Source organism: Streptomyces sp. NEAU-W12 (genome assembly GCF_026242095.1).
GTDB lineage: Bacteria > Actinomycetota > Actinomycetes > Streptomycetales > Streptomycetaceae > Streptomyces.
In genome coordinates, this window is sequence record NZ_JAPJDM010000023.1 from 1 (window position 1) to 51,869 (window position 51,869).

At 71.8% G+C, this 51,869-nt stretch carries 43 protein-coding genes and 5 pseudogenes; 24 read left to right on the plus strand and 24 right to left on the minus strand.

What is annotated here, in order from left to right:
* Positions 1 to 240: 240 nt before the first annotated feature.
* Positions 241 to 954, minus strand: a pseudogene (locus ORI94_RS26215) (transposase); the annotation flags it as partial.
* Between the two features lie 49 nt (positions 955 to 1,003).
* Here ORI94_RS26215 and ORI94_RS26220 point away from each other — a divergent pair.
* Positions 1,004 to 1,526: pseudogene (locus ORI94_RS26220) on the plus strand (transposase); the annotation flags it as partial.
* Here the strand turns inward: ORI94_RS26220 and ORI94_RS26225 are convergent.
* The gene (locus ORI94_RS26225; RefSeq protein ID WP_266080007.1) at positions 1,506 to 1,940 is read right to left on the minus strand and encodes a MarR family winged helix-turn-helix transcriptional regulator; all 435 of its coding nucleotides are present in this window, start codon (positions 1,938 to 1,940) and stop codon (positions 1,506 to 1,508) included. The pseudogene ORI94_RS26220 and the gene ORI94_RS26225 overlap by 21 nt on opposite strands.
* A gap of 85 nt (positions 1,941 to 2,025) precedes the next feature.
* Between ORI94_RS26225 and ORI94_RS26230 the strand changes: the two genes are divergently transcribed.
* Together ORI94_RS26230 and ORI94_RS35610 are read left to right on the plus strand one after the other, a co-directional pair.
* Positions 2,026 to 2,961: an alpha/beta hydrolase gene (locus tag ORI94_RS26230; protein WP_266080210.1), complete on the plus strand. Its 936-nt coding sequence runs from the start codon at positions 2,026 to 2,028 to the stop codon at positions 2,959 to 2,961.
* 187 nt (positions 2,962 to 3,148) lie between these two features.
* Entirely contained in the window at positions 3,149 to 3,241 is a 93-nt protein-coding gene (locus tag ORI94_RS35610) for a hypothetical protein (RefSeq protein ID WP_416237900.1), read from the plus strand.
* A 122-nt stretch (positions 3,242 to 3,363) separates the two neighbouring features.
* Here the strand turns inward: ORI94_RS35610 and ORI94_RS26235 are convergent, their stop codons facing one another.
* Positions 3,364 to 3,849, minus strand: coding sequence for a MarR family winged helix-turn-helix transcriptional regulator (locus tag ORI94_RS26235; protein WP_266080008.1), 486 nt, complete (start codon positions 3,847 to 3,849; stop codon positions 3,364 to 3,366).
* A 341-nt stretch (positions 3,850 to 4,190) separates the two neighbouring features.
* Here ORI94_RS26235 and ORI94_RS26245 point away from each other — a divergent pair, with 341 nt between their 5' ends.
* Positions 4,191 to 4,487 (plus strand): hypothetical protein, encoded by a 297-nt coding sequence (locus tag ORI94_RS26245; protein WP_266080010.1) that lies wholly within the window; start codon positions 4,191 to 4,193, stop codon positions 4,485 to 4,487.
* A gap of 539 nt (positions 4,488 to 5,026) precedes the next feature.
* Entirely contained in the window at positions 5,027 to 5,305 is a 279-nt protein-coding gene (locus ORI94_RS26250) for a GlsB/YeaQ/YmgE family stress response membrane protein (RefSeq protein ID WP_266080012.1), read from the plus strand.
* Positions 5,306 to 5,565: 260 nt separating this feature from the next.
* Here ORI94_RS26250 and ORI94_RS35615 read toward each other — a convergent pair whose 3' ends face one another.
* Positions 5,566 to 5,709, minus strand: coding sequence for a hypothetical protein (locus ORI94_RS35615; protein WP_416237901.1), 144 nt, complete (start codon positions 5,707 to 5,709; stop codon positions 5,566 to 5,568).
* Between the two features lie 570 nt (positions 5,710 to 6,279).
* On the opposite strand from ORI94_RS35615, the pseudogene ORI94_RS26260 reads away from it, so the two are divergent.
* A pseudogene (locus tag ORI94_RS26260) lies at positions 6,280 to 6,919 on the plus strand (RNA polymerase sigma factor).
* Between the two features lie 64 nt (positions 6,920 to 6,983).
* Here ORI94_RS26260 and ORI94_RS26265 read toward each other — a convergent pair.
* Entirely contained in the window at positions 6,984 to 7,949 is a 966-nt protein-coding gene (locus ORI94_RS26265; protein WP_266080014.1) for an NAD(P)-dependent alcohol dehydrogenase, read from the minus strand.
* Between the two features lie 101 nt (positions 7,950 to 8,050).
* Between ORI94_RS26265 and ORI94_RS26270 the strand changes: the two genes are divergently transcribed.
* Together ORI94_RS26270 and ORI94_RS26275 are read left to right on the plus strand one after the other, a co-directional pair.
* Positions 8,051 to 8,731 carry a TetR/AcrR family transcriptional regulator gene (locus ORI94_RS26270; RefSeq protein ID WP_266080016.1) on the plus strand — a complete coding sequence of 227 codons (681 nt, stop codon included), beginning with the start codon at positions 8,051 to 8,053 and terminating at the stop codon, positions 8,729 to 8,731.
* A gap of 712 nt (positions 8,732 to 9,443) precedes the next feature.
* Positions 9,444 to 10,412, plus strand: a complete 969-nt coding sequence (locus ORI94_RS26275) for an alpha/beta fold hydrolase (protein ID WP_266080018.1) — start codon at positions 9,444 to 9,446, stop codon at positions 10,410 to 10,412.
* A 466-nt stretch (positions 10,413 to 10,878) separates the two neighbouring features.
* On the opposite strand, the gene ORI94_RS26280 is transcribed toward ORI94_RS26275, so the two are convergent.
* The 4 genes from ORI94_RS26280 to ORI94_RS26295 form a co-directional block, all read right to left on the minus strand.
* On the minus strand, positions 10,879 to 11,334 hold the full coding sequence (locus ORI94_RS26280; protein ID WP_266080020.1) for a GNAT family N-acetyltransferase: 456 nt from the start codon (positions 11,332 to 11,334) through the stop codon (positions 10,879 to 10,881).
* A gap of 209 nt (positions 11,335 to 11,543) precedes the next feature.
* On the minus strand, positions 11,544 to 12,161 hold the full coding sequence (locus ORI94_RS26285) for a 3-oxoacid CoA-transferase subunit B (RefSeq protein WP_266080212.1): 618 nt from the start codon (positions 12,159 to 12,161) through the stop codon (positions 11,544 to 11,546).
* 179 nt (positions 12,162 to 12,340) lie between these two features.
* Complete coding sequence (locus tag ORI94_RS26290) at positions 12,341 to 13,012, minus strand: 3-oxoacid CoA-transferase subunit A (RefSeq protein WP_266080022.1); 672 nt, start codon at positions 13,010 to 13,012, stop codon at positions 12,341 to 12,343.
* Positions 13,009 to 14,214, minus strand: coding sequence for a thiolase family protein (locus tag ORI94_RS26295; RefSeq protein ID WP_266080024.1), 1,206 nt, complete (start codon positions 14,212 to 14,214; stop codon positions 13,009 to 13,011). Before ORI94_RS26295 ends, ORI94_RS26290 begins: the two co-directional genes overlap by 4 nt.
* Before the next feature lie 84 nt (positions 14,215 to 14,298).
* On the opposite strand from ORI94_RS26295, the gene ORI94_RS26300 reads away from it, so the two are divergent.
* The gene (locus ORI94_RS26300; protein WP_266080027.1) at positions 14,299 to 15,189 is read left to right on the plus strand and encodes a LysR family transcriptional regulator; all 891 of its coding nucleotides are present in this window, start codon (positions 14,299 to 14,301) and stop codon (positions 15,187 to 15,189) included.
* Positions 15,190 to 15,380: 191 nt separating this feature from the next.
* Here the strand turns inward: ORI94_RS26300 and ORI94_RS26305 are convergent, their stop codons facing one another.
* Entirely contained in the window at positions 15,381 to 16,133 is a 753-nt protein-coding gene (locus ORI94_RS26305; RefSeq protein WP_266080029.1) for a DUF1775 domain-containing protein, read from the minus strand.
* Positions 16,134 to 16,361: 228 nt separating this feature from the next.
* Here ORI94_RS26305 and ORI94_RS26310 point away from each other — a divergent pair, with 228 nt between their 5' ends.
* From ORI94_RS26310 to ORI94_RS26320, 3 genes are all read left to right on the plus strand, one after another.
* A complete protein-coding gene (locus tag ORI94_RS26310; RefSeq protein WP_266080031.1) occupies positions 16,362 to 17,123 on the plus strand; it encodes an IclR family transcriptional regulator in 762 nt (253 codons plus the stop codon).
* Between the two features lie 679 nt (positions 17,124 to 17,802).
* Positions 17,803 to 20,463 carry a SpoIIE family protein phosphatase/ATP-binding protein gene (locus tag ORI94_RS26315; protein ID WP_266080033.1) on the plus strand — a complete coding sequence of 887 codons (2,661 nt, stop codon included), beginning with the start codon at positions 17,803 to 17,805 and terminating at the stop codon, positions 20,461 to 20,463.
* 769 nt (positions 20,464 to 21,232) lie between these two features.
* Entirely contained in the window at positions 21,233 to 22,756 is a 1,524-nt protein-coding gene (locus tag ORI94_RS26320) for a trypsin-like serine protease (RefSeq protein ID WP_266080035.1), read from the plus strand.
* A 189-nt stretch (positions 22,757 to 22,945) separates the two neighbouring features.
* On the opposite strand, the pseudogene ORI94_RS26325 reads toward ORI94_RS26320, so the two are convergent.
* The 5 genes and pseudogenes from ORI94_RS26325 to ORI94_RS26345 all read right to left on the minus strand — a co-directional run.
* A pseudogene (locus ORI94_RS26325) lies at positions 22,946 to 23,125 on the minus strand (ATP-binding cassette domain-containing protein); the annotation flags it as partial.
* A gap of 109 nt (positions 23,126 to 23,234) precedes the next feature.
* On the minus strand, positions 23,235 to 23,813 hold the full coding sequence (pspAB, locus tag ORI94_RS26330; protein WP_266080037.1) for a PspA-associated protein PspAB: 579 nt from the start codon (positions 23,811 to 23,813) through the stop codon (positions 23,235 to 23,237).
* A 19-nt stretch (positions 23,814 to 23,832) separates the two neighbouring features.
* Positions 23,833 to 24,756, minus strand: coding sequence for a zinc metalloprotease HtpX (gene htpX, locus ORI94_RS26335; protein ID WP_266080039.1), 924 nt, complete (start codon positions 24,754 to 24,756; stop codon positions 23,833 to 23,835).
* Positions 24,757 to 24,777: 21 nt separating this feature from the next.
* Positions 24,778 to 25,056, minus strand: a complete 279-nt coding sequence (pspAA, locus tag ORI94_RS26340; RefSeq protein ID WP_266080041.1) for a PspA-associated protein PspAA — start codon at positions 25,054 to 25,056, stop codon at positions 24,778 to 24,780.
* Positions 25,053 to 25,820 (minus strand): PspA/IM30 family protein, encoded by a 768-nt coding sequence (locus tag ORI94_RS26345; protein WP_266080043.1) that lies wholly within the window; start codon positions 25,818 to 25,820, stop codon positions 25,053 to 25,055. Before ORI94_RS26345 ends, pspAA begins: the two co-directional genes overlap by 4 nt.
* A 278-nt stretch (positions 25,821 to 26,098) precedes the next feature.
* Between ORI94_RS26345 and ORI94_RS26350 the strand changes: the two genes are divergently transcribed.
* The 6 genes and pseudogenes from ORI94_RS26350 to ORI94_RS26375 all read left to right on the plus strand — a co-directional run bounded on the left by ORI94_RS26350 (position 26,099) and on the right by ORI94_RS26375 (position 32,135).
* A complete protein-coding gene (locus ORI94_RS26350; RefSeq protein WP_266080045.1) occupies positions 26,099 to 28,303 on the plus strand; it encodes a heavy metal translocating P-type ATPase in 2,205 nt (734 codons plus the stop codon).
* On the plus strand, positions 28,300 to 28,629 hold the full coding sequence (locus tag ORI94_RS26355) for a metal-sensitive transcriptional regulator (RefSeq protein WP_266080047.1): 330 nt from the start codon (positions 28,300 to 28,302) through the stop codon (positions 28,627 to 28,629). The genes ORI94_RS26350 and ORI94_RS26355 overlap by 4 nt, the downstream gene beginning before the upstream one ends.
* 346 nt (positions 28,630 to 28,975) lie before the next feature.
* The gene (locus ORI94_RS26360) at positions 28,976 to 29,725 is read left to right on the plus strand and encodes an SDR family oxidoreductase (protein ID WP_266080049.1); all 750 of its coding nucleotides are present in this window, start codon (positions 28,976 to 28,978) and stop codon (positions 29,723 to 29,725) included.
* Positions 29,726 to 30,354: 629 nt separating this feature from the next.
* Complete coding sequence (locus ORI94_RS26365; RefSeq protein ID WP_266080051.1) at positions 30,355 to 30,933, plus strand: DUF6461 domain-containing protein; 579 nt, start codon at positions 30,355 to 30,357, stop codon at positions 30,931 to 30,933.
* A 147-nt stretch (positions 30,934 to 31,080) separates the two neighbouring features.
* Positions 31,081 to 31,510, plus strand: a pseudogene (locus ORI94_RS26370) (transposase); the annotation flags it as partial.
* A gap of 190 nt (positions 31,511 to 31,700) precedes the next feature.
* Positions 31,701 to 32,135, plus strand: a complete 435-nt coding sequence (locus tag ORI94_RS26375) for a hypothetical protein (RefSeq protein ID WP_266080230.1) — start codon at positions 31,701 to 31,703, stop codon at positions 32,133 to 32,135.
* Positions 32,136 to 32,230: 95 nt separating this feature from the next.
* Here the strand turns inward: ORI94_RS26375 and ORI94_RS26380 are convergent, their stop codons facing one another.
* Together ORI94_RS26380 and ORI94_RS26385 are read right to left on the minus strand one after the other, a co-directional pair.
* Positions 32,231 to 32,497, minus strand: a complete 267-nt coding sequence (locus tag ORI94_RS26380) for a hypothetical protein (RefSeq protein ID WP_266080053.1) — start codon at positions 32,495 to 32,497, stop codon at positions 32,231 to 32,233.
* 31 nt (positions 32,498 to 32,528) lie between these two features.
* Positions 32,529 to 32,864: a hypothetical protein gene (locus ORI94_RS26385; protein ID WP_266080055.1), complete on the minus strand. Its 336-nt coding sequence runs from the start codon at positions 32,862 to 32,864 to the stop codon at positions 32,529 to 32,531.
* Positions 32,865 to 33,214: 350 nt separating this feature from the next.
* On the opposite strand from ORI94_RS26385, the gene ORI94_RS26390 reads away from it, so the two are divergent.
* A complete protein-coding gene (locus tag ORI94_RS26390; RefSeq protein WP_266080057.1) occupies positions 33,215 to 33,913 on the plus strand; it encodes a tectonin domain-containing protein in 699 nt (232 codons plus the stop codon).
* Positions 33,914 to 34,307: 394 nt separating this feature from the next.
* Here the strand turns inward: ORI94_RS26390 and ORI94_RS26395 are convergent, their stop codons facing one another.
* The 5 genes from ORI94_RS26395 to ORI94_RS26415 are packed head-to-tail and all read right to left on the minus strand — an operon-like array spanning position 34,308 to position 39,501.
* Positions 34,308 to 34,994: an ABC transporter ATP-binding protein gene (locus ORI94_RS26395; protein ID WP_266080059.1), complete on the minus strand. Its 687-nt coding sequence runs from the start codon at positions 34,992 to 34,994 to the stop codon at positions 34,308 to 34,310.
* On the minus strand, positions 34,987 to 35,970 hold the full coding sequence (locus ORI94_RS26400; RefSeq protein ID WP_266080061.1) for an ABC transporter ATP-binding protein: 984 nt from the start codon (positions 35,968 to 35,970) through the stop codon (positions 34,987 to 34,989). The genes ORI94_RS26395 and ORI94_RS26400 overlap by 8 nt, the downstream gene beginning before the upstream one ends.
* Complete coding sequence (locus ORI94_RS26405) at positions 35,967 to 36,893, minus strand: ABC transporter permease (protein ID WP_266080063.1); 927 nt, start codon at positions 36,891 to 36,893, stop codon at positions 35,967 to 35,969. The genes ORI94_RS26400 and ORI94_RS26405 overlap by 4 nt, the downstream gene beginning before the upstream one ends.
* Positions 36,894 to 36,898: 5 nt before the next feature.
* The gene (locus tag ORI94_RS26410; protein ID WP_062193778.1) at positions 36,899 to 37,867 is read right to left on the minus strand and encodes an ABC transporter permease; all 969 of its coding nucleotides are present in this window, start codon (positions 37,865 to 37,867) and stop codon (positions 36,899 to 36,901) included.
* Positions 37,868 to 37,887: 20 nt separating this feature from the next.
* The gene (locus ORI94_RS26415; RefSeq protein ID WP_266080065.1) at positions 37,888 to 39,501 is read right to left on the minus strand and encodes an ABC transporter substrate-binding protein; all 1,614 of its coding nucleotides are present in this window, start codon (positions 39,499 to 39,501) and stop codon (positions 37,888 to 37,890) included.
* A 1,046-nt stretch (positions 39,502 to 40,547) separates the two neighbouring features.
* Here ORI94_RS26415 and ORI94_RS26425 point away from each other — a divergent pair.
* From ORI94_RS26425 to ORI94_RS26445, 5 genes are all read left to right on the plus strand, one after another.
* On the plus strand, positions 40,548 to 42,314 hold the full coding sequence (locus ORI94_RS26425) for an ATP-binding protein (RefSeq protein ID WP_266080067.1): 1,767 nt from the start codon (positions 40,548 to 40,550) through the stop codon (positions 42,312 to 42,314).
* 91 nt (positions 42,315 to 42,405) lie between these two features.
* Positions 42,406 to 42,864 carry a roadblock/LC7 domain-containing protein gene (locus ORI94_RS26430; RefSeq protein WP_266080215.1) on the plus strand — a complete coding sequence of 153 codons (459 nt, stop codon included), beginning with the start codon at positions 42,406 to 42,408 and terminating at the stop codon, positions 42,862 to 42,864.
* On the plus strand, positions 42,861 to 43,217 hold the full coding sequence (locus tag ORI94_RS26435) for a DUF742 domain-containing protein (RefSeq protein ID WP_266080069.1): 357 nt from the start codon (positions 42,861 to 42,863) through the stop codon (positions 43,215 to 43,217). Before ORI94_RS26430 ends, ORI94_RS26435 begins: the two co-directional genes overlap by 4 nt.
* Positions 43,198 to 43,815, plus strand: coding sequence for a GTP-binding protein (locus ORI94_RS26440; protein WP_266080071.1), 618 nt, complete (start codon positions 43,198 to 43,200; stop codon positions 43,813 to 43,815). Before ORI94_RS26435 ends, ORI94_RS26440 begins: the two co-directional genes overlap by 20 nt.
* Positions 43,812 to 45,071, plus strand: coding sequence for a cytochrome P450 (locus ORI94_RS26445; RefSeq protein WP_266080073.1), 1,260 nt, complete (start codon positions 43,812 to 43,814; stop codon positions 45,069 to 45,071). Before ORI94_RS26440 ends, ORI94_RS26445 begins: the two co-directional genes overlap by 4 nt.
* Positions 45,072 to 45,339: 268 nt before the next feature.
* Here the strand turns inward: ORI94_RS26445 and ORI94_RS26450 are convergent, their stop codons facing one another.
* Both ORI94_RS26450 and ORI94_RS26455 read right to left on the minus strand, forming a co-directional pair.
* A complete protein-coding gene (locus ORI94_RS26450; protein ID WP_042171345.1) occupies positions 45,340 to 46,566 on the minus strand; it encodes a cytochrome P450 in 1,227 nt (408 codons plus the stop codon).
* 200 nt (positions 46,567 to 46,766) lie between these two features.
* Positions 46,767 to 51,794: a DNA repair ATPase gene (locus ORI94_RS26455; protein WP_266080076.1), complete on the minus strand. Its 5,028-nt coding sequence runs from the start codon at positions 51,792 to 51,794 to the stop codon at positions 46,767 to 46,769.
* Between the last annotated feature and the right edge of the window lie 75 nt (positions 51,795 to 51,869).

Genomic DNA, 51,869 nt, shown 5'->3' on the forward strand with positions numbered 1-51,869 from the left:
GTGCGTGAGCCGCGGACGGTCCTGCCGTCCACCGCGATCGGCCGCAGCGTGTCCGGCTCCCGGGTGCGGGCTGTCCGTGCGGACAGGAAGGCGCCTATCGCAGCATCCAGCGCGTCGCCGTCCAGCCCGGCGAGCAGTCGACGCACTGTCGCCGGGTGCGGGACCACCACCTGCCCGGTCAGAGGATCCGGAGCGAAGCCGAGGGTCCCCACGGCCCAGCGTGGTGCGTCCGTGATCCACTCAGGTCCAGGGCCAGTGCCCGGCGATACGAAGGATGCGGCGGCGGCCGGTGGTGACGAGCCGGGCCGCTGCGGAGAACAGGCGGAACCACAGGCGGCGCGGTTCCCAGAGACGGGCCTGGCCGGTCAGGGCGAGCATCGGCATCCAGGCCAGCAGGTCCAGGGCGATCTGGACGATCTCCAGCCACGCCTGGTTCTGCGCGGTGTCGTGCAGGGGCAGGTTGCGCAGACCGGTGGGCCGGGCGGCTCGGATGCGGCCCTCGGCCCGGGCCCGCTGCCGGTGGCGCAGTTCCAGGGCGGCGATCGCCTCGCCGCCCGTGTTGGTGGCGAAGCAGGTCAGCCGATGACCGTCGGCGTCGGTGAAGCGCAACTGGGCTCCGGGGTGCGGCCGTTCCTTACGCACGATCAGCCGCATGCCCTTCGGCCGGCCGGTCACGCAGTCGCTGCCGGCGTCGATCTCCGCGACCCGGGCGCCGTCGCGGATGCCGCCGTCCGGTTCCACGGCCGGCGTCCAGGCCGGGGCCGGCACCTTCAGGACGGCCTGATGGATGGCGTCGGTGATGGTCATGCCGACCGAGTACGACAGCCACCTGCCGCGCTGCGCGAGCCAGGCGACGAAGGCGTGGGTGCCGCCGCCGGAGTCGGTGCGGATCAGTGTCTGCCGTCCCCGCCGGTACTGTTTCGGCAGCTGGGCCAGGGCCAGCCGGGCGGCGGTGAGTTCCCTAGTGCTGTGACCGGATTGGTTCACCGGGTTGGCGGTACTGTATTCCGTCGGCGACGACCGGCTGTGGGGCGTCAACCGCCGCAAGAAGGGTGCGGTGAACACCCTGGCCGCACTGAGGTCGGGCCGCGCGCCCGGACGGCGCCCCGATCTACGTCATCCTGGACAACCTGTCCGCCCACAAGGGCGACAAGATCCGTCGCTGGGCGAAGAAGAACCGTGTCGAGCTGTGCTTCACCCCGACCTACGCCTCGTGGGCCAACCCGATCGAAGCCCATTTCGGGCCACTGCGGCAGTTCACGATCGCCAACTCCAACCACCGCAACCACAGCGTGCACACCCGGGCCCTGCACGCCTACCTGCGCTGGCGAAACACCAACACCCGCCACCCCGACATCCTCGCGGCGCAGCGTCGCGAACGTGCCCGCGTCCGAAGCGAGAAGGGCATCCGCTGGGGCGGACGTCCCTTGCCGTCGCAACCTGAACGATCTGACGAATCCATGCGGTCGCGGCCCGAACGTGCAGCAGAGCACCGGACAGACGAATCACTCGCGCATACGGCCTGACGCGGGCGAGGCGAGCATCGCTTTGAGGATGCGTTGCAGCTCGACGCGGTCCTGGGGGGTGACCCTCGCCAACCTGCGGTCGTACTCCGCCGCGAGAGCTGCAAGTGCTCGATCGCGTGCTTGCGAGCCCTCGCCGGTCAGCACGAGCCGATGACGCCGCAGGTCCGCCTCGTCGATCTCGCGGCGGATGAAGCCCTTGGCGACGAGGTTGCGAACGTAGACCGTCACGCTCGCCTTGGGCAGCAGCAGCGCAGTCGCGATCTCGGCCGGGTACGGCGATGCCTCCACCTCGGCCAGGACGAAGAACTCCTTCGTCTCCAACCCGAGCTCGGCCAGCTCCTCCGTGCAGGCATCCATCACGACTGCCAGCAGCCGCTGGTTCAGCGTCCACAGCTGCGCCCCATCGACTGACATCGACCCTCCATCCAGGTGATACAGTTTCGTATTAGTTTCAGATCGTACAAGATATTGTTTTGTACTGGACTCCTATGGAACAACAATCTCACGAAGGAAGCCAGGCATGATCCAGCACCTCACGATCCCGCGCGGCCCCATCAACCTCGCCGCGAACCTCCACCTGCCCGACAACGCCGACAGCAGCGCACCGCTGCCCGCCGTGGTGCTCTCCACCCCCGGCAGCAGCGTCAAGGAGCAGATCGGCGCCAACTACGCCTCCCGTCTCGCCGCCCGCGGCATCGCCGCCCTTGTCCTCGACCCCGCCCACCAGGGCCAGAGCGAGGGCGAGCCCCGCGACCTCGAAGACCCCTACCGCCGAGGCGAGGACATCTCCTACGCCATCGACGCGCTCACCACGACCCCCGGCATCGACCCGCAGCGCATCGGCGTCCTCGGCATCTGCGCCGGTGGCGGCTACGCCGTGCACACCGCCCGCACGGACCACCGCATCAAGGCGGTCGGTACGGTCGTCCCCGTCAACATCGGCAACGCGTTCCGCAGCTTCTCCCCCGACGGTCCGGCCGCAGCACTCGACGCCCTCGCGGACGCACGCACCGAAGAGGCCCGCTCCGGCGAGACGACCCGCGTGAACTGGCTGCCCGACACCCTCGAGGACGCCGCGGCAGCGGGCCTGACCGACATCGACACCACTCAGGCCATCACCTACTACCGCACCGAGCGCGGCGGCAACGAACACTCCACGAACCGGCGCCTCCTGCGCAGCGACTCCCACCTGCTGGGCTACGACGCGTTCCACCTGGCCGATCAGCTCATGACCCAGCCCCTGCAGGTCATTCTCGCCGGACGCATCGGCAACACCGGCTCCTACGACATGGGCATGCAGCTGTGGAAGCTGGCCCCCAACCCCGTCGACCTCATAGTGATCGACGGCGCCGGCCACTACGAGATGTACGACGAACCCGCATACGTCGACGCTGCCGTCGAACGACTCGTCAGCTTCTATGCGAACAACCTGTAAGGCATACGAACCGGCGAACCTATGCGGTCACAGCAGTAGAAGCCGACTTCCGAAGAACTGGCCCCTCCTTCGACGCCGTGTCCTGCGCAGGGACAAGGGCTTGTGTCGGATGTCTTTCTCTGACGGACGCCTGTATGGGGCAGAGGCTACGGGCGTGGACCACATAGTGCCCGGTGATGACCACAGCATGGCCAACCTACAGGCCCTGTGTACGTGGTGCCACAGGTGTAAGAGCGCCCAGGAGGGCGGTACAGCAGCCGCCCTTGCACGCGTGCGATAGACCGGCCCAAGCCCACACATCCGGCCCTGGAGGACTAGGGCCTGTCCGGCGGATCATGCTGGACAGGCACCGGTCCGGGGGGCCGGGCGGCGCGAGCGGTGAACCGGGGCCGCCCGCCCGGATCAGTGGTGCCACGCGTCACCCTTCACGTTGTGGATCATGCGCTGGAGGACCTTGAGGGTGCGGGCGTACTCTTCGTCCGGAATGCCCTCGTGTACCTGGCGGCGCAGCTCCGACTGCCGCGCCGCCGCACGGGAGTACAGCTCCGCGCCCGACTCGGTCCGCAGCAGGTGCCCGTCCTCGTTCTGAAAGACCAGGCCCCGGGCGACGAGGCTGTCGATGTCGCCGGGCAGGTCATCGTCGGGGCCCGGGTAGTAGCTGAGGAATTCGGTCAGTTCCGCGCGGCCCCAGCCCTGCGGGCGCTCGCTGAGGTGGTGCAGGACCCACCAGGCGGGCTGGGTCAGGCCGAGGACGCCGAGCGCGGTCCGGATGTTCTGGACGACGGCCTGGCCGGCCGCGTTGGCCCAGTATCCGATGGGCTGGGCGATGAGGCCGGCGTCGTCGTGGGAGGGGGCGAAGGGGGCTGAGGTGCTGCTCGAAGTGGTCATGGGAAGAACGTAGAAACTCAACTTGACTTGAGGTCAAGTGCCTTGGGGTAACGAGTCGGGCCGGACGGCCGACGGGCGGACTTGTCCGGTCGCTCATGTTCGGAGCCAGATAGTGAGGGCTGCGGCTGTTGCGGTGCCGAGGAAGACGTAACCGCGCTTGTCGTATCTGGTCACGACGGCTCGGTGTTGTTTGAGCCGGTTGATCGCTCGTTCGACGGTGTTGCGTTTCTTGTAGCGCTCTTCGTCGAAGCCGGGTGGTCGTCCGCCGCGTGAACCTTTGCGTAGGCGGGCGGCCTGGCTGTCGGTCTTCTCCGGGATGGTGTGCCGGATGCCGCGTCGCCGTGACCTGGTACTGGATCGGCCTGATCCTCTTCTCCCTCACCCTGCTCCCGGCCGGGCTGGCCATGGTCACCGGCCACGTGCCGGAGCGTCCGCGCCTCCGGCTCGCCCCGACGCCACCGCGCGGCCGGGCCTTCCTCGCGCTGTACGCCGCCGCGCCTCTCAACGTGGTCCCCCGTCTGGCCGACGCCTCACCGGCGATCATCCTGGCCGCTACCGCCACCGCGGGCGTAGTGGCCGCAGGCGGGTGCGCGGTTGCGGCCATCGCCCTGCACCGCGCGGCAGGCCCCGCCTCCTGACGAGGGCACGGTGCCGGCGGCGCGGGATCGGATCGGTCGGCCTCTGGTGGGCCACGCCCACCTTCGTACTCCGGTTGCCGAGTTGTCCCGCGGGCCGGCCCACGGACCTCCTGAGCTGCGCCGCCCCCCGCAGCGCTGCTGGTCACGGTGAGGGAGAGCGGGGACCGGCTACGCCGACGCCGGGACGGACACCTCGCGGACAAGGCTCCCTGGCCTCCGGTCACCCGGCCTTCGGGGAGGACGCGTGGGAGTCCCGCTGCGACGCATGACGCGGGTCCGGCCCCGGTGGTGAGGGCCGCCCACCCCTCGGGCCCCTCCCGGGCGCCCCGGACGAACCGGCGCCGCACGCCACCGTTCCTCTCTTCCTCGCATCCTCATCGCGGCCCGCAGCCCGTCCCGGGACGCGGCTTCCGGCGTCGCATCGCCCCTCTCCGGTCAGGCGTCGACAGAACCGGGATGCGGAAGAGACGTTTGTTCAGGCGAGATTGGTGCACACGATGAGCTAACACAGCCTTTACACGACGAAGCGGAGACACACCATGGGCATCATTGCGTGGATCATCATCGGCCTGCTCGCCGGCGCCATCGCCAAGGCCCTGATGCCGGGCAAGGACCCGGGCGGCATCATCATCACCATGCTCATCGGCATCGCCGGCGGTCTGCTCGGCGGCTGGCTCGGCAAGGTCATCTTCGGTGTCGACTCCGTCGACGGGTTCTTCGAACTCTCCACCTGGATCGCCGCGATCGTCGGCTCCCTCATCCTGCTCGCCCTCTACCGCGTCATCGTCGGCAACCGGAGCTCGCGCCGTCACGCATGACCCTTCGGAGGCGTACGCCTCCGGACCCATCTGGACGGCTCCCTCTCCTGTTCGCAGGAGCGGGAGCCGTCAGGGCGTTCAGGGTGTGGGGAGCGGCGGCCCGCTCTCCCCGGTCGGCCGCCGCCGCGAAGGGCGGCGGCACGGCTGCGGCCGTGGCCCTCACCGGTTGCACGCTCCGGTGAATCCCTCCGGTCCGCTGCCCACCGGTTCGTACGGCGGCGCTCCCTTCGCCGCGCAACGCGGATTCGGGGCAACGGAGTTCACACCGGCGCTCGCTCGGGACGACGACGCCGGCGAACACGCGGCGGCTGCCGCCGGAGAGGTCGGATCTGGTTCTCACCGCCGTCGACGTACAGGTTGGCCCCGAGGACGAAGCTGCTCTGCCCGGAGACGAGGAGGACCACCGCACCGGCGACCTCGGCCGCTCGCCCGATCCGGCCGAGCCGGACACCTCGGGTACCCCGGCCTCGTCCCCTTCGTCCGGGGATCGCGGGTCCATTCGGGCCCGTTCGCGACGGTGGCCCGCACCTTGGGCGAGGAGTCGTCCGCGAGCCGGGCCCGCTGCTCGGGCTCCGCCTGGCCGCTCGTCGCGAACTGGACCCGCGTGCTCAGGACCGGGTGGGTGAGGATCACCGCCACCGCCGGCTCGGGCAGCCCCGGTCGGTGGAGGGGCCTGGAAGGGCGGGCCGTGCCCCCGCCGTCGAGGGCGATCAGCCGCAGCAGCAGCGGTGTGGGGAGGGCCGGGACGGCGGCGACTCCGTCCAGCGCGGAGGAGTGGAAGGCGACCATGTCTCAGCTCCCCGATCCGTCGCTCTGCGTGCAGCCTCTCCTGTGGACGCCTACGCGGCCTCGGCCTTTCGGGTCGACATGCCGTGATCCTGCCACGGTCCGGGATGCCTCCGTGCATGATCACCGAGGGCCCTCGCCACGTCAGAAGAAGTGGAACCGGTGCAGCTGTGCGGACACTTGTTGGTGTGGACTTCCTCTTGCATGAACGGGTCCGGTCCGGCGATCGGGCGGCGTTCGCCGAGATCTTCGACGAGCACGCGCGCGTCGTGTATGCCCATGCGATCCGGACGACGGGTGACTGGGCCCTCGCCGAGGACGTCATGTCACTCACCTTTCTGGAGGCCTGGCGGCTGCGCGACAAGCTGCGTGAGGAAGTCAGGAGCGTCCGGGCGTGGCTGTTGGGCATCGCGACCAACGTGATGCGCAACACCGCCCGGACGGCACGTCGGCATCGGGAGGCGATGTCCCGTTTACCGCCGCCGGAAGCGGTGCCTGACTTTTCGGACGAGGTGGTCGGGCAGATGGCCGACGTTCAACGGCTGGCCGCCGCGGCCCGAGCGCTGCACCGCCTGAAGCGGACCGAGCGCGAGGTCTTCACTCTGGTCGTCTGGCCAGGTCTGGGGTACGCGGCGGCCGCTGAGGCGTTGGGGATTCCAGTGGGCACCGCACGTTCCCGACTCTCACGGGCGAGAGGAACTGCGCGGGCTCGTCGAGGAGGAGCTTGGAACAGACCCGCATGATGCGGAACCGCGGACCGGCAGCGGACACCTGTCGCAGAGCGGGGTGGCCGCAGCCCGCGCTTTCCACAGGAGGAGTACACGATGAGTTTCGCCGGACAGCTCGTCGAGGGCGGCCGCGGGTCGCGCACCCGTCCACACCGGCCGGGTTTCTACGCGACCCTGACCACGTACTTGCCCCGAACGCCACCTGCCTCCAGCGCCCGGTGTGCCGCTGCTGTCTCCTCCAGAGGGAAGACCGTGTCCACCGCCGGGCTCAGCTTCCCCTCGACCACGTGGCGGGCGAGGTCGTCGAAGTGCTCCTGCGTGGGGTTGCCGCTGAAGAAGCGCACCCGGCCGTGTCCGTGGACCGTGCTGGCCGCGAGGTAGCCGAGCGACGCAGCGGGCCGTTTCAGGTCGAAGGCGATGGTGACCATCCGCCCGTCGGGATTCAGCAGGCGCCGGAAGGCCCGCAGGTCGGTCCCCGCGGTGTCCAGAACCACGTCGAAGCGGCCCAGGTCCGCCGGCCGGACGGTCCGGTGGTCGAGAGCCCGGTGCGCGCCGAGCCCGCGGACGAAGTCGACGTTGGCGGCGCGGGCGAGGGCCGTGACCTCGGCGCCGTACGCCCGTCCGAGCTGGACGGCGGCGTTGCCGACGCCGCCCGCCGCGCCCCGTACGAGCAGTCGTTCGCCGGGGCGCAGCCCGGCTTTGTCCCGCAGCGCGGTGACGGCCGTGGTGGCCACCGGCAGTGCGGCGGCGTCCACCAGGTCCAGTCCGTCGGGGACCCGGCCGACCCGCTCGGCGGGCACGGTCACGTACTCGGCGGCACTGCCGAACCCGGAGGTGCGGCCCAGGACCCCCCATATGCGGTCGCCGACCGCGAACCGCGTTGCTCCGGCACCCAGTGCGGTGACCTCGCCGGTGAAGTCCAAGCCGACGCGCTGGGGGAACTTCCGGCCGGTGAAGAGACGGAGACGGCCGGCCCGGGCTGCCAGTTCGCCGCTGTTGACGCTGAACGCGCGCACCTTCACGAGGACCTCGCCGGGGGCCGGCTCGGGGCGTGGCACCCGGTCCACGTAGAGCACATCGGGGCCGCCGTAGCGGTCGTAGAGCACTGCCTTCATCATGCGGTCGTTCATCGTTCCGCCTTTGCCGCCGGTGGCCGTACAGGGATCTGGCATCGACCGTAAGCTCTCAAGTGGACGCAATCGTCCGCTTGGACCGGAAGCGAGAGACAGTGATGGCGGAATCCTCTCGGATCACAGCCCGGGACGGGGTACGGGCGGACGCCCGGCGCAACCGGGAGCGCGTCCTCGTCGCCGCCCGCGCGGTCTTCGCCGAGCACGGGATCGACGCCCCGATGGCGACCGTGGCCCGCCGGGCCGGGGTCGGCGTAGCGACGCTGTACCGGCATTTCCCGACCCGGGACGCCTTGGTGCGGGGCGCGTTCGCGCAGCAGATGGAGACCTGTGCGCGGGCTCTCACCGAGGCTCTGGCCGCCCCTGACCCATGGCAGGGCTTCCAGCAGCTGGTCGAGACGGTCTGCGAACTCCAACGGGAGGAACGAGGGTTCCCGGCCGCGTTCGTCGCAGCCTTCCCGGAAAGCACGTCAGAACACGCGCGGGCCCGGGAACAAGCCGAGCGGGACTTCACGACCCTGGTACGCAGGGCTCAGGCGTCGGGCGCGCTGCGGGCCGATTTCCACCCTTCCGACCTCGCCGTGGTCCTGTTGGCACACTGCGGTCTGGTGACCGCCCTGCCGGGTGACGGTGCAGCGTCCCGGCGCCTGGTGGCCTACCTGCTCCAGTCGTTCCGCGCCGACGCGGCCGGCCAACCACTGCCTCCGCCGGCTGCGCTGACCCTGCGCGGTCTCCCGATCGCAGCCGACAGTCCCCAGGGGCGGCGGTCCTTGGGAGCCTGACATGAAGCGGTACCTGCGCGGGGCACGTCCAGTCCGACAACTCCGCTTTCGCAGCAGGCCCGGTGCGGGCAAAGGGCCCCGGGCCGCTTTCGCTCGCCTTCCGGGGTGAAGACGCAGGTCTCACGGAAAGGACCCTCACCGCATCGCACCGCGAGGAGCAGCGGCTGCTCGTGCTCGGGCGGCCAGGAGTTGGTTCCTGGAGCGCTGCCGTTCCACGGGCGGAGGACCACCCGCCGCCGGCCCGACCGGGCCACCGCCCGGGCCGGGATCCTCGCCTTCATCGAGATCTTCTACCACCGGAGGCGCCTGCGGAAGCATCCCGCCGGGGGATACCTCACCCCGCAGGAGATCCGACAGCGACACGGACAAGGACACGCCCTCGCGGCGTAAGCATCGAGTGCCCGGCATCGCGGGGGAACTTCACTCGCGGCCATCGCCCCGGAGGCCGCGCGCATCCTCGCGGCGGTGCCGGCCGCCACCGCCCGACTGCGCTCCGGCCCCGCTCCGGCCTCCGCCGAGGGTGCCCGGGCCGCGTTCTGGACGGCCGCGCCTGCGCCGGGAAGCGCTCACACCCGCCGGCACGATCTTCACTCAACCGGACCACCCCGTGGTGCCCCGCCGGTCGGCGGAACGCAGTGTCGTCATGCAGTCACTCCACCGGACGTTCTCCCGGACGTTCCCCTTGGACATTCCCCTCGGAGAAAGAGTGGTCATGAAGCACATACGGCACGCCGCCCGGCGGGCACTCCCCCTGGCCGTCCTCCTTCCCACCGCCGCCCTGATGGCCGCCGGCCCGTCCGCGGCCTCCGAAAGCGCCGGCGGCGGTGAACCCCGTGAGGGCGCCAAGCCGACCATCGTGCTGGTGCACGGTGCCTGGGCGGACGCCTCGTGCTGGAACGAGGTCATGCGGAGCCTCCAGGCCCAGGACTATCCGGTGGTCGCCGCCTCGAACCCGCTGCGCAGCCTCTCCGGCGACGCCGACTACCTCGCCGACCGACTGAAGTCGATCAAGGGCCCCGTCGTCCTCGTCGGCCACTCCTACGGCGGTGCCGTGATCACCAACGCGGCGGCCGGGAACCCGAACGTCAGGTCCCTCGTCTACGTCGCGGGGTTCGCCCCGGACCAGGGCGAGACGGTGCTGGAACTGATCGCCCGGCACCCCGGCAGCCACCTGACGGACGACCCCGGGGCCCCCGTCCCCACCGCGCTGGACGCGGTGCCGCTCGGCGGCGGCACCGAGGAGACCGACCTGTACATCAAGCCGGACGCCTTCAGCGACGTCTTCCTGAGCGACCGGCTCGACGCCGCCCGGGCGAACGCCCTGGCCGCCTCGCAGCGGCCCGCGAACGCGGCCACGAGCGGCCAGCCGAGCAAGGGGGCCGCGTGGAAGACGATCCCCTCCTGGTCCCTCGTGGCCACCGACGACCGCACGATCGGTACCGAGAACCTGCGCTTCATGGCCGAGCGGGCGGGCTCGACCACCGTCGAGGTCGACGCCCCGCACGCCGTACTGGAGACCAACCCGGGTGACGTCACCGACCTGGTCCTGCAGGCCGCGCACGGGTCGCGCCCCGGCCTCGCCGAGACGGGTGCGGGCCAGCAGGCCGCGGTGCTCGGCGGTGCGGCGGTCCTCGCGGTGGCCGGGGGCACGGCCCTGGTCGTCCGGTCCCGGCGCGTCTGAGGCGGGAGCCGAGAACATGCTGATGGCCTGCCCGCGGTCCGCGGGCAGGCCATCAGGGAGGCCGTCATCCCGTGTCCCACGCTTCCGGGGCGGGCGGCGGCACGTCGAGGGGCCGACGAACTCGCCCACCGTGGTGCCGAAGGTCTGGGCGACCCTGACTCCCCGAGGGGGTGATGTCGAAGACCGCGGGGTCCGTGCAGACGCGGTCGACGCAGCGCGGCTTGGCCGCCCCGTCGGACGACTGGAGCAGCGCGGCCAGCTCCCTTTCCAGGAGTACGGAACGACGGCCCGCGCGGCCGTGCCGAGCCGTGCTCCCCCGGGGTCCGATGCTACTGAAGGCCGCGTCCTACGGGGAGGGTGCCGACGGTCGATACGTCGTTCTTCGCGTGCCGGGTCCCAGGGACTCGTGCCCGACGACGGAGTCCGGGCGCGGGGAGCGGTCGCCGGGGCCGATGCGCCGGAGTCCTCAAAGCGTCCTCGTCATGAACGTGCTGCTCGGGTCGGGCCGGTAGTCCGCGAACGGCTCGCAGGGGGCGAACCCGAACTTCTCGTACAGGTTCCTGGCGGGCAGGAAGAAGTCGGCCGAACCGGTCTCCAGGCTCAGCCGCGTGAACCCGGCGCGCTCGGCCTCGGTGAGGATGTGCCTCAGCAGCAGGGACGCGATTCCGCTCCGCTTGCGCGTCGGGGTGGTGCGCATCGACTTCAGCTCCGCGTGGCCCGCGTCCAGCCTCTTGATCGCACCACAGCCCACCAGGGTGTCGACGTCGATGACCGACCAGAACGTGATCCCGGGCTTGCGGAGCGCGTCGAGATCGAGGGCGTGCTTGCTTTCCGGTGGTGTGATGGACCGCATCTGCCGGACGTGCTCTTCGAGGAATGCGGCGATCTCCGGGCCGGAGAGGTCGTCCACTACGATCTTCACTTCGTTCGCCCTTCTTCGGGACTTCCGGGACCGGTCACGTTTCCGGGCCGCTCGAGGTCGTGACCGGCCCTCGTGCTCGACGAGTTGCCCCCGAACGCGGGCAAGAACCGGTGCGGGTGGGCCGTTCGGAGGCAATCGTGCCAGGTGGGGAGCGGGCCGCGGGAACCGGGCGCGGGCGGTGGGCCCTCGTGCCCGGTCCTCGCCCGTGCCTACGCCTTCGGGGCGAGCAGCGGCACGTCCAGGCGGCCGGCGAGCTCGTCCACCGTGGTGCCGAAGGTCTGGCTGACCCTGAGCCCTTCAGGGGTGATGTCGAGGACCGCGAGGTCCGTGTAGACGCGGTCGACGCAGCGCAGCCCGGTGAGCGGGTAGGTGCAGTCGGGCACCAGCTTGGGGACGCCGCTCTTCGTGAAGAGCGTCATCATCACGAACACCTTCTTGGCACCGATCGCCAGGTCCATGGCCCCGCCGACGGCGGGGACGGCGTCGGGTGCTCCCGTGTGCCAGTTGGCGAGGTCGCCGGTGGCCGAGACCTGGAACGCGCCCATGACGCAGATGTCCAGGTGACCGCCGCGCATCATCGCGAACGAGTCGGCGTGGTGGAAGTAGGCGGCTCCGGGCAGTTCGGTCACCGGGACCTTGCCCGCGTTCGTCAGGTCGGGGTCGGCCTCGCCCTCCTTCGCCGCGGGCCCCATGTTGAGCATGCCGTTCTCGGTGTGCAGGACCACGCCGGAGTCGGCGGGCAGGTGGTCGGCGACGAGGGTCGGCTGCCCGATGCCCAGGTTGACGAAGGCCCCCCGGGGGATGTCGCGCGCCACGAGGGCGGCCATGTCCTGCTTGCCCAGCGGGCCCTGACGGCTCGTCCCGCCCTGGTCTCTCGCCCCGCCCTGATCGCGCGTCCCGCCCTGATCGCGCGTCCCGCCCTGGCCGCTCGTCCCACCCTGGCCGCTCGTCCCACCCTGATCGCTCGCCCCACCCTGGCCGCTCGTCCTCGTCACCCGGGTCGTGGTCATGCGGGGTCGGCCTCCTTCACCACACGGTCGACGTAGATTCCGGGGGTCACGACGGTTTCGGGATCGATGGCGCCGGTCTCGACGATCTCGCGGACCTGCGCGATCACCGTGGTCGCGGCGGTGGCCATGACCGGGCCGAAGTTGCGGGCGGTCCTGCGGTAGACGAGGTTGCCCATGCGGTCGGCGCGGTGGGCGCCGATCAGCGCGACGTCTCCCTTGATCGGGTACTCCAGCACGTGGGTGCGGCCGTCGATCTCGCGGGTCTCCTTGCCCTCCGTGAGGAGGGTGCCGACGCCGGTGGGGCAGAAGAAGGCTCCGATGCCGGCCCCGGCCGCCCTCATCCGCTCCGCGAGGTTGCCCTGGGGGACCACCTCGAGTTCGATCCGGCCCGCGCGGTAGAGGTCGTCGAACACCCACGAGTCCGCCTGGCGCGGGAAGGAGCAGATCACCTTGCGGACCCGCCCCTTGGCGAGCAGCGCGGCGAGTCCGGTGTCGCCGTTGCCGGCGTTGTTGGAGACGACGGTGAGGTCCTTGGCGCCCTGGCGTATGAGGGCGTCGATCAGGTCGACCGGCATGCCGGCCATGCCGAATCCTCCGACGAGCACGGTCGAGCCGTCCCCGGTCCCGGCCACCGCCTCGTCGGCGTGGTCGCACAGCAGGGTGGTCATCGGTCGTCTCCCGAGACGTTCTCCAGGACCACGGCGAGCGCCTGGCCGACTCCGATGCAGAGGGCGGCGACGCCCCACCGCTGTCCCGACTCCCGGAGCCGGTGGGCGAGGGTGCCCAGGATCCTGCCCCCGGAGGCGCCCAGAGGGTGGCCGAGCGCGATCGCGCCGCCCTTGGCGTTGACGGTCCCCGGGTCGACGCCCCAGGCGTCGACGCAGGCCAGCGACTGGACGGCGAAGGCCTCGTTGAGCTCGACGGCGGCGACGTCGGACCAGGTGATCCCGGCCCTCTTCAGCGCCCGGTTCGCCGCCTCCACGGGGGCGTATCCGAACATCTGCGGGTCCAGCGCGGACACGCCCCGGCCGGCGATGCGGGCGACGGGGTCGGTGCCGATGCGGGCGGCGGCCTCGCCCGAGCCGAGCAGGACCGCCGAGGCGCCGTCGCTCAGCGGGGAGGCGTTGCCGGCCGTGATGACGCCGTCGGGGCGGAAGACGGGCTTGAGTCCGGCCAGCTTCCCGGCGGTCGAACCGGGGCGGATCCCCTCGTCCCGCGTGACGGTCGTGCCCTTGGCGTCCGTGACGACGGGCACCACCAGGTCGTCGTAGAAGCCCTCGTTCCAGGCGTCGTCGGCGAGGTTGTGGGAGCGGGCGGCGAACTCGTCCTGCCGGTCCCGGGCGATGGAGAAGCGGTCGGCGAGCTGCTCGTTCGCCTCGCCCAGGGAGACGGTCCACTCCTTCGGCATGCGCTGGTTGACCAGCCGCCACCCGAGCGTGGTGGACACGGCGGTCGCGTCCCCGGCGGGGAACGCGCGCGAGGGTTTGGGCAGGACCCAGGGCGCCCTGGTCATCGACTCGACCCCGCCGGTGAGCACGATGTCCGCGTCGCCGGTCTCGATGGCGCGGGAGGCGATGAGGGCGGCGTCCAGGGAGGAGCCGCACAGCCGGTTGACGGTCGTGGCGGGGACCGAGGTGGGCAGTCCCGCGAGGAGTACGGCCATCCTGCCGACGTTGCGGTTGTCCTCGCCCGCGCCGTTGGCGTTCCCCCAGACGACGTCGTCGATCTCCGCCGGGTCGAGCGCGGGGGTCTTGGCCAGGGCCCCGGTGACAGCCACCGCGGCGAGGTCGTCGGGCCGGACGTCGGCGAGGGCCCCCGAGAACTTGCCGAAGGGCGTTCTGGCTGCTGCGTAGAGGTAACTGTCGCTCACGTTCTCACGGTACGAGCGCCCGCTTCATCATGTCCAAGACCTGATCCGCATCGATTCATAAGGGCGCCTTATAAAATGGGGCGCATGGAACTCCGTCAGCTCCGCTCCTTCCTCGCGCTGGCCGAGGAGTGCCACTTCGGGCGCGCGGCCGACCGGCTGCACGTGGCGCAGCCGGCCCTCTCCCAGCAGATCAAGCAGTTGGAGCGGGAGCTGGGCGTCTCGCTGTTCCACCGGTCCACCCGACGCGTCGAGCTGACCGAGGCCGGCCGTCACCTCACCGACTACGCACGCGCCCTGGTCACGGAGGAGGAGCGCGCGCGGATCCATCTGCGGGAGCTCGCCACCGGTCACGCGGGCCGGGTCTCGGTCGGCTTCATCGGCACGGCCACCTACGACGTCCTGCCGAAGGTCGCCCGCACCGTGCGGGCGAAGCTGCCGGGCATCACCCTGGACCTGCGGGGTGAGCTGCTGTCCCCGCTGCTCGTCGAGGGCCTGCTCTCCGGCACGTTCGACCTCGCCGTCCTGCGGGGCACGGTGTCGGAGGAGAACATCCGCACCACGCCGCTGCGGTCCGAGCCGCTGGTGGCCGTGCTGCCGTCCCGTCACCGGCTGGCGGGCCGTCGGAGCATCCCGCTGGAGGCCCTGGCCGACGAGCCGTTCGTCATCCACCCCTCCCAGTCCCGGTCCTCGATGTACGACCTGGTCCTGTCCGCCTGCCGGCGGGCCGGTTTCCGGCCCGCCCCGCTCATCGAGGTCGGCGAGACCGCCACTCTGGTCGTCCTCGTCGCGGCAGGGCACGGCGTGGCCCTCGTGCCGCAGTCGGTGCAGAGCCTGAGCCTCGACGGCGCGACCTACGTACCGCTCACCGACCCCGAGTCCGTCGAACTGGTACTGGCCCAGCGCACGCACCGCGTCCCGACCGCGGCCGAGCAGGTCGCCTCGGTGATCGAGGACTGCGTCCGCGGTCATCCGTGACGCCCGTCCGACCGACCCGGCCCGGCCCGACCCGGCCCGACTCGACGAAGGCTGGCCGCCGCACTTGCGGCAGTGCGGCAGTGCGGCAGTGCGGCAGTGCGGCAGTGCGGCAGTGGGGCAGCCCGGCGGTGCGGTGGTGCGGCGGTGCGGTGACCCGCCTCTCGTCCGTGGAGGTGTGCTGCGCGTCCACGTCACTGCCGGGCGGCACCCCGGCGGCGGACGAGGAAGGCCACGGCGGCGGCCGCGACGAGGACCACCGCGACGATCCCGGCCCAGGCCGCGGCGGACAGGCCGTCGTCCTCCGCCTCGCTGTCGGCGGCCACGGCCCGGGCGGACGGCGATGCCGTCGTCTCCTCGACGGTCGGGGCGGGAGACGAGGCCGGGGCGCTTTCGGGTACGGCGGGCGACGGGTCGACCGGTGCGGCTCCGGGGGCGGCGGCCTCGAGTTCGAGGACCGGGGCCTCGTTGCCGTGGCCGTGGCCGTGGCCGTCACCGCCGGGCTCCGGCAGTTCGATCCACCGGTCGACGCGACCGTCGCTGTAGCTCTGGAGCGTCTTGAACACCAGCTCCTCGGCGTCGGGGAGCTGGCGGACGACCACCGAGTACTCCACGTCCTCACCGGCCTCCGCGGCCGGGCCCGTGACGGTGTAGCCGTCGTCGGTGGCGGTGAGCTTCCAGCCCTCGGGACCCTCGCCGTAGGTCACGTCCGTGGGCTCGATGCCCTCGGGCAGGACCACCCGCAGTCGGGTGATGCCCGCATCGGCGGACTCCGAGGCGGCGGCGAAGGTCAGCGTGACGTCCTGGGCGAGCGCCCGGGCGTTGTCGGACTCGACGTGGACGTGGGCGGCGGCCGGCCCGGCCGCCAGAAGAAGGGCGGCCGCGGTTGCCGCGGTGACCAGGGCCGGACGGCGTACGGCACGCAGGCGGACGAGGGAGGGGAACACTGGTACTCCAGACGTGGGTGAGTGCGGGGGCGCGCTCATCATGGGGCATCGGGCGTCCACCTGACAGGCCGTCCGGCGCCAGGCAGTCACTTCGGCTCGAACCGTGCCTCCGGTGCGCCGTCCGTTCGCCGTGGCCGACCGGCTCCCCGGGGCCGTGACCGAGGAAATCGCCGCACGCCCTCCCACCCGCCCTTGCGCCTGTTTCCACCCAGCGGAAGGATACCGCCCATGGCAGGCAACGCCGCGTCCCCCGGACGCTCGGTGACCAGCCGCGCGCTGGCGGTCCTGGGCGCCTTCGACGGACGGCACCGGAAGCTCACCCTCACCGACCTCGCGACCCGGGCCGGTCTCCCGGTCGCGACCGCGCACCGGCTGGTCGGCGAGCTCGTCGCATGGGGCGCGCTGAGCCGCACCGACTCGGGCGAGTACGTCGTCGGGCGCCGGCTGTGGGACATCGGCCTGCTCGCGCCCGTGCACACCGGGCTGCGGCAGATCGCCTCCCCGTACCTCCACGACCTCTACGGCGCGACCCTCGCCACCGTGCACCTGGCGGTGCGCGACGGCCGCCAGGCGCTGTACGTGGACCGGCTCTCCGGGCACGCCTCGGTGCCGGTGGTCAGCTCGATCGGCGCACGGCTGCCCCTGCACGCGACGGGCGTCGGCAAGGTGCTGCTCGCGCACGCCCCGGACGACGTACGGGCCGAGGTGCTCGCCGACCTCCCGCGGATCACCCCGTACACGGTGAGCCGGCCGGCCCAGCTGCGGCGCCAGCTCGACAAGGTGCGCGAGGACGACTACGCCACGACGGTGGACGAGATGAGCCTGGGCGCGAGTTCCGTGGCCGTGCCGATCCGGTCCGGCGGGGACGTGGTCGCGGCGCTCGGCGTCGTCGCACCCAGTCTCAAACGCGACCGGCCACGGCTGGTCAGCGCCCTCCAGGTGGCGGCCCGGGGTATCGGACGCAGCCTGCCGGGACCGGTCGGCGGCTGAGCCGGGAGCCCGCCGACGGGCGGACGGGCCGACGGGCCGACGGGCCGACAAGCCGACAAGCCGACAAGCCGACAAGCGAACAGGCCGAACGACGGGCCACAGCGCGTACGCCCGACTCCGTCGGGACGCGCGGCAACGGATCCCCTCCGGCGGTGGCGCCGCACGGCCCCACCCGACCGGGCCGGAGAGGACCGGACCGGACCGAAGAGGCTCCGAGCGAGTACCGTTGACCCGTTCGCGAGTAATGGGAAGAACGTCCAGGTCCCGGCTCACTGATTCCCGGGTTCTCGGCACCCCGGCGTTCCGGTGTCCGCGGGAGGTGGCACAACGAAAACCCCGCCCCGCCGGTCGCCCCCCGCCGGGGCAGGCCGGGCGGACGGTCAGAGGCCCGGCGGAGGTCCGTCGGAGATCCGGCGGATGGTGACCGTCCCGGAACGGCCCGGACATCGCCGCGGAGGAGGTGAACGAAGCAGTGGCCGCACGTCCCCGTCGTCCTCCCCCCACGTCACCCCGCCCCTTCGGAGGCCTCGCCGCACGCGTACGGTCCGTCCGGCGCCGGGCCCGGAAGCGGGACCGGCGGCAGGGTCGGCGGGAGGGCCGGCAGCAGGACCGGCGCGGCGGCGGTTCCTGGTCCGCGCGTCCCCCGGGGCGGGCGCGGAACCTGCTCCGGGTACGCAGTGTGGCCGGCCAGGTCTTCGTGCTGCAGATCCTCCTCGTGGCCCTGATCATCACCGCCGCGCTGGTCGCCCTCGTGCTCCAGACCCGGCGTGACAGCACCCGCGACGCGGAGTCCCGGTCCCTGGCCGTCGCCACGACCTTCGCCCAGTCCCCGCGGACGGTGACGGCGATGACCGGCCCCGACCCCTCCGCGGTACTGCAACCGGTCGCGGAGAGGATCAGACGGGCGACCGGCGTCGACCTCGTCATCGTGTACTCACCGGACGGGGTCCGCCTGACGCACCCGGACCCCTCCAGGATCGGGAAGGCCGTCGAAGGCCCGTTCGTGACGCCGTCCTCCCCCCGGACACAGCAGGTCGACACGTCCAGGGGCCGCTCGGTGGTCGCGTATGCCCCCGTCACCGGGCCCGACGGGACGCCGGTCGGCTCGGTGGGGGTCGGGATCACGGTCGACAAGGTGGCCGGCGTGGCGGCCGAGCAGCTGCCGATGCTCCTGGGAGCCGCGGGCGTGGCGCTGGCCCTGTCCGCGGGCGGCACCGCCCTGGTGAGCCGGCGGCTGCTGCGCCAGACCCATGGCCTCGGTCCGGTGGAGATGACCCGGGTGTACGACCACCACGACGCGGTGCTGCACGCGGTGCGGGAAGGAGTACTGATCATCGGCGGGGACGGACAGCTGGTGCTGGCCAACGACGAGGCGCGGCGGCTGCTGGAGCTGCCGCCGGACGTGGAGCGGCGGCCCGTCCCCGACCTCGGCCTGGACCCGGCCATCACCGACCTGTTGACGTCGGGCCGGGCGGCCACCGACGAGGTGCACCTCACGGCGGACCGGCTGCTGGCGGTGAACAAGCGGCCCACCGGCCCTCACGGCGGGCACACCGGGAACGTGGTGACCCTCAGGGACACCACGGAACTGCGGACCCTCTCGGGGCGGGCGGAGGTGGCACGCGAGCGGCTGACGCTCCTCTACGACGCGGGGGCACGGATCGGCTCCGCCCTCGATGTGGAGCGCACCGCGCGGGCGCTGGCACAGGTGGCGGTGCCGCGCTTCGCCGACATCGCCACCGTCGATCTGGCCGAGGGGGTACTGCGCGGCCAGGAACCGGACGCGACGGTCGCCGGTCTGCGCCGCGCCGCCGCGGTCGGCGTCGACGCCGACCGGCTGATGCCGGTGGACCGCTCGATCCCTCTCCTGTCCGGCACGCCCCAGGCGCTCTGCGTGGAGACCGGGCAGGCGGTGCTGGAGGCGGATCTGGGCACGGCCCAGGGGTGGCGGGCGGTGGACCCGGAACACGCCGGCCGCGTCGTGGAGCACGGTGTCCATTCCCTGCTCGCGGTGCCGCTCCTGGCGCGCGGTGCGGTACTGGGCGTGGTGACCTTCTGGCGCTCACGGGGCACGGAGCCGTTCGGCCCGGAGGAGCAGCCCTTCGCCGAGGAGCTGGCCGCCCGTGCCGCGGTGGCCCTCGACAACGCCCGCCGCTACACCCGCGAGCACGCCCTGGCCGTCACCCTGCAGCGCAGTCTGCTGCCCCGCAGCCTGCCGGACCTGAGCGCGCTGGAGGTGGCCCACCGCTATCTGCCGGCCCATTCCGGGGTGGGCGGGGACTGGTTCGACGTCATCGAGCTGTCCGGGGCCCGGGTCGCGCTGGTGGTCGGGGACGTGGTGGGGCACGGTCTGCACGCGGCGGCCACCATGGGGCGGCTGCGCACCGCGGTGCACAACTTCGCCGCCCTGGACCTCACCCCCGACGAACTGCTGGCCCGCCTGGACGACCTGGTGGCCCGGCTCGCCCGGGAGCGGACCGCCCAGGGCGACGACGAGGGGCCCATCGGGGCCACCTGCCTGTACGTGGTCTACGATCCGGCCTCCGGCAGGTGCAGCGCGGCCCGGGCCGGCCACATGCCGCCCGCCCTGGTCCGGCCGGACGGAAGCGTGGACTTCCCCGAACTGCCCGCCGGCCCGCCGCTGGGCCTGGGCGCTCTGCCCTTCGAAAGCGTCGAGTTCCGGGTGCTCGCGGGAAGCCGGCTCGTGCTCTACACGGACGGGCTCGTCGAGGACCGCACCCGGGACATCGACGTCGGGCTCGAGATCCTGCGGGACACGCTCTCCCACCCCGGCCGGTCCCCCGAGCAGACCTGCGAGGCCGTACTCGAAGCCCTCCTGCCCGACCACCCGACCGACGACATCGCCCTGCTGGTCGCCCGCACCCGTGTGCTCGACCCCGGGCAGATCGCCGGCTGGGACGTGCCCCGCAACGCGGCGGCCGTCTCCCGGGTCCGTGCGGACGTCACCCGGCAGCTGGCGGACTGGGACCTGACGCACGCGGGCTTCACCACCGAGCTCATCCTCAGCGAACTGGTCACCAACGCCATCCGGCACGGCACCGTCCCCATCCACGTCCGCCTGCTGCGGGACCGCCGCCTGATCTGCGAGGTCTCCGACGGCAGCAGCACCTCACCCCATCTGCGCCAGGCGGCGGCCACGGACGAGGGCGGCCGCGGCCTGTTCCTCGTCGCCCGCTACGCCGAACGCTGGGGCACCCGGTACACACCGAACGGCAAGGTCATCTGGGCCGAACAGTCACTGAACGGGACCCGGGGCGGGCCCGGCGGCGCCCTGAACGGCGACGAGGTACTCGACCTGTGGCCCGACGCGACGCTCTGATCCGACGCGACTCCGACGCGACACTCTGACCTGCTCGCGCCCCACCCGAACGGTGCCCGCGGTCCCGCCGCCGTGCGGATCACGGCCGATGACGCCGAGGCCGGTGCGATGTGCGATGTGCGATGTGCGATCACCGACCGGTACAACCGCATTCCACAGGCGCCTTCCCCCGTGAAGGCCCCCTCACCGTGTTCGACGCGGCGGCTGCGCCGAACTGCCGTCCGCGACTCCAGAACATCGTCCGCACAAGGGCGCTCCCCCGCGGTCCGGTCGGTGGAACAGAAGGGGCCGGGCACGGAAGAGGGCCGTACCGACGTGCGTCGGTCGACACATCAGTTGGCAGCGAGGCGCATTGACCGGGAAGGCGGTTTCACCGATCCACAGCCCCCCGCCCGTCTTCACTCACTCTCCACATGTGGCCGCACAGCCCCCCAAGGAGGTGTCGAAGGTCACACGGGATCTCCAACTGGCTTCTCTTTTGGCCTAGTTCGCCCCGTGGACAGGACCTCGAAGGTGGAGGTGACATGGACAAGATCAAACGGGGGTCCGGATCGCGAAGAGCTGTCCTCTCCTCTTTCCGCCGGAGGTCGGGGGGTCTTGCCGAATTGCGGATCCCTCATGCCTGCCACGAGGTGCGGACGGCGGACATCCGGCCGCCGAAAAACGGATGAGGACTGCGATGAAGGCACGCACCACCCCTGCGGTGAAGCAGCCACGCTCCGCCGGACACAGGCGCCGTACTCCTCCCACCAAGGAAACCGAAGGCCACATGCGACATCCCAGACGTCACCGCCTCACCACACTGACCACGTCGCTCGCCGCCGCGCTCCTCGCGGCTCCGCTGGCACTGACCTCCACACCCGCGACCGCCGTCTCCGGCCCGGCCTCGAGCGACGACTCCCTCCTCTTCACCGCGCGCCTGGACATCGGCGACGGCCAGAGGGCCTGTTCGGGCGCACTGATAGACCGGGACTGGCTGCTCACTGCCGCCAGTTGCTTCGCCGACGACCCGGCGGAGAGTCTCGCCCTCCCCGCGGGCGCCCCCAGGCTCAAGACCACCGCGACCATCGGCCGTACCGATCTCACGACCACGGCCGGTGAGACACGCACCATCGTGGACCTGGTTCCGTACTCGTCGCGGGACGTGGTACTGGCGCGGCTCAGCCGACCGGTCACCACCGTCACACCCGTCGGCATCAGCGCCGCCGCGGCCGCGGCCGGCGAGGAACTGACGGTGGCCGGCTACGGACGGACCCGGACCGAATGGTCCCCGCTGAATCTGCACAGCGGCACCTTCACCGTCGACTCGGTCGCCGCGGACACCGTCGGCATCACCGGTAAGGACGGCGCGAGCGTCTGCATGGGCGACACCGGCGGCCCGGCCGTGCGCATGGTGGGCGGCAAGCCCGAGCTGGTCGCGCTCAGCAGCAGGTCCTGGCAGGGCGGCTGCTTCGGCATCGACCCCGCCGTGACGCAGACCGGGGCCGTCAGCGCCCGCGTCGACGATCTGCACGAATGGGTGACCACCACCGTCGCCGTCCCCCGTGTCACCGACTACACCGGCGACGGCAAGTCCGACGTCGCGTACCTGTACGACTACGGGACCAACACCGACGGCACCTCCCGCACGGGCCTGTGGCTGCAGACGTCGACCGGCAGCGGCTTCGACGCCCCGGTGAAGCCGTGGGACTCCGGCACCGGCTCCTGGACCTGGAACCGCAGCAAGCTGGTGTCGGGCGACTTCAACGGCGACGGCCTGGCCGATGTGGGCGTCCTCTACAAGTACGCCAACACCTCCGACGGACGCGGCCACTCCGCCCTGTGGACCTTCACCTCCACCGGCACCGGCTTCAACGCCCCGGTGAAGGTGTGGGACTCCGGCACCGGCTCCTGGACCTGGGACAACTCCAAACTCGTCTCCGGCGACTTCAACGGCGACGGCCTGGCCGATGTGGGCGTCCTCTACAAGTACGCCAACACCTCCGACGGACGCGGCCACTCCGCCCTGTGGACCTTCACCTCCACCGGCACCGACTTCAACACCCCGGCCAAGAAATGGGACTCCGGCACCGGCTCCTGGACCTGGGACAACTCCAAACTCGTCTCCGGCGACTTCAACGGCGACGGCAAATCCGACGTCGGCGTCCTCTACAAGTACCCCAACACCTCCGACGGACGCGGCCACTCCGCCCTGTGGACCTTCACCTCCACCGGCACCGACTTCAACACCCCGGCCAAGAAATGGGACTCCGGCACCGGCTCCTGGACCTGGGACCGAACGGAAATCGCCTGACGTCTGCACGTCTGACGCGTGATGGTCGCCGACGGGCGCGAGCCCAAGGAGAACTCCGGCCACCGGCCGGGTGGGCCATGAGTGGTCCACCCGGCCGGGCAAAGGCTCCGCACCCGCCCCCGGCCGGGGACATCGACCATCCACAGCGTCACGTCCCTGCGGGCAGCAGCCCATCCGGCCGGTGTGGGTGACCGTTCCGGCGTCGGCGGCGAGCGCCCCGACCAGGATCTTCATCAGCGTGCTCTTGCCGGAGCCGTTCTCGCCGACGATGCCGACCACCTCGCCCGGTGCCAGGGTGAGGTCCACGCCCCGCAGCACCGGCGTCGTGCGGCGTACCGGCCACGGACCACGTCGGTACGCCTTCTCCATACCGTCCGCCGTCAGCACCGGGCGGGCGGTTCGCGGTTCGTCACCGGAACGGGGCTGGGGTTCGTTCACGCTGTCACCTCCCCGGCTCGGGTGGGCCGGTTGCGCCGTGTCACAAGCCGGGGGCGCCCCAGAGCGGGAACCAGCGGCTCAAGTCCTGCTCGATGCGCAGGTCCTCCTTGAGTACGGCCTTGACCTGGAGTTCCAGCGGGTTGTCGCGTCTGGTGCCGGGCAGTGGGGCGAACGGGTAGAAGGTGCCGCGCTTGTAGAGGTAGACGAGCGCGAGCCGGCGCAGTTCGGCGTCGTGGAAGGCGACCAGCGAGCAGAGGAGGTGCGGGCCGAAGCCGCTGTCCTGCAGGGAGGTGTTGACCGCGTGGAGGTCGCCTACGAGGGCGGGCAGGTCGTCTGGTGGACGGCGGGAGAGCAGCCAGGAGTATCCGTAGGTGTCGCGGCTGGACTCCACCGGGGCGCCGCCACGTTCGGAGTCGGCGGCCAGGAGAGTTCGTACCTCTTGCTGGACCTGGGCGAAGGCGCCGCCTTCGATCGCTGCGAAGCAGACCGAGCCCGCACCTGTCGAGGTGAAGCCAGCCGCGGCCTGGAGGGTGATCGCAGCCGAGGGCAGGGCGAAGAGCTGGTCCAGGTCGGGCCGGATTGGCTTGCTCCGGCCGAAGAGCGCATCCCAGAAACCCATGGGCCACCGTCTCCTTCGCTCAGTCCCTACCGGGTTCGCCGCCCGCCTCGCCGAGCTCTGCGGAGAGCTCCGCGAGCGCCTCCAGCCGGCGCTCCAGGGTGGGATGGGTGGAGAACAGGTTCGCCACCGCGGTGCCGGGCCCCAGGGCGGGGGTGAAGAAGAACGCGTTGAACGCCTGTGCCGTCCGCAGGTCCTGGGTGGGGATGCGGGCGATGTCGCCGCTGACCTTGGTCAGCGCCGAGGCCAGGACGGAGGGCTTGGCGGTCAGCATGACCGCGGCCCGGTCCGCGGCCAGCTCGCGGTAGCGGGACAGGGTCCGGATGAGCAGGAAGCTGACGGCGTAGACGAGTGCCGAGACGGCCATCACGGCCAGGAAGACGGCGGCGGTGTTCTGGTCCCGCTGACCGCGCCCGCCGAACAACTGGGAGTAGAAGGCGAAACGGACGATCAGCCCGGCGATCACCCCCAGGAACGAGGCGATGGTGATCACCGCCACGTCACGGTGGGCGACGTGGGAAAGCTCGTGGGCGAGGACGCCTTCGAGTTCCTCGGTCTCCAGGCGGCGCATGAGGCCGGTGGTCACGCACACCACGGCGTGGTCGGCGTTGCGGCCGGTGGCGAACGCGTTGGGCAGGTCCATGTCGGAGACCGCGACCCGGGGTTTGGGCATGTCCGCGCTCGCGCACAGCCGGTCCACGACCCCGTGCAGCTGCGGCTGCTCCTCGGCCGTCACGAGCCGGCCGCGCATGGCGTAAAGCGCGATCCGGTCGGAGTACCAGTACTGGGCTCCCAGCAGGGCAGCGGCGATGACGACCACCAGGACGACGGACTTGAGCAGCACGATCAGCGCGGCGACAAACGCCACGTACAGCAGACCGAGCAGGAACATCGTGACCACCATGCGGGCGGTCAGCTGCCGGTCGGGCTCGAATCGGTTGCGCATCGCCATCACACCTTCAGTCCGTCACCCTGGGATCAGGCCCTCGTCGGACAGCAGCTCGCGCACCTGCGGCAGGCTGGTCGTCTCATCGGGCAGCACGAGGTCCGACGGAGTGACCCGCTCATCGGGAAGCGGTGTGCCGAGGCTGCGTACGGCGTCCAGCAGCGCCGACAGGGCGGTGGCGAATGCCGTCTCGTCACCTGCGTCGGCGGCTTTCTGCAGGGCGGAGTCCAGGTGGTTGAGCCGGTCGAGGTGCTCGTCGGCAATGTCGTACTGGCCCTCGCCGAGAATCCGCATGATCATGACTTCTCCTCCTGCCCCGGCCGTCCTTCCCCTGCTTCCACCGCCTGCGGAGCGGACCCGCTCGGCAGCTGTGCCTTCATCTTGGCCAGTTCGAGCTCCACGTCCTGGTCCGCGGTGACGCGCTCCAGTTCGGCCTGGATGTGGTCCCGCCCGGCCGGCAAGGTGGCGTCGTCCAGTGCACCGGAGGCGATGAGTTCGTCCAGCGCGCCGGCGCGTGCCTGGAGCTGCTCGGTCTTGTCCTGGGCGCGCTGCATGGCCAGGCCCACGTCACCCATCTCCTCGCCGATGCCGGTGACGGCCTCGGTGATACGGGTCTGGGCCTCGGCCGCGGTGTAGCCGGCCTTGATGGTCTCCTTGCGGGTCCGGAAAGCGTCCACCTTCCCCTCCAGTCGCTGGGCGGCGAGCGTGAGCTTGTCCTCCTGTTCCTTCAGCGACGTGTGCTCGGCTTGAAGGTCGGTGATCTGCCCGGCCACCGCGGTACGGCGGGTGAGCGCCTCGCGGGCCAGGTCCTCGCGCCCGGCGGCCAGCGCCTGCTCGGCCTGGCCCTGGAGCTTGTCGGTGGACTGCTGGAGCCGGCTGAGCTGGAGTTCGACCCGTTTGCGGCTGGTCGCCACGTCGGCCACCCCGCGCCGCACGCGTTGCAGCATCTGCAGCTGCTGCTCGTAGGAGTAGTCCAGGACCTCGCGCGGGTCCTCGGCCTTGTCCAGCGCCCTGTTCGCCTTGCTCCGGAACAGGGTGGTGATGCGCTGGGTGATGCTGGTCATGGTGACCTCCTTGCTCGCCAGGCATCCGTCGGGTTCGCCGGTCCAGCCCCCGGTGGTCACCGGCAGCCGAGCGCCACTTCCATTGTCCGGGTGTGGGTCCCGCGTGGCAGTCTGAGCGTGTGCCGTGCGGGCTTGTGCTGGTCACGGTCTGCTCCCGGAATGACGTGCCGCTCGGTTCGCGGGGATGTCCTGGAGGGTGTCGGCCGTGGCGTGCACCAGGGCGGCGGCGATGGTGGCGGTGCCCCACAATTCCCACCGGTCAGTTCGGCGCCGACTGGGTGCCTGGCCGGCTGCTCGACCACTGGCTGCAGCTCGCGCTGATCACGCCGGTGATGTTCTACACCGGCTGGCCGATCCACTCCACCGGCTGGCTGACCCTGAAGCACCGCGGCGCCGACATGAACTCCCTGATCACCCCGGGGACCACGGCCGCCTACGGCTACAGCCTGCTGGTCACCCTCGCCCCCGGCCTCCTGCCCGAGGACGTACGGGAGGTGTACTTCGAGGCGGTCGGGGTGATCCTCACCCTCATCCTGCTCGGCCGCCTGCTGGAGGCTCGCGCCAAGGCCGGCACCGGCGAGGCCATCCGTTCCCTGCTGGGCCTCCAGGCCCGCACCGCCCGTGTGATCCGCGACGGCACCGAGGCCGAGATTCCGGTCGGGGACGTCGCGGTCGGCGACGAGGTGGTGATCCGGCCCGGGGAGAAGGTCCCGGTCGACTCGGTCGTGCTGTCCGGGACCTCGGCGGTGGACGAGTCGATGGTCACCGGCGAGCCGATGCCGGTCACCAAGCACGCCGGGGACACGGTCATCGGCGCCACCGTCAACACCACCGGCTCCCTGCGGGTACGGGCGAGCAAGGTCGGCGCCGACACGATGCTGGCCCAGATCATCCGCCTCGTGCAGCAGGCCCAGGCGTCCAAGGCCCCCATCCAACGGCTCGCCGACGCCGTCTCCGCCTACTTCGTCCCGGCCGTCATCGCCATCGCCGTCGCCACCTTCGCCCTCTGGTACACCATCGGCCCGGCCCCAGCACTCACCCTGGCTCTGGTCTCGGCGGTGGCGGTGCTGATCATCGCCTGCCCGTGCGCGCTCGGGTTGGCCACTCCGCTGTCGGTGATGGTCGGCACGGGCAAGGGGGCCCAGGCCGGCATCCTCATCCGCTCCGCCGAGGCCCTGGAGACCGCCCACAAGCTGGACACGATCGTGCTGGACAAGACTGGCACCGTGACCGCGGGCAAGCCCGCCCTCACCGACGTGCACACCGCCGACGGCTTCCAGGACGAGGAGCTGCTCGCCCTGGTCGCAACGGCCGAGGCGGACAGCGAGCACCCGCTCGCGGGCGCGATCGTCGCCGGCGCCCGGGAGCGCGGCCTCACCCCGCTTGCGGCGAGCGGCTTCGACTCGGTCACCGGCAAGGGCGTGAAGGCCACCGTCGACGGCCACACGGTCCTCGTCGGCACCGCCCGGCTGCTCGCCGATGGCGACATCGACACCGGCGCCCTCACGGAGGTCGCCGCCGGCTTCTCCGCCGAGGGCAGGACTCCGGTCCTGGCCGCCGTCGACGGCCGGCCCGCGGGCGTTCTCGCCGTCGCCGACACCATCAAGGACGACTCCGTCCAGGCCATCGCCGCCCTGCACCGGCTCGGCCTGCAGACGGTCGTCATCACCGGCGACAACGCCCGCACCGCAGCCGCCATCGCCGCCCAGGTCGGCGTACGCCGTGTCCTGGCCGAGGTCCTGCCCGAGCACAAGGCCGACGAGATCCGCCGACTGCAGGCCGAGGGCCGCACCGTGGGCATGGTCGGCGACGGCATCAACGACGCCCCCGCCCTGGCCGCCGCCGACGTCGGCCTGGCCATCGGCACCGGCACCGACGTCGCCATAGAGGCCGCCGACATCACCCTGGTCTCCGGCTCCCTTACCGGCGTCGTCACCGCAATCCGGCTCTCCCACGCCACGATGCGCAACATCCGGCAGAACCTGTTCTTCGCCCTGATCTACAACACCGTCGGCGTGCCGCTCGCCGCCGGCGCCCTCTACCCGCTGTGGGGCATCCGCCTCAGCCCGATCATCGCCGCCGCCGCGATGGCCCTGTCCTCCCTGTCCGTGGTCACCAACGCATCCCGCCTGCGCCGCTGGCACACCAGCCCGCTGCCGGCCGCCACGGCACAGCCGGTCGAGCCCCGGGTGGAATCCGCAGCCGACCGAACCCCGGCCCTCACCGCGACCGCAGCACACGAGCATCACCACCAGCCCGAGCCCGCCGTCGGCGAAGAGCCACAGCCCGGCATCGAGGACAGAGCGGTCGACCCGGTCTGCGGCATGCACCTGAACCCGTCAACCGCCACCGAACGCCGCGACACCGACAACGGCAGCTACTTCTTCTGCTCCGCGCAGTGCGCAGCCGCCTTCGACGCCCACCCGGACCACTACCTCGCACCGGCGGGGAACAGGGCACCGGAAGAAAACGAGAGCCGATGACCACGGCAGGCACTCACCTCCCGCCGTCCCCGCCAGGCGCCGCGCCACCGGGCTGCACCGACCACAAGAACGATCACCTGACCCGGCTGAACAAGGTCGAAGGCCAGGTACGCGGCATCACCCGCATGGTCGGGGAGGACCGCTACTGCCTCGACCTCCTCACCCCGATCAGCGCCGTCACACGAGCCCTGCAGGAGGTCGCCGTCGGCCTGCTCGACGACCACATCCGGCACTGTGCCCACGATGCCGTCCGGACCGACGACGCCGCAGGCGAAGCCGAGCTCGACGAACTCGTCCTCTCCCTGCGCCGCACCCTGCGGCTGTGACCGCCTTCGTGACCCGACGAGTGCCTGGGCGACCGCCCCGATCAGGGCAACGCCGTGACGAGTCCCAGCGGGCTGACCAGACCGCCGTGCCGTCGCCGTGCTCACAAGTGGGCCGACAGCCGCCACACGGACGTCATGATCAGTCTGCTGAGACCGCGGTGCCTGGTCGGCATCGGTGCACAGCACCGCCGGTGTCCGTCCGAGGACCAAGCTGTCGGTGGCTCTCAAAGCGCCGCCGGCTCTGCAACCCGGTACACCGGCCTCTTCGGCACATGCCACCGTGAGCCGGTCGTGCCAGCGTGGAAGGAGAAGCGGCAGCAACCCCAGGCCATCAAGGAGGCCGCAAATGAACAGGCTCACGGGGCGGGTAGCCCTGGTCACCGGAGGGGCTCGTGGGATCGGTGAAGCCGTCGTGCGTGCCTTCGCAGACGAAGGCGCCTCCGTAATGATCACCGACGTGCTGGACGAAGCCGGCCGCGCTCTGCAGGAGGAGACAGGCACGGCAACCCGATTCTGCGTGGCGGACGTGACCAGCGAGTCCGCCTGGGCCTCGGCCGTCGCTGAGACCGAACGGACATTCGGACCCGTCTCCCTTCTCGTCAACAACGCCGGAATCGTCGAGTTCGGCTCGATCGAGGAAACCGACCCCGCTGTCTTCCGTCGCGTCCTGGACATCAACCTCTTCGGCCCCTGGCTCGGCATGCGCGCGGTCGCGCCGTCGATGCGCCGCGCCGGCGACGGCGTCATCCTCAACGTGTCATCGACAGCCGGCCTCATGGGGTATGCGTCCCTGGGAGCCTATGTGGCCAGCAAATGGGGTCTGCGTGGCCTGACGAAGGCCGCCGCACTCGATCTGGCCAGCGATAACATCCGCGTCTGTTCCATCCACCCCGGCCCCATAAGTACCCCCATGACTGCCGGGATGGATGACTCCATCACCGTTTCTCAGCCCATCCCACGCTTCGGCACACCACAGGAAGTGGCACGGATGGCCGTCTTTCTGGCCGCGGACGCCACCTACTCCACCGGCTCTGAATTCGTGATCGACGGCGGCGCCACCACGGGCAGCATGATCCTCAACTCCGAACAGGACTGAACTCGCGTACCTGGAACCATCACCGACCACCTGTCGCCCCAACTGAGGCGGCCCACAAGGAACCGTTTCTCGAGGAAACGATCAAGGGCGTGACCACCCTTGCAGTGAGTTGGGCCGAGACGAGGCACGAACGGCCGCGTGCCCCCAGTCACCGTCACCAGGTCAACTTCGCCTGCACAACGGCAGCCTGCTGATGGGCTGCAGTGCAGATCCCACGCTCGCCATGATCGTTCCAAACGCGGAGTCCTTCCCCCTCGCCCCTCTGCGTGAATCACACGGCCGCCAGGGCCGGGAACAGACTCTCTCATTCCACTGTAGGCAAACGCACTCGCCAGCTTTCTTGAGGATTCGAAACAATCCGAGTTTCCGGAGGGTGCACTGTCTCATGAGACACATGGATCACGGAGAACTCCATATGCCAACTGGTGTGTATCGGGGACCATCCCCGCGGGTGCGGGGAGCAGACGAATCCGGAGCGCACCGCGTGAGCGCCCCGGGGACCATCCCCGCACCCGCGGGGACGGTCCCCGCTGATTTGGTCATGTCAGCCTTTATCGCCTGGAGTTCGGGCGTGTGTCGTACTGTTGGTGGCTGCCAGGCGGATGCTGACCGGGAAGGCACGGGTCGTGATGGCTTCCCGGTTGTTCGATGTGCTGGGAACCGAGTGGTTCTGCGTGACCGCGGTCCGAGGCCTGGGGGAGGCGGGCGTATTGGCCCGGCTGGGTGCCGTCGGCTCGGATCCGTTGCCCCGGTGTCCCATCGACGGTGTGGTTGAGCACTTCGGCCCGGACAGTTGGGCGGTGCGGGTTTACTGTCCGACGGGGTCGGGTTGGGCGTATGTGTTCGATGCGTTCCCCCAGGTGGGTGTCACATTCAGGGAGCCGGTGCTCAAGGAGTTGTCCAGGGGCACGGAAGCGGTGTCCGTGTGGAAGTTCCTCGACGGCACCACTCGCGTGGCGCACGCCCGTGACGGGGAGATCCTCGCCCTGTTCGACTCGTGGAGGTTCGACCCAGCGTCCGGGAAGGAGCCGGGCCGGCTCAACCGGGCCCTGGAACGGGTTGGTTTCCTCCTGGACGAGCCGGGTGACGACCTCTCCGACCCGGCTGCTGCTCTGGAGGCAGTGGAGAGCGAGTTCGGTCTGACGGTGGACCCGCAGGAAGTGGCGGGGCCGCTGCCGACGGTCGTCGTTCCCGTACGGGTCGACTGACCAGCCGGCAGCGGGCGCCGGTTAGCCTCGGGCTTTCACGAGGTGGGCTGTCCGAAGCGTGATCGAAAACGCGAGAAGTACTCCTGACCTGCAACGATAGGGCTTGTCGAGGGTCCAGATCGTGCCGTGGGAAGAAGCACTTCTCAGGTGAAGAAGCGTATCGGGGCGTACCCGCGTGTCCGCATCGAGGGCGGTGGTCCCTCAGGCCGGAAGCGTGCTGGTCGAGACCGTCCGCAAGGTCGGCTTGGACACCGCGACATCAGCGGTGCTGGCGCCGTGGCGGAAGGCTCGGGCGGTGCACGATCCGGGCAGGACCGTGCTGGATGTGGTCCTCGCAGTCGCACTGGGCGGGGGCTGCCTGGCCGATGTCGGGATGCTGCGGGCCGAGCCGGCCGTGTTCGGCCCGGTGGCCTCCGACCCGACCGTCTCCCGCCTCATCGACACTCTGGCCGCGGCAGGCCCGAAGGCCCTGACCGCGATCCGGTCAGCACGAACCGAAACGCGCGAGCGCGTCCGGAGTCTGGCCAGAGCCTCGTCGCCGGACACCACCGGGCAGGTGATCGTGGACCTGGACGGGCCGGAGCCGTGGAACCCGGTGCCCACCCGGCGCGACAGCCGGGCCGTCGACCCACCCACCATCGACTCGGGAACGCGAAAGGGCCCACCGACTCCGTCGGCGGACCCTCACGAAAGATCGAGGTTAGGGTTGCCCCGTAAGGGCTTGAGCTGCGGGAACGGCGGGACAGACAGCCGTTGCGGGCGAGGTGGTGGACCTTCGAGACACGGTCGCGAAGGTAGATGAAAGGGTTCTGGTGCCGGAGAAGTCCTCTCCGCTGTGGTGGCTGTTCGCCACGATCAGTGTGGTTTTGTATCTCGCCGTGATGTTCCCCGGCATGGTGAACCGGCAGCAGAAGATCTGGGTGTCATGCGGTCCGGTGGCAGCGTTCCTGGCGACCGCGGCTTACAGCGCCCACTACGACCGGTCTCTGAACGAGCTGCTTCCCGTCTACTGCGGGGGGATGCTGGGCATCGCCCTGGGGGCCGTGGGCCATTGGAGGGCCATGCGCGACTTCATGACGTGGCGTGCGGAGAATCCAGGCAAGCCTGATGACGAAGGGCCAGGTATTCCCTGGATGCTGCAGATGGCGTTCACTCTTCCGATTTTTCTCGGTGGCGCGTTCTGGTACATGAACGCTTACTGACCTGAGCGGTTGACTTCGAGGTTCGTCAGAGCGAGCAGGGCGCGCAGGAGGCGGGTGGCGCGGGCGGGACCGGTAAGGAGTTGACAGAGGTTCCGTCAACTCTTGAGGAGGGACGAAGCCATGCTCGACCGGCGCCCGCCCCACAGCGAGGACGCGGTTGGCTTCCTTCTGACCGGGGTGAGTCTGTGGGTGCGGCCGGCGGTGTAGCCGGTGACGACCACAGGGTCACGGATGCCGTTGTCCAGGCCGCGGAAGCCGAGGGCGGCCAGCGCTCCAAGGCCGGCCGCGCGCAGGTGGGTCAAGATGTGGTCACGGCGGGCTGCGGTGTTGTCGTGAGTGCGGCTGGGCCTGGCGGCGGACATCCAATCCAGATCAGGCGCCCCTTTTCCTCGGTCAGGGCGAGGAAGCGCAGGCCGTGGCTGCGGTGCTTGCCATGACCGGTCCGGCGGCGAGGATGCGCTGGTAGTCCGGCGGGAGCGTGTTCTCCTCCGTGTCCGGTGCGTGGTGCGGGAGCAGCATCGCAGCCCGTCCACCCACCTGCCCAGGCGCCGGCGCGGCCGAGGCGCGCTCGTCGGCGAGTTGCTCGCTCACCCGCTCGAGGACACGTTCGGCAACGGCGGGTTCGTCCCCCTCCGCCCGTGCTTCCGCCAACTGTTGGGCCAGATGTTCTTCGAGTTCGTCCAGTTCTGCGCGCCGCGCGCTGATCCGTTCCAACAGCTCGGGATCCATGCACAGGATCACAGAAGGCCACCCGACCGCACGGGGCAGGAACAGGTGAGCCGACCAGGCCCTTCCGCCTCCTCCGGCACGTCGATCACCCTGGGCCGGCCTCCCGGCGCTCTCGCTCACCCGTCGGCGTCAACATGGCAATCGCGCATAACCCGCAGGTGGTACCTCTGTTCAGGTCGCCCCTTAAAGGACCACCGACCGCACAAGTCCAGCTTGAAGTACGTGGCCCATCCGGTAAACGCGGCTTTACGGACAAGAGAAGGATCATGCCGCGAGCGCGCTCGAATGCCGAATCGTTCCGTCGCGGGAGCGTCTGTATGCACCATTGCCGACGACAAGGAGCACGGGGAATGGCCAACTGGAAGCAGATCAGCGGCGCGCTCGTCCGGATCTCGGCCGGGTCGAGGACCAACGTGTGGGGCGTCAACGCGGCCGGGAACATCTACCGCCACACCAACAACGACGCCAGCCCCTGGGTGCAGATCCCCGGCGCGCTCACCGACATCGGAGCAGGAGCGGACGGCACCGTCTGGGGCGTGAACTCCGCCGGCAACATCTACCGCTACACCGGCGACCAGGAAAGCGGCCACTGGAAGCAGATCAGCGGCGCGCTCGTCCGGATCTCGGCCGGGTCGAGGACCAACGTGTGGGGCGTCAACGCGGCCGGGAACATCTACCGCTACACCAACAACGACGCCAATCCCTGGGTGCAGATCCCCGGCGCGCTCACCGACATCGGAGCAGGAGCGGACGGCACCGTCTGGGGCGTGAACTCCGCCGGCAACATCTACCGCTACACCGGCGACCAGGAAAGCGGCCACTGGAAGCAGATCAGCGGCGCGCTCAAGGCGATCTCGGCAGGCGCCCGCACCTCGGTCTGGGGGGCGAACGCCGGCGGGAACATCTACCGCCACACCAACAACGACGCCGGCCCCTGGGTGCAGATCCCCGGCGCGCTCACCGACATCGGAGCAGGAGCGGACGGCACCGTCTGGGGCGTGAACTCCGCCGGCAACATCTACCGCTACACCGGTGATCTGCCGGGCTGACCCACAACCACTCGGCATCCCGCCGGGGGGAAGTGAGGCCGGTCACGTCCCGCAGGGTGTGACCGGCCCAGCACACACAGCAATCGGCGAGCCGGCCTCCCGGACAGACGATCTACGCCGGAGACTGCCGCCCACAGCCAGCCTGAGTGCTACGGAGGGCCGTCACACCAGCCCCCTGACCAGCGTCTTCAAGTTGGCGAAGGCTCAGTGCGCGACAACTGCTCCCCGCACCCGCAGGGATGGCCCCCTCGATCACGGCCGCCTCGACTGGGCCGGCCTCTGCTCCCCGCACCCGCGGGGATGCTGCCGGGATGTGCAGCTCGGCGCCGGTCGGTATCGCGGTGCCGCGGAACTGCTCCCCGCGTTGCAGGTCCCAAGGAGGCCTCGTCCTCCCCTACCGCGTGCCCGCCGTCGCCTTCTCCGGGGAGACCACCGTGTTCCAGTGGACCGTGCGGTCGCACCAGTGGTCGAGGAGGACGTGGTCGTGGCCCACGGCCAGGAGGCCGGCGCCGGTTTCGGTGCGGTAGGCCTCGACCACCGCCACCAGGGCCGCCGTCGTCGACGCGTCGAGCATCGCGGTCATCTCGTCGCAGATCAGCCAGCGGGGGCGGAGCACCAGTGCGCGGGCCAGGCAGGCGCGTTGGAGTTGGCCGTCGCTGACCTCGTGCGGGCGGCGGGTGAGGAGGTCGGGGGTGAGGCCGACGGTGGCGGCCAGGTCCGGGACGCGTTCGGGGACGGTGGCGCGGCGGCCGGTGGCGCGCAGGGGTTCGGCGATCAGGTCGGCGAGGCTCAGGCGGGGGTCGGCGGAGAGGCGGGGTTGCTGGAAGACCACGCCGAAGGTGGTGCGCAGGTCGCGCGGGGCGCGGTGGCGCCAGTGGCGTACCGGGGTGCCGTCCAGGAGGAGGGTGCCCGCGTCGGGGCGGTGCAGGAGGGCGGCGACCCGGGCCAGGGTCGACTTGCCGCAGCCGCTGGGGCCGAGGAGGCCGACGGCCTCGCCGGGGGCGACGGTCAGTGAGGCGTTGCGTACGACGGGGGCCGAGCGTCGGTCGTAGCCGGCGGTGATGGCGCGCAGTTCAAGCACGGGCGTTCTCCGGAGCGGGGCTGGCCTCGACGACGGGGTGGTGGCAGGCGGCCGTGGTGGTCAGGGGTGGGAGGGTCGTGCAGGTGGGGGTGGCCCGGTCGCAGCGGGGGGCGAAGGCGCAGCCTTCGGGGAGGGCGCCGAGTTCGGGGGGCATGCCGGGGATGGGGGTGAAGGCGCGGTCGGGGAGGGCGTTCAGGAGGCCTCGGCTGTAGGGGTGGTGGGGGCCGGGGGTGCCGAAGAAGGTTTTCGCGTCGGTGAGTTCGACGATGCGGCCGGCGTACATGACGGCGACGCGGTCGGCGATGCGTTCGGCGGCGGCGAGGTCGTGGGTGATGACCAGGAGGGCTCGGTCGCCGGTGGCGTCGACGTGGCCGCGGAGTTCGTCGACGGTGTGGTCGACGAGGTCGCGGTCGAGGCCGGTGGTGGGTTCGTCGGCGAGGAGGAGGGGTGCGTCGCCGACGAGGGCGAGGGCGGTGGCGGCGCGCTGGGCGAGGCCGCCGGAGAGTTCGTGCGGGTGGCGGTCGAGGTGGTCGGCGGGGAAGGCCGCGCGGGCGGCGGCCTTTTCCCCGGCTGCGCGCAGGGCCGCGCGGCCGCGTACGCCGGTGAGTGCGGCGACCGTCTCCTCCATCTGGGCGCGGATGGTGCGGACGGGGGTGAGGTGGGCGGCCGGGCTCTGCGGGATGAGGCCGATGCGCCGGCCGCGCACGGTGCGGGCGAGGGTGCGTTCGTCGGCGGCGAGCAGGTCGAGGTCGCCGAGCAGGGCGCTGCCCGCGGTCTGCGCGTTGGCGGGGAGCAGGCCGAGGAGGGCGGAGGCGAGGACGGACTTGCCGCAGCCGCTCTCGCCGATCAGGGCGAGGCATTCGCCGGGGACGACGTCGAAGTGGGCGTCGGTGACGGCGGCGACGGGGCCCGGGCCGGGCACCAGGAAGCGCACCGACAGTCCGCGGACCGACAGCACGGGGGGGCGCTCGGTCACAGCATGAGCTCCGATCGGCGGCGGGGGTTGATCCGTTCCCGCCACACGCCGGCGAGTCCGGCGATGGCGAGGGTGGGGATGATCAGGAAGAGGCCGGGGAAGAGGGTGGGCCACCACTGTCCGGCGAGCAGGGTGCCGCGGGCGCCCTGGATGAGGGTGCCGAGGCTGGCGGTGTGGGTGGGCAGGCCGAGGCCGAGGAAGGACAGTGCCGATTCGTGCCACATGGCGTGCGGGATCATCAGGACGGCGGCGAGTCCCGCCTGCGGCAGTACCCCGGGCAGCAGGTGGCGCAGGACGACCCGGCGGCGGGAGGCGCCGCCGGAGACGGCCGCGTCGATGTACGGGCGGGAGCGCAGGGAGAGGACCTCGGCGCGGACGATGCGGGCGGTGGACAGCCAGTGGGTGGCGGCCACCGACACCACCACCGGCCAGACGCCGGGCCGGAACATGGCGACGATGAAGATGCCGAGCAGCAGGTGCGGGACGGAGGAGATGGTGTCGACCAGGCGCATGACGAGGCGGTCGACCCGGCCGCCGAGTGCTCCGGCGGTGGCTCCGACGGCGGTGCCGATCACGGTGGCGGTGAGTGCGGCGACGACTCCGACGAGCAGGGAGACCCGCAGGCCGTAGACGCAGCGCAGCAGCAGGTCGCGGCCCACGTCGTCGGTGCCGAAGGGGTGGGCCCAGCTCGGCGGGAGGAGCTTCGAGGCGAGGTCGACGGCCTGCTGGTCGAGCTGGACCAGCGGGGGGACGAGCAGGACCGCGAGGGCCGTGAGGCCGACCAGAGTGGCGGAGACGCGCAGCCGCAGGGTGTGGGTGGAGCGGCGCGCGGTGCCGCGTGAGCGCCACACCGGTTGCCTTGCCGGGCCGGGTGTCGTGCCGGCCTCGGTGCGGGCCGTCGTGCCGGCTGTGGATTCAGTCATCGCCATCACATCTCACCGAGCTTCACCCTCGGGTCGGTCAGTCCGTACAGGAGGTCCGCCAGGAGGTTCCCGGCGAGGACGGCGGCGGTGGCGAGGGTCGTCAGCGCGGCCAGGAGCGGGAAGTCGACGGCGGTGGCCGCCTCGACGGTGGCGGCGGCGATGCCGGGCCAGCTGAAGACGGTCTCCACCAGCAGGGCGCCGGTGATGAGTTCGGGTACGCGGGAGCCGATCAGGGTGAGGACGGGCAGGAGTCCCGAGCGCAGGGCGTGGCCGAGCAGGACGGTGCGTTCGCCGAGGCCGCGGGCGCGGGCGCCGCGTACGGGGTCCTCCGCGAGGGCGTCGCCGACGCCCTGGCGTACGTACAGCGTGAACCAGGGGAGCTGGGAGACGGCGAGGACGCCGGCGGGGAGGATCAGGTGGTGTGCGACCTGGCCGGCGGTGACGTGTTCGCTGCCGGTGTCGGTGAGGCCGCCGGCCGGGAGGACGTCGAGGTGGAGGGCGAACAGCCAGACGGCGAGCAGGGCGATCCAGAAGACCGGCGCGGCCTCCAGGGAGTACGCGAGGGAGGTGACCGTGCGGTCGAGGGGTGAGCCGGGGCGGCGGGCGGCGAGGACGCCGAGCAGGGTGCCGAGCAGGACGGCGACGGCGAACGCGGCGGTGCACAGCAGTGTGGACCACACGATCCGCTCGCCGATGGCCTCGGCGACGGGCTGGCGCAGCACGCTGGACTGGCCGAGGTCGCCGGTGACGGCGGAGGTCAGCCACTGCCACCACTGGGCGGCGAAGGGGCGGTCCACGCCGAGGTTCTCGCGGAGCCGGTCCAGGGTCTCCTGGTCGGCTCCGAGGGCGGCGGTGCCGGCGTAGGCCTTGACGGGGTCGAAGGGGGAGGCGGCGGCGATGGCGAAGACGCCGAAGGTGACGACGAGCAGGACGGGCACGGCGAGCAGGGCCCGCCGTGCCACGAGGCGGGCCATGGGGCCCCAGGGCAGTGCGGTCACTTCTTGGGCTGCCAGTTCTCGGCGTTCCACCAGGGGCCGCTGGCGAAGCCGTGCTCGTGCGGTTCGACCTGGGTGGTGAGTCCGTCCCAGCGGTCGGCGAGGACGTAGAGGTGGTCGATGTGGGTGAGGAAGGTGTAGCCGGGGTTCTCGACGAGTTCGCGCTGGAGGTCGTCGTAGGCGGCCTTGCGGTCCTCGGGGTCCTGGCTGCGGCGGCCGGCGCCGAGGGCCTCGTCGACGGCGGGGTTGTCGTAGTGGGCCATGTTGTTGAAGCCGTCGCCGGCGAGGGAGGAGTGGAGCAGGGTGTAGAGGCCGAAGTCGGGGTCGCCGGTGCTGCCGAAGCCGGCGAGGACGGCGTCCTCGCCCATCCGGGGTTCGATGACCTCCCAGGTGGCGCCCTCGACCCTGACGTCGATGCCGGCCTTCCTGGCGTCGGAGGCGTAGGCGAGGGCGTGGTCCTGGCGGACCTTGTCGCCGGAGGGGTAGAAGAGGGTGAAGGCGGCCCGGACACCGTCCTTGGCGCGGATGCCCTCCGCGCCGTCCCGGCCGGTCTTCCAGCCCGCCTCGTCGAGGATGCTGCGGGCCTTGTCGAGGTCCTGGGGGCGTTCGATGTCCTTGGTGTACCAGGGGTCGTCCAGGGGCAGCGGGCCGTAGGCGGGGCGGCCGGCTCCGTCGAGGATCTTGTCGACCATGGCCTCGCGGTCCACGGCGAGGTCGAGGGCGCGGCGGACCGCGGTGTCGCCGGTGACCTTGTTCGCGGTGGGGAGGGTGACGGCGCGGAAGTCGTAGGAGGTGGCCTGGTAGGTCCTGAGGCCGTCGTCGTTCCTGAAGGTGGCGGCGAGGTTGGGCGGGAGGGTCGCGCCGTCGAGGTCGCCGGAGCGCAGGCGGGTGGCGCGGACGTCGTCGTCGGCGATGATCGCCATGGTGAGCTTCTTCACCTTCGGGGCGCCGCCCCAGTAGTCCGGGTTGGCCTTGAAGGTGAGCTTCTCGCCCTTGCTCCAGCCGGTGAGGACGTACGGTCCGGTGCCGACCGGCTCGGTGTTGAAGGCGCCGGTGTTGGGGTCCTGGCCGGCGGTGATGTGCTCGGGGACGATGGGCAGCACGGTGCGGGCGGCGAAGGCCGCGTACGGGTACTTGAGGGTGAAGACGACCGTGTCGTCACCGTCCGCGCGGACCTTCTCGACGGCGTCCAGTTCGCTCTTGGCGGTGTTGTTGGTCCTGTCGTCGAGGACCGTTTCGTACGTGTGGACCACGTCCCGGGCGGTGAGGGGTTCGCCGTCGCTGAACGTCACGCCGGAGCGCAGGGTGTAGGTGTAGGTGCGGCCGTCGTCGCCGATCTCGGGCAGGGCCTTGGCCAGGGCCGGCTTGAGTTCCAGGTCGGCGTCCCGGGCGAGCAGCCCGTCGAAGATCTTGGAGTTGCCGTCCTTGCCGTAGCCGAGCAGGGGGCTGAGGGTGTCGGGTTCGGAGGGGACGCCGATCACCACGGACTCGGCGGACCCGCCGCCCGCGCCGGCGTCCGGGCCGCCGGTGGGGGCCGAGCAGGCGGCGGCCAGCGTGAGCGCGGCGGCTGTGGCCGCCGTGCCGGTGGTACGCCGTATTCGTCGGGTCGTCATCGAACCTCACACCTCTGCTGACTGAAATACGTTGTTGCATATTAATTGCAGCAAGGTTCTGCCCAGGGCCCCGGCCCCTCATGCCGACGCTTCGGGGAGCAGCGGCCGCAGGGGACCGTCCCCCGCCGCCGTCGCACGTGGACGTCACACGTGGACGTCACACGTGGACGTTCGTCCGGCCCTTGGGCCGGGCGGCGCCGGGCGCGGTGGCGATGCGGCCCCGTGTCCTGATCCCGGACGAGCCGGCCGCGGGCCTCGGCCCCGACGGCCGGGAACGGCTGCTCGCCACCCTCGACGGGCAGCGTGAGCGGGGCACCACGGTGTCGTCGTGGCCACCCACGACATGGACCCCGCCCTGCGCCGGGCCGGCGACGCGGCGCCGCTCCCCCCGTCCGGGGTGCCGTACCGGCCCGATGGCCGGGAAACCGGCCCGCACGGACCTCCTCGCGGCGGCCGGGCCGGGGCCCCGTGGGGAGGGGCGGCCGCGCACCTGCTGCGCGCGTGGGGGCTGCCGGCCTCCGGGGCACCGCCCCTCGCGCCCCGGAGGAGCCGGCGGCGGTGGCCGCGACCTGCCGGCGGAGCGCTCCGCCCCCTGACCACATCATCCGGAACGTCCCCCTTACGGGCGATCCCGAGGACCCCGCGTCGTGAACCCGTGCAATCGCAACAGCAGCTCAGTGCCGTACAGTTGGCCGAAAATCGGCCACCGGGCGGCAGCGCGAGTACGCCGAACCGACCGGGAAGCGGAGGGCGTTGCGGATGCGAGGGACAAGCGGTACCCCTGCGTCCAAGCCTCCCGGGCGCGCCGGTGGCCGCTCGGCAGCCGTACCACGCGGCCATGTCCCACCAGCATATTCACGACGAAATCGGCTCCGACGGCGGACCACGTGCGCAGACAAGGTTCCCCACACATCCGGATGACTAGCATGGGGCCAGTTTTCGTCCGGACGACGGTCGTCCTTTTGGCGGATCCGTCCCGGCCTGCGGTCGGCGCGCGTGCCGTCGGCTCTTTTTCCTCCCGCACTCGAGTACCGAGGGACCGCTGAATGTCAGTGCCTGCACCGCCCAGTCAGCACCGGCCGGAGAAGGCGCCACAGGCCTCGCCGGCCGTTCCCGCGATCGTCCTGGTGGTGAGCGCGGCTGCCGCGGGGACGGCGGTGGCGATGGCGCCCGCCGCTGCCACCACGTGGACGCTCGTGTCGGCCGCGGTCGCCTGGTGCTGCGTGGCCGTCGCGGTCCTCGTCGGCGCCCTGCTCGTCGGCCGGGCCCGGCGGGCGGCCTGGGAACGGGGTCGCGAGACGGACCAGCTGAGAGACCGGCTGGAGCAGCTCAACGCCGAGTCGGCGTACCTGGTGAACGTCACGATGCCGGCCGTCGTCAAGCGGTTGCGCGACGGAACCGACGTGGGCGACGCCCTCACGAGCGCGGCCCCGCCGTCCGACCCGCAGCTGCGGCGGATCATGCACGCCTTCGCCACCGCCTGCGCGGAGTCCGTCCAGCACGCCGGGACCCTGAGCACCGAACTTCTCCAGGCCCGGCAGGAACTGGACGAGATCGCCGCCGAAGTGGAGCGGCTGACGCACAAGGAGCTGCCCGCCGCCGTGGCGAAGCTGCACGAGGGCAGCTCGGCGGACACGGTGCTCGCCGAGTTCGAGTGGTCGCACGCCCCGATGCTCCGGGCCCCCGCCGAGTCGTTCGTCCGGGAGCTGGCCCGCAGCGAGCGCCGGGCCGCCGCCGCGCAGGCCACCTCGGCGAAGTCCCTGAGCCGCGTCCAGGCCAAGGCGGTCAGCATGCTCGCCGACCTCAGGGAGATGCAGGAGCGGCACGGCGAGGAGGTCTTCGGTGATCTGCTGAAACTGGATCACAGCACGTCGCAGCTGGGCCTCATGACGGACCGCCTCGCCTTGCTGATGGGCGGCCGGTCCAGCCGGGCGTGGAACAAGCCGATCGTGATGGAGAGCATCCTGCGCGGCGCGGTCGGCCGGATCGCCGCCTACCGGCGGGTGCGGCTGCACTCGTCGAGCACCGCGGCGGTCTCCGGGTTCGCGGCGGAGGGCGTGATGCATCTGCTCGCCGAGCTGATGGACAACGCCGCCAACTTCTCGCCGCCGATCGACGAGGTCCACGTGTACGTGGAGGAGCGCAGCGCCGGCATCGTCGTCACGATCGAGGACAGCGGCCTGAAGATGGCGGACGCGGCGATGCGCCACGCCGAGGAGGCGGTGGCCGGCCTCCTGCCCGACCTCGCCTCGCTGCAGGGCACGCGGCTCGGTCTCGCCGTCGTGGGGCGGCTGGCGACGAAGTACGGCATCGACGTCAACTTCCGGCCGTCCTCGCGCGGCGGCACCGGCGTCGTCGTCCTGCTGCCCCCGCAGCTGCTCGCCCAGCAGCGGGACCCGGGCCCCGGGCAGGCCGCGGCCCGCCCGCTCGCCGCCCCGCCCGTGGCCGAGGCCACGCCCGCGGCCCCCGCCGCACCTGCGCCCGCGCCCGCCGCACCGCCCGCCGTGGAGATGCCCCGCACCGCACCGCCGCGGCCCACCGCCGAGCGGCCCGCCGCACGGCCGAAGATCCCCGGACAGGGCAGGTCCCAAAGCGCCACGCCGAACGGGCTGCCCGTCCGCAGGCCCGGACGCACCATGGCCGAGGCGGAGCGCGAGCGCGAGCAGCGCCGGCCCTCCCCCGGCCCTGCGAACGGCACCCCGGCGGACGGTCCGGCACGCGACGCGGGCTCCCGCTTCGGTGCCTTCCACCGGGGACGCCAGTCCGGGAACAAGGCCGGCGAGCCGGAATCCGGGCCGTCCGCTTCCTCGTAGGCCCACGCCCCCGTCCCCCCGTACGGCGCCCGGGCATCGGCGTCCCATCCCCCCCTCCCCGCTCGAGTTCGTGAGATTGGAGAAACGGGCGGTGACCGGTCAGCCCGGCACCACCGTCCCGACACCCACCATGCAGACCACCGACAACAGCCTCACCTGGCTTCTGCAGAGTCTCCTGGAGCGCACGCCCGGCACCCGGCACGCGCTGGTGCTGTCCCGGGACGGCCTCAAGCTGTGCTGGTCCGAGCATCTGTCGCTCGACCAGGCCGACCAACTGGCGGCGATCTGTTCCGGAATCCAGGCGCTCGCCCAGGGCGCCTCCGTCGAGTTCGGCGACGGGACCGGCGGGGTGCGTCACTCCATGACCGAGTTCCACGGCGGCCTGCTGTTCATCGTGGAGGCCGGTGAGGGGGCGCACCTGGCGGCCCTCGCGGACGAGAGCGCCGACCCGAGCGTGGTGGGCCACCAGATGACGGAGCTGGTCGAGCAGATCGGGGAGCACCTGCGGGCCGAGCCCCGGACGTCCGCCCGGGGAAGTGCCACGTCGTGATGCGCAGGCCCGTGGACACCGGTGACCCCGACCGGCTCTACCTGGTCACCAACGGACGCAGCCGCAGCGATGACGCGTTCGACCTGGTCACCCTCGTGGTCAGTGAATGCGAGCCCACCCCCGGAATGCAGTCGGAGCACGCCCGGATCCTCGAGCTGTGCCGTCATCCGACGGCCCTGGTCGAGATCGCCGCGGAGCTGAGCCTGCCGATCACCGTGGTGCGGATCCTGCTCGGCGACCTGCTCGCCACGAGCCGCATCACGGCCCGCCATCCGCACGCGGCGAAGGCCGTCGCCTCGCTCCCCGATTCCGCCCTTCTCCAGGAGGTTCTCCATGGGCTCCGCAACATCTGAGCTCCCCTCCCGCCGCACGCCCCTGGCCGACGCCGCCGAAACCGGTCTGAAGATCGTCATCGTGGGCGGCTTCGGCGTCGGCAAGACCACCCTGGTCCACTCGGTCAGCGAGATCCGGCCGCTGACCACCGAGGAGGTCATGACGCAGGCGGGGATCGGCGTCGACGAGCCGGGCGAGGGGACGACGAAGACCACCACGACCGTGGCGTTCGACTTCGGGCGGATCAGCCTCAACGAGCGCATGGTGCTCTACCTGTTCGGTGCTCCGGGGCAGGAGCGCTTCTGGTTCCTGTGGGACCGGCTGTTCTCCGGCACGCTGGGCGCGGTCGTCCTCGTCGACACCCGGCGGATGGACGACTCCTGGTACGCGATCGACCGGCTCGAGCACCACCGGACGCCGTTCGTCGTCGCCGTGAACCGGTTCGAGGACGACGAGAACCGGTATTCCCTGGACGAGATACGGCAGGCGCTCGCCCTGCCCGAGCACGTGCCGCTGATCGACTGCGACGCGCGGAGCCGGCATTCCGGCAAGGACGTACTGATCACCCTCGTGGACCACCTCTACGCACTGGCCATGGCCCGGGAGAAGACACCGTGACCGACACCGGATCCCCCGCTCGGCAGGCCCCGCCGGGCTGCCCCGCCCACCCGGGCGCGGTGCGCCTGGCCGGGCTGGAGTACCAGCAGAGCCCGTCACAGCTGTACCGGGCACTGCGCCGTGAGCACGGCGCGGTCGCTCCCGTACTGCTCGACGGGGACATCCCGGCCTGGCTGGTGATGGGCTACGCCGAGGTCACCTATGTGACCCGGCACGACGACCTGTTCGCGCGGGACTCGCGGCGCTGGAACCAGTGGCCGAACATCCCGCCGGACTGGCCGCTGCTGCCGTTCGTCGGATACCAGCCGTCGGTGCTGTTCACCGAGGGCGACGAGCACCGGCGACGGGCCGGGGTGATCACCGAGGCGCTGGGCGGCGTCGACCAGTTCGAGCTGGCCCGCAACTGCCGGCAGATCGCCGACCGGCTCATCCCCGAGTTCGCGGGGAGCGGGCGCGCGGAGCTGATGAGTCAGTACGCGCACGCCGTGCCGGCCCGTGCCGTCGTGCAGATGTGCGGGATGCCGCTCGGCGCCACCGACACCCAGCAGCTGGTGGACGACCTGCGCATTTCGCTGGACGCGGCCGAGGGCGACGACCCGGTCGCCGCGTACGGGCGGGTGGCCGAACGCCTCACGCGGCTGGTGAAGGAGAAGCGGGAGCGGCCGGGCCCGGACGTCACCTCGCGGATGCTGCTGCACCCGGCGGGGCTGACCGACGAGGAGGTCGTCCAGGACCTGATCTCGGTGATCGCCGCCGCTCAGCAGCCCACCGCGAACTGGATCTGCAACACGCTGCGGCTGCTGCTCACCGACGAACGGTTCGCGCTGAACGTCTCGGGCGGCCGGCTCAGCGTGGCCGACGCGCTCAACGAGGTGCTGTGGCTGGCCACGCCGACGCAGAACTTCATCGGCCGGTGGGCGGTGCGGGACACACAGCTCGGCGGGCGGCAGATCCGGGCGGGCGACTGCCTGGTGCTCGGGCTGGCGGCGGCCAACACGGATCCGCAGATCTGGCCCGACGGGCACGTCGGTGCGGAGAACTCCGCGCATCTGTCGTTCAGCAACGGTGAGCACCGCTGCCCCTACCCGGCCCCGTTGCTGGCCGACGTCATGGCGCGCACGGCCGTCGAGACGTTGCTGGACCGGCTGCCGGACCTGATGCTCGCGGTGGAGGCGAAGGCCCTGTCCTGGCGTTCGTCGATCTGGATGCGAGGGCTGTCGGCGCTGCCGGTGCAGTTCACGCCGGTGGTGCATTAGGGCCTGGGGCGGAAGGCGCGTCGTCGCCCGAGGGGCGGTCGCACGGCGTCACGGGGCCCCTGCTCGGGCGAAGCCGAGAGCTTCGGGGAGGCGTGCTCCCGGCGTGCCGCCCGGAAGCCCCCGTACCGGGCGTGCCCGGGCTTTCGGGCGGTGCGGCGGGGGCTCGTGCCGGGCGTCGCACGGCAGGTGCCCCTTCCGCCGCAGGCCCCGGCGGGCGGTGCGGACGGACGGGCTCCCCGGGGGCGGAGCCCGTGTCCGTCCTCGGGGGTCAGTCCGTGAGCGGAGTGAAGCGCACCGGCAGGGACTGCGGTCCCCGGGTGAACACCCCCTTCTCGACGGGGTCGAAGCCGTCGGCGAGCCGTACGTCGGGCATGGCGTCGAGGAGCTGGTTCACGCCGATCTCGACCTCGGCCTTGGCGAGCAGGGCGCCCACGCAGAAGTGCCGGCCGAGGGCGAAGGCGAGGTGGTCGGCGGCGGCCGAGAAGGCGGTCGTGGTGGTGAGGTCCTCGCGGAAGACGTCGAAGCGGTCGGGGTCGCGGTACCGGCTCTCGTCCCGGTTGGCGGCGCCGATCAGGCAGGTGACGGTGGCGCCGGCCGGTATGGTGCCGCCGCTGAGGGAGACCTCGGTGGCCGACTGACGCATGATCATGTGGACGGGCGGGGTGTAGCGCAGCGTCTCGGCGAACGCGCTGGGGATGAGGCTGCGGTCCTCGCGCACGGCGGCGAGCTGCTCGGGGTTCAGCAGCAGGTTCGCGAAGATGCCGGCGATGGCCTTGTCGGTGGTCTCGCCGCCGGCGGCGAGCAGCAGGCTGCAGAACGCCTTGATGTCCTCGTCGCTCATCGACACGCCGTCGACCTCGGCGGCACACAGCGTGGACAGCAGGTCGTCGCCGGGGTCGGCGCGGCGCTGCCGGATGATCGGGAGCATGTACTCGGCGAACTCGCTCCGGGTCCGCTCCCCCGCCGCGGCCACCTCCGGGTCGCCGGAGAGGTTGCCGAGGAAGGCGATGACGGAGGTGTACCAGCGGTGGAAGCGTGCGTGGTCGGCCTTGTCGAGGCCGAGCATGTCCGCGATCACGTTGACCGGGAACCGGGTCGCGTAGTCGGTGACCAGGTCGGCGGAGCCGGTGTGCCGGAAGGCGTCGATGAGCTCGCGCGAGTTGCGCTCGATGAAGGGGAGGAACTTCTCCTGGAGGTCGCTGCCGCGGAAGGCGGGGGCGACCAGGGCGCGGCGCACGGCGTGTTCCCGCCCACTGAGCTGAAGGATCGTTTTGCCGTGCACCGGCTCGATCTGCCAGTCGTAGTTGTCGGTGGTGAACTGGTTGTTCTTGTCCTTGAAGACGCGCTCGACGTCCTCGTAGCGCGAGACGATGTAGCTCTGGGTGGCCTCGTGCCAGATGAGGGGTGCGCTCTCGCGCATCACGCGGTAGGCGGGGTAGGGGTCCGCGGCGAACTCGGGTGAGAGGATGTCGGGCACCTGCTGCGCGGTGGACATGAAGCTCCCTGGGATCCAATAACTGATGTAGCGCACAAGGTTATTGATCATTCATCGACCGGGACAGTCCTGCCCTGGGTCCTCTTGGGCGTTTGGCGATCGTTGGCCGAAAGTCGCCCTGCGGGAAACGTGCCCCGTGTCCTGTGTCCCGGGCACCCGGGCGCCCCGGTCCGATCCGGTCCCGGTCCGGTCCGGTCCGGTCACAGGTCTCCCTCCTCCGGTGACGGCCCCGGTGCGGGAGGCGGCGTGTGCCGGGCCGGCGGCCCGGTCATGAGCCGGCGCGGGTCGGCGGCCCGGGTGATGGCCGATTCGACGGCGGCGATGCGGTCGCCGAGGAGGGCGAGGGCGGCGACGGCGCGGGTGAGGGCGGCGGCGTCGGGTCCGCCCGGGGCGTGGGTGCGGACGTGGGAGGCCTTGACCTCGGTCCAGCGGGCGGCCTGCGCGGCGGTGAGCGTGCCGCGCAGTTCGGCGAGCTTGAGCAGGTTCGCCTCGGCGCCGGTGGTGAGGGTCTGCGCCTCGGCCGCGTAGTGGTCGTCGACGACCGCGGCGAGTTCGGCGTCGTTCATGACCGGCTGGATCCGCTGGGCGATCTTGTTCATGTTGCGGTAGGAGCCCTGGAGCCGGAACGGCGGTTCGCTGCGGGCGTCGTCGGACTGGGCGGCGGAGGCGATGTAGGCCTCGTTGACCGCGAGGACCGTGCGGCGGGCGGTGAGCAGGTGGCGCAGGACGGCCAGGACGCGGTCCAGTTCGGTGGGCGCGTACGGGTGGGTGAGCCGGTCGGCGTGGGCGGTGGGGTCGCCCTCGGCGAGGCGGATCAGCAGGTCGAGGTCGCCGCGGTCGCGGCCGGCGAGCGGGGCCAGGACGGTGTTGGCGGTGAGGGCGTTCTCGACGAAGCTGGCGGCGAAGGCGTCGTCCTTGCCGGTGAGGACGTCACCGAGGTTCCACACGTCGGCGCGGTTGGCCAGCATGTCGGGCACCCGGAAGAGGTCGCCGGACTCGGTGTAGGGGTTGCCGGCCATGCAGACGGCGAAGCGCTTGCCCCGCAGGTCGTAGGTGCGCGGCGCGCCCTCCCACACGCCCTCCACGCGGCGGGTGGCGTCGCAGAGCGGGATGAACTTCTGGAGGAGTTCGGGCGAGGTGTGCTGGATGTCGTCGAGGTACAGGAGCGTGTTGTTGCCGGCGGCCAGCGCGAAGTTGATCTTCTCGACCTCCTGGCGCGCGGTGGCGTTCGGCGCCTCGGCCGGGTCGAGCGAGGTCACCGAGTGGCCGAGTGCCGGACCGCTGACCTTCACCAGGACGAGGCCGAGCCGGTCGGCGACGTACTCCATGAGGGTGGTCTTGCCGTAGCCGGGCGGGGAGACGAGCAGGAGCAGGCCGCCGGTGCCGGTGCGTCCCGACCCGCCGGTGGTGCCGAGCTGTTTGGCGAGGCTGTCCCCGACGAGGGGGAGGTAGACCTCGTCGACGAGGCGGCCCCGGACGAACGACGACATCACGCGCGGGCGGTGGTCGTCCAGGCGCAGCCGGGTGCGCTCGGCGGCGACCAGGGCGGTGCGGCGGCGCTGGAAGGCACGGAACGCCGGGGCGTCCCGGTCCCTGAACTCCTCGGTGCGGGCGAGGAACTCGTCCAGGCGGAGGGTGAGCCGGCGGTCGGTGATGCGGGGGTGGGTGCCGAGCAGGCCGTCCACGGTGGCGGTGAGCGGCGCGTCGGACTCGTGGCGGGGCACATCCGGGCAGAGTTCGGCGGCGACGGCTTCGGCGAGGTCGCCGGGGGTGAGGTGGCTGCCGGTGGCGGCGGTGTACGCGGTCAGCCAGGCCTCGACGAGCTGACGGCGGGAGGAGAGCCCGGAGAGGGCCGGCAGGTCCGCGTCGTAGGCCTCGGTGGCGACGGTGCGGCGGAACTTGTCGAGCAGGGTGCGGGTCTGCGCGCTGATGACGAACCCGTCGGGGCCGGTGGTGAGTTCGTCGAAGAGGTAGGCGGCGGCGGCTTCCGGGCGGGCCGGCGCACCACCCGTGCCGGCGTTGCCGTCGTCCCGGTCGGCGATGCGGCGGGCGAGTTCGGCGCGCAGGTCGGCGAGGGCCGGGGGCGGGCCGAAGGCGTCGCGGACACGGGCGAGGGAGCGGGCCCGGCGGGTGAGGTCGGCGCGTTCGGGGGCGGTGGTGCCGTGCGTCCAGTGGAGCAGGGCGAGGGCGCGGGCGGCGGACTCGTGGCGCAGGAGCCCGGCCCCGTCGTGCAGGGGCAGGAGGGCGGTGATCAGGGCGGTCGCGTCGTGGTCGTGGACGCCGCGCTCGTATCCCTCGTCGTAGGCCTCCTCGGCGGCCCGGCGCACGAGGCCGGCGAGGTCGTCGGTGGCCTGCAGGGTGTCGGGGCCGTGCTCGTGCAGCAGGCGGGCGGCGAGGTGTTCGGCACGGTAGACCTCGGGCGACTCGAACGGCAGGTGCCGGTTCCAGTGGCGGCGGCCGTCGGCGAGGGCGGGGTCGGTGACGGGTGCGCGGTAGTCGGTGCCGGTGAGGGCGAAGGCGAGGCCGTCGCCGTGCGGGACGAGGGTGAGGTCGAGGGGCTGGGTGGTGACGGCGAAGCGGTGGCTGCCCAGGCGGATGGCGCGGCCGCCGTCGGCGTAGAGGTCGGTGCGGTCGCGCAGGGCGCGGGCGGCTTCCTGCCGGGCGGAGCGGAGCCGCCCGTCGAGTTCCTCGGCGCGGACCCGGTCGCCGAGGTCGCGGAGTTCGCCGGCGGTGCGGCGGACCTTGGCGACCAGGGGGTCGGAGGCGAAGTAGGTGCTGATCTCGTCGGCGCCGGCGAGGGTGGCGCAGCGGCGGGCGATGGCCTCCAGGACGCGTCCGGCGGCGGAGGCGAGTTGTTCGGCGCGGCGGGCGCGGGCGTCGGTGAGGCTCTGTTTGCGGGCGGAGAACGCCTCGTAGATCTCGGTGCGTTGGTCGGCGAGCTCGCCGAGGACGTCGTCGAACTCCGCGAAGCGGGACTCCAGGGTCTCCAGCTGGGCGAGGACGCGCGTCAGTTGTTCGTCGCAGGACTCGGGGTCGGCGGCGGCCGCGAGGGCGCCGGTGACGGTCTGGCCGAGCAGGGCGAGTTCGGCGGCGAACCCGGCGCGGGCCTCGCGGTCGCGCAGGCCGCGGCGGCGGGCGTCGAGGGTGGCGCGGGCCCGGTTGACGCCGCCGAGTGCTTCGGCGACGCGTTCCAGGACGGCGGTGCGGACGGTCGCGTCGCCGATCTCGAGTCCGGCGACGACCTCGGTCACCGTCCGCAGCCCGTCGGCGAGTTCGTCCAGGCGGGCGGCGACGGGGACGGCCTCGGCGGCGGTGCCGATCTGCTCGGCGTCGGCGACGAGGCGTTCGACGTCGGCGTGGTGGGCGGCGAAGGCGTCCTCATGGGCGAGGTGGGTGACCGCGCGCCGGCCGAAGGAGTCGAGGTCGCGGCCGGCGTCGGCGGCGAGTTCGTCGATGCGGGCGTGGTCGGCGTACCGCATCTCCTTCAGGGTCAGCAGATGCCCCTGGGCGTGGCGGAGTTCGGTGAGGCCGGCGACCCAGGCGGCGGCCTCGCGGGGCTGCTCGCCGCGCAGCCGGCGGACCACGGAGCCGATGCGGCCGGCCGCCTCGTCGAGCGCGGCGGCGGCGCGGCGGCCGAGGTCGCGTACGGTCTCGAACTCGGCCAGGACCTGTTCGGCGGTGGTGCGCACGTCCTCCAGCGGGCCGCGCAGGTCGCCCAGTTCGGGGTCGCCGAGCCAGTGGTGGGCGTCGGCCGTGCGGACGCAGGCGGCGACCAGGGCCTCGTACACCTCGGTCGTCGGGGTGGTCCCGGTGACCGAGCGGACCAGGGACAGGCAGGCGGAGACGCCGCGGACGAGGTCGGCGTTGCCGACCCGGTCGAGGGGGCCGTCGCCGACGGGCCGGCCCGCGGCGTGGGTGTCGGAGACGTAGGGCGAGTGCCACAACTGGAGCGGGTGGACGCGGGCGGGTTCGTCGCCGTCGGGCCGCAGCAGGGTGAGCGCGCCGTCGTCGAAGAGCGCCCAGCCGTGGCAGCTCAGCGGTGCGGCGACCTCCTTGCGGATCACGTTGTAGGACAGGAGCAGGGCGCGGCCCCGGCCGGGGGCGTGGAAGGCGTACAGCACGTCCTCGCCGTTGGGCGAGCGCACCTCCCGTTCGAACGCCATGCCGGTGGTGTCGAGTTCGTACGTCTTGTGGGTGCCGGCGGCGAGGCAGTAGCCGCCGGGGAAGACGATGCCCTGGTCCTCGGGCAGGCGCCGGCACCCCTGGCCGATGCCGTCGAGGCGGACGACGGTCCGGGTGAGGGTGTTGAAGACGAGGTGGCGGTACGCGGTCTCCTTGTAGGGCAGGACGCGCAGCAGGATCAGCGCGCCGACACGGGCGTGGGCGATCTCCGCGTCGGCGAGGGACTGGAGCGGCTCGTCGACCGGTTCGGTGTGGATGCCGTCGGCGGTGTCGGTGTCGTTCTCCGTCTTGACGGTGAGGGTGCCGCCGAGGGTGTCGACGAAGAGCTCGCCCTGGACGCCGACGTGCGGGTGCCGGCCGACGACGTGGTCCTCGCGGGTGGTGCGGGTCCACGCGATGTCCGGGTCCGGGGTGCGGGCGTGGTCGCGGTCGCCGCGCGCGTCGAGGAAGGCCGCCCGGCCGTCCTCGGACACCGACCAGCGCAGGACGCGGATGTCGCCGGCCTTCTCACCGGTCTGGAACACGGCGAGGAGTCTGCCGTCGACGCGGCGCAGCCGCAGCAGGCGGGCCTGGCGGTAGTAGCGGTGCAGGGCCTTGAACTCCCGCAGGAAATCCGGGTCGTCGAGGAGTCCGGGCACGGCGTCGGCGGGCAGCCGGCTCAGGTCGCGGTCGTGCGCGGCGAGGACGTCGCCGACGGCGGTGTCCGTCTCCGGGCGGGGCCGGGCGCCGTAGCCGAAGAGGAGCACGTCGCCCACGGCGACGACGTCGCGGGGCACGCTGGTGCGGTCGGTGCGCAGCCGTTCGGTGCCGGTGAGGCGCAGTTCGGCGGTGCCGAAGGTCTCGATCCGGAGCCGGTTCAGCTCCTCGGCGCGACGGGCGAGTTCGGCGGCCCGCGCGGTGAGGCGGTCGCGCAGCACCTGATAGGTGCCGCCGTCGACGGCCTCGTGGGCGGCGGTGGCGGTGCCCGCCCCTGCCGGGTGGTGCGCGCCCTCGGCGGACTGCCGGGCGGCGCCCGTGCCGGATGTCTCGTGGGTGCCGGTGGTCATGGCTGCCTCTTGCCTTTCGGACGGGAGCGGTCGGGGAGCCGCCGTCCCCTGTGCGGCGGCTCCCCGACCCGGGGG

What these genes read in the sequence shown, in the direction of transcription:
- ORI94_RS26225 (WP_266080007.1), bottom strand. Translation starts at nt 1,940, where the DNA reads ATGTCAGTCGATGGGGCGCAGCTGTGGACGCTGAACCAGCGGCTGCTG.
- ORI94_RS35610 (WP_416237900.1), top strand. Translation starts at nt 3,149, where the DNA reads ATGGCCAACCTACAGGCCCTGTGTACGTGGTGCCACAGGTGTAAGAGC.
- ORI94_RS26235 (WP_266080008.1), bottom strand. Translation starts at nt 3,849, where the DNA reads ATGACCACTTCGAGCAGCACCTCAGCCCCCTTCGCCCCCTCCCACGAC.
- ORI94_RS26250 (WP_266080012.1), top strand. Translation starts at nt 5,027, where the DNA reads ATGGGCATCATTGCGTGGATCATCATCGGCCTGCTCGCCGGCGCCATC.
- ORI94_RS26265 (WP_266080014.1), bottom strand. Translation starts at nt 7,949, where the DNA reads ATGAACGACCGCATGATGAAGGCAGTGCTCTACGACCGCTACGGCGGC.
- ORI94_RS26270 (WP_266080016.1), top strand. Translation starts at nt 8,051, where the DNA reads ATGGCGGAATCCTCTCGGATCACAGCCCGGGACGGGGTACGGGCGGAC.
- ORI94_RS26275 (WP_266080018.1), top strand. Translation starts at nt 9,444, where the DNA reads ATGAAGCACATACGGCACGCCGCCCGGCGGGCACTCCCCCTGGCCGTC.
- ORI94_RS26285 (WP_266080212.1), bottom strand. Translation starts at nt 12,161, where the DNA reads ATGGCCGCCCTCGTGGCGCGCGACATCCCCCGGGGGGCCTTCGTCAAC.
- ORI94_RS26290 (WP_266080022.1), bottom strand. Translation starts at nt 13,012, where the DNA reads ATGACCACCCTGCTGTGCGACCACGCCGACGAGGCGGTGGCCGGGACC.
- ORI94_RS26300 (WP_266080027.1), top strand. Translation starts at nt 14,299, where the DNA reads ATGGAACTCCGTCAGCTCCGCTCCTTCCTCGCGCTGGCCGAGGAGTGC.
- ORI94_RS26310 (WP_266080031.1), top strand. Translation starts at nt 16,362, where the DNA reads ATGGCAGGCAACGCCGCGTCCCCCGGACGCTCGGTGACCAGCCGCGCG.
- ORI94_RS26320 (WP_266080035.1), top strand. Translation starts at nt 21,233, where the DNA reads ATGCGACATCCCAGACGTCACCGCCTCACCACACTGACCACGTCGCTC.
- pspAB (WP_266080037.1), bottom strand. Translation starts at nt 23,813, where the DNA reads ATGGGTTTCTGGGATGCGCTCTTCGGCCGGAGCAAGCCAATCCGGCCC.
- htpX (WP_266080039.1), bottom strand. Translation starts at nt 24,756, where the DNA reads ATGCGCAACCGATTCGAGCCCGACCGGCAGCTGACCGCCCGCATGGTG.
- pspAA (WP_266080041.1), bottom strand. Translation starts at nt 25,056, where the DNA reads ATGATCATGCGGATTCTCGGCGAGGGCCAGTACGACATTGCCGACGAG.
- ORI94_RS26345 (WP_266080043.1), bottom strand. Translation starts at nt 25,820, where the DNA reads ATGACCAGCATCACCCAGCGCATCACCACCCTGTTCCGGAGCAAGGCG.
- ORI94_RS26355 (WP_266080047.1), top strand. Translation starts at nt 28,300, where the DNA reads ATGACCACGGCAGGCACTCACCTCCCGCCGTCCCCGCCAGGCGCCGCG.
- ORI94_RS26360 (WP_266080049.1), top strand. Translation starts at nt 28,976, where the DNA reads ATGAACAGGCTCACGGGGCGGGTAGCCCTGGTCACCGGAGGGGCTCGT.
- ORI94_RS26365 (WP_266080051.1), top strand. Translation starts at nt 30,355, where the DNA reads ATGGCTTCCCGGTTGTTCGATGTGCTGGGAACCGAGTGGTTCTGCGTG.
- ORI94_RS26380 (WP_266080053.1), bottom strand. Translation starts at nt 32,497, where the DNA reads ATGTCCGCCGCCAGGCCCAGCCGCACTCACGACAACACCGCAGCCCGC.
- ORI94_RS26385 (WP_266080055.1), bottom strand. Translation starts at nt 32,864, where the DNA reads ATGGATCCCGAGCTGTTGGAACGGATCAGCGCGCGGCGCGCAGAACTG.
- ORI94_RS26390 (WP_266080057.1), top strand. Translation starts at nt 33,215, where the DNA reads ATGGCCAACTGGAAGCAGATCAGCGGCGCGCTCGTCCGGATCTCGGCC.
- ORI94_RS26405 (WP_266080063.1), bottom strand. Translation starts at nt 36,893, where the DNA reads ATGACTGAATCCACAGCCGGCACGACGGCCCGCACCGAGGCCGGCACG.
- ORI94_RS26410 (WP_062193778.1), bottom strand. Translation starts at nt 37,867, where the DNA reads ATGGCCCGCCTCGTGGCACGGCGGGCCCTGCTCGCCGTGCCCGTCCTG.
- ORI94_RS26415 (WP_266080065.1), bottom strand. Translation starts at nt 39,501, where the DNA reads ATGACGACCCGACGAATACGGCGTACCACCGGCACGGCGGCCACAGCC.
- ORI94_RS26425 (WP_266080067.1), top strand. Translation starts at nt 40,548, where the DNA reads ATGTCAGTGCCTGCACCGCCCAGTCAGCACCGGCCGGAGAAGGCGCCA.
- ORI94_RS26440 (WP_266080071.1), top strand. Translation starts at nt 43,198, where the DNA reads ATGGGCTCCGCAACATCTGAGCTCCCCTCCCGCCGCACGCCCCTGGCC.
- ORI94_RS26450 (WP_042171345.1), bottom strand. Translation starts at nt 46,566, where the DNA reads ATGTCCACCGCGCAGCAGGTGCCCGACATCCTCTCACCCGAGTTCGCC.
- ORI94_RS26455 (WP_266080076.1), bottom strand. Translation starts at nt 51,794, where the DNA reads ATGACCACCGGCACCCACGAGACATCCGGCACGGGCGCCGCCCGGCAG.